We start from the raw sequence: 57,671 nt of genomic DNA, 5'->3' as shown, positions 1-57,671 counted from the left end.
TGCTTTTTTCCGAAGATAAGAGCACAAGGGGTATATCCCCGATGGGACCATATGATTCAACAATGGCTGCGTTTCGCTTCAGCTGTTTTAGCTCCTGAATACTATTGTCATTAAACCAATTGCTATAAAACTTTGCCTTAGCTTTATTTCTCATGTCTTTAGGAAAGTAGGCCATTGTGCTAATGCCTAAAATAGTCGCTGCATTTCCGAAAAGCCTGATCAACCCGAGTCTTGTGACAAGCCTTGTCCCATAAATAACCGCTTTAAAAGCAGCGGAAAACTTAACCGTACGGTAATATTCGGGGCTGCCGCCGTCAACTAACACCACACCGGCGACCAAGCCCGGATAGGTTTGGGCAAAATGAAGAATCTCCAATGATCCCATGGAATGCCCCACTAAAACATAGGGTGGCGTTTCACCGCTTTTTTCGAGGAGCAGATAAAGCTCCTTAGTCATTTGTTCGACAGTTCTGGACGTGTTTGTTTTTTCGCTCCACCCATAGCCTGGTCTTTCATAAACCACTGCTCTGGTATAGTGGGAAAGGCCTTCTAAAACTCTGTAATAATCGACTACAGCCGATGGCGAACCCAGGCCTACTGTCATCACAACGGTCGGGCTCCCCTGCCCTTTGGCATAGATATGCATTTTATGGCCTTCAACCTCGATCATTTGACCAACAGGCTGATATTTTTTAACCTCATACTTAACCGAAACCAGCTGGTAGACAAAGCCTGCCAATAGCAAACCAAGCACTGTTACAATAGTCATCGTAATCCTCCTTTTTACACTCAGCAATAACGCGATGTTCCGTTATCACTTTGAGGAAAGGAAGATCACTGGAATTTTGTCTGCCGATTAAAGCCTGAACTTCAAGTAAAAATACCAATACCAGCCAGGATATTTGGGAAGACACCTGATAATGATTAGAAACACGAAATAAGTTGTTGACCAAAGTCCTCTGCCGAACCCGGGGTTCGACAGGCAATAAGGTGAACAGCTCTAAATGGGAAAGAGAGCAAAGCAATAATCTTATTTCCGCAGCATAGGCATGGCCAGCCAAGAAGGAAAAAGAGTTTAATACTCCGTACCTCCATGATACAAATGCGAGTAAGATGAACAGGAACATAGAGATTCCAAGAGCGGCCACTTCGTTTTCCTCCCCAGAACAGATCGCTTAACATAGATCACTTAACCATAGTAATTCCGGATTTTCTCAGCTATTCCTCCAACTTGTCAAGATAATTTCAATATATTTAAAGCAAAGAAAAGGACTGCACTGAGCAGTCCCTTTACTGGGTTGGTTCCAATATGTTAGTTTTAGCTGAATTTAATAGACTCTTTTGGCTCCTACATAAGCATTTTTCCAATAGGGTGTAAAGCCATAAGTAATGACACCTTTACCAGATGTTGCACTGATAAATTGTCCGTCTCCCATATAGATCCCCACATGGCTTACCACACTGCCTGAATTGAAATTAAAGAATACCAAATCCCCTGGTATTAGGGAGTTAAAGCTTACAGAGGTTCCTGTTTGGTATTGCTGATTGCTGGTGCGTGGAAGAGTAATCCCATTTTTCTCAAACACATATTGAGTAAATCCGGAACAATCAAAACCTGAGGGTGTCGTTCCTCCCCAGAGGTAAGGAACACCTGTGTAACTCTTGGCCGTGGACAAAATGGCTTGAGTTTTTTGGGAAGGATTCGTTGTACTCTTAGACGCCAATGCTGTAGTCTTGGAGCCCAGCGCTTTGGTCAAGGCCTGTTGGGTCTGAGGACCGACGATTCCGTCCACTTGGATGCGGGAAGCCGTTTGAAATTTTTGCACCGCTGTTTTTGTCTTGGCACCAAAAATTCCGTCAATAGGACCGACCTCATAGCCGAGAGTTTGCAAGTTTGATTGCAATGTCACTACAGCTGAACCTTTTGAGCCAACTTTAAGCAATGGGGTAGCGGCATGAGTCGTTTGAGTGCTTACCAGAATCATCACAAGCATGACGCTGAGCAGAAACACAATTTTCTTCTTCAAAAAAAATACTCCTCTCCTCGTTGATTAAGGTAGCCTGTCCTTAAGTATAGGGAGGGACGACTTAAAGGTAAATGCAAAGTTGTTTCATATTTTGGATAGATTTTCTTCAATTAGTGGCGGTTTCCAATCCTTTCAAGCGCTTTTAACCAACAAAAAACACAATTGTATCCGTATAAAGAAAACCCGGCTTCGCCGAGCCTTATATTGTCACACCCCATAAAAGGCAAAGCCGTTGGTTGCACTTATACTGGAGGAAAGTAGGCAAGGTCGTTATACTTTCTGACAGTGCAAAAAAAGCGGGTTTTACGATGTGCAATACACCGCAAACCCGCATAACTCTGGATTTTCCTCCTGTTTCCTCCCTGATAAATTGGAAGTTGTAGCTTCACATTCCTGTAATAAGGTACTTAAAATATTAATTACCTGTTATCAGCACTTTTCTGATGCCGGCATCCACAATTCCATGTAACTACCTTCAGGTGAATTGTCGTAGTAGATTTCAGGAGAATAAGCATCCATAGTCAATCCGTGTTTTTCAAGCCAAAGCCCACTATATTTTACAGCTTTATTGAGAGCTACGGTTACAAGCTGGTCAAAATTTTCTGCTTCAAATCCGCAAACAATATATTCTCTGGCAGGAAGCTCCCATTTGACAAAACGGGTATCTTCTGTTCCCGGTGCTACCTCCGCACCGGCAAAGTAAGTGAAATAACCTTCAGGTACATCGCCAAGATAAGCAACTCCCAGCTCGCGTCCTCCCCTTATCCGGGGAATAAGCTGTTTTTCTTGGTGGAATTTTCTCCAGACTTCACCAGGCATATCTACGCCTGTAGCTTCGCCAAGGGGCATTTGTCCCTCAATAGGAATGATCCCTGTCACTCCCACAAAGAGAATTGGTTGCAGGATTGTTTTACGATTAAACTCCAACACAAGTCCATCACTGATAAACGGGATACCTTCGTCAATCATTGTGTAGTTCAACAATAAATCAGGCTTATCAAATTGATTGAGCATTACCGGTTGTCTGCGATATTCTTCCGGCGTCATTTTATAGGCTTCTTTGAATGCCCTTGTAAATGTTTCGTGGTTTCCAAAGCCGCAATCCAGGGCAATATCTAAAATACGGTGTTGTTTATCAGCAAGCAGCTTACAGGCGCAAGCTAATCGGCGCAGTTTAATGTATTCTCGGACTGGTTTTTTAACGAGACGAGAGAACAACCTTTGATAATAAAAAAGAGATAACGCTGATTCTTTGGCAAGTTGTTCAATATCAATTTCTTCACTGATATTTATTTCAATAAAATTCAATGTTCTTTGTACGGCTTCCCATGCGTGCATGATATGCACCTCCTTTAATAGATAGCATATCACTACTAGGATTTGGCCGCTTGACCAGCTCTGCTCTTATTTTAAAAATTACTACAGTATTCTCATTATCCCAATAATGAAGCTTGTACTACTAAGTGGCAATACAAATTCCAATTTGCCGGTCACAGTATAAGCATAATGGGCAGATGACGAACAAGGATCCACCCCATTTATTCGTATCTGAAATCCGTCTCAATGACCTCTTGGTAAGCTTTATTATCATAATTCCTGAGGATAAGCAACCCTCTGTAAGTATTAAACCTTCCTTTGGGGCCTGATTCAAGGGGGAAATGAACTCTGCCCGGATAAGTCTTTCCTCTGTTTATGTAACCCTTTTTTAAAGCGGTTTTCACCAAGTCCAAGGCTTCCTGCATTCTGTCGTCATAGGGATAGTCAACATGGGCGAAATACTCCAGCGCCCTGAAACAATCATACTTCCAGCGGCAGGGGTAATGAAAGCAAATCATATCCGGATGGATCGCTTCACTGGTTTGGCGCGATTTGAATAATTCCCGGTTTAATAAATACTCCTGCCCCCCAGTCACCTGTTGTTCTATTTCATTCAATCGGTAGTTATAGCCATAGTGTTTGTAATCAGCAAGTGCTTCCAAAACTGAAATAGTCGTATGCACAGACCCAACTGTCGAAGAATTATGAACGGAATCCCAAGCGCAATTCCAGCCGCCATCGTCCATTTGATGGGCCAAAATGTAATCAACAATTTCGTTTATCCTGACAGCACTGATTTTTCCATAGCAAACAAGACTTAACAGCATTGCGGACATACACATATCCTGATATCTGGTTTTGGAAATCCTGCCGTGGTTAGTCCAAAGACCGTTCAGCACTTTTTTCGTGGCATCCTGATAGGAGGCATTATCAGGATGAACCTCCATATACTTCAGCTCCAGCAATGTATAGGTACTTGATATCCATTTGTTGGAATAGATACTGCCGCCCCATTCTTGATGAACAGCATCATATAAATCCAAATACCTGGCAATATAACCTTCATTGTGATGGTTAAAGGGACGATCCAGCAAATACTTGTTGGTTAAATGCTGAATAACCACATCACCCTCTAATAACCATTCAATTATTCCCACATATACCCTTCCTCACTATTGGCAATTCCTATTACTACGCATTATATCAATGATTTTCCGTTACCTATAGCCCTACACCAAAGATACCCCTGCCGCATGCAGGACACTTCCCATTATGGAGAAGGTTTCGGATTTGATAGTTCTCCCGCAGAATCACCTTCTGTCCGCATTGGGGACAGAAGGTGGTCTCTCCCCCAGTGAGATTGCCCAGATAGACATACTCCACTTCTTCTTTGGCCAGTTCCCAAAGCTTCCTGAGTTTCTGAGGATCCGTGGGCGGGGTGTTGAGTTGATAGGCCGGGAAAAAGCGGCTCAAATGCCAGGCCAGAGGAGTATCGAGCTGGCGCAGCCAGCGCCCTAATTTCCGAATCTCCTGGGGATCATCATTGGCATCAGGGATAACTAAGGTTGTGATCTCCAGATGAACGCGGCCGGCCAGGCGCTCCACCGTGTCCAGAACCCAGGACAGCCTGCCGCTGCAGAACTTTTGGTAGAATCCTTCTGTAAAGGCCTTAATGTCGATATTGACAGCATCAAGGAAAGGAATCAGCTCTTCGATATACCGGGGAGAGATGGTGCCGTTGCTGACCAGAACCACCTTGCCGCCGTTCTGCCGGACCAGGGGGGCTGTGTCCCGGATCATTTCAAACCACGTGGCAGGTTCTGAATAGGTAAAGCATAACCCCAGAGAGCCCCGGGCTTGCTTGGCCAACTCCTCCGGTGTAACCCGCAGCCCCCTTTGCCGGGATTGCGAGATTTCATAGTTTTGACAGAAGGTACAATTAAGGTTGCAGCCGAAGCCGCCAACGGAGAAAATCCAGCTTCCCGGATAAAAATGAAACAAAGGTTTCTTCTCGATGGGATCAAGATGCCAGGATGCTGCTTCCCCGTAATTAAGGGGTTCTACACCATTCCCCTGATTCCCCCGCACATGGCAACGCCCGGTTTGCCCTGAACGAAGCCGGCAATGCTGAGGGCAAAGCAGGCAGCTTGCAGTTTTTTCTTCCATGGACCACCGATACCTCCGGATAATTATTCAAAATAGCGGACTACCTCAAACCGCCACATTTCCACAGGTTCATTGACCCCTAATCCCGCCTTATGTTTGGCTATGGTCACTTGCTCCTGAGCTGTGTTGACCCCTTCCAAATGGGGGAGCAGCAGTCCTGTTCTTCCCCGGCTGCGCACAACCACGCCATAACGCCAGGGATCAAGTTCCTCCATGCCGCTGATTTTTTCCATATCCCCCAAGACATCCACTGTAATCGTCAGAGCGGGCAATTCCTCCTCTTCCACCGGCCAAAAGCGGGGATCGTCTTTGCCGGCGGCAAGGGCGTTATGCTGGATTTCCTGAGCAAGATTTTCCCGGTAAGGGGCAGTGGTGCCAATACAGCCGCGCAGCTCCCCCTCTTTATGGAGAGTTACAAAACAGGGACGCCGCAGCTTCAGCAAGGGATCATCAGGAGGGGTGAGCCCTTGAGTCGTGCCTGTTTTCAGATAGGTTTCAAGGCAGTGTCTGGCCCATTGGGGTAAAGGAGAGGATTGATAGAGTTCAGCGACGAGATAGCCGACGCCAAAGGTTCCTTCATAGGAAAGGACCCTGGGCATTCCTTGCTGCACAGCCAAGGCCAGGCGCAGACTCCGCCAGCCGCACTCCCCCGCTTCCTCGGCCAGGTTCCTGGGAATCTCTTTAAGGGCAGAGGGAGCTCTGGATAATCCTTCAAAAATTTGCCGGTCAAATTCCGGCCCTGAGGGATGAAGGCCATAGGGACCATCTTCTTTTAAGCGATGAGAGAGATCGCCGCTGGCCACCAAGGCGATGGGCTCAGAATAGTCTTGGAGAACGCTGCGGATGATGTTGCCATAGTCTTCAGGGTCCGCCAGGGGCATACTCATAACCACCAGCTTGCCCTCCCAGCCTGCTTCCCGCAGAAAATACAGGGGGACCAGGGTGCCATGATCCAGCTTTCCTGAATAGAGCACCCCTCCGGGCAGTTCTTTGGCTAATCTTCCGGCCAGCGGCTGATGATTGGCAAATCCCAGCCGGACCTGGGGCACCCCAAACCGGGCAAAATCCCCCTTGAGGATCTCATCCTGAAGAAGGGCCACTCCCTCCCGCAAAAGCGGGGCATGAGGGGAAATAAGGAGAACGGTATCGATCCGGGCTGCCGCTAAATTCACGGCCAGATCCCGGTAGGCGGCCAGAGTAGCTGAGCATTTCCCTTCCTCCCCCCGTCCAATCTCGGGCACCAGGATGGGCGGATGAGGGACAAAGATTGAATACACCAAAGGCATAAGATCACCTATCCTTTTACAATAAGCTCACTTAGTTCAGCATCGAGCCGCTGGAGGCGTTTGCTCTCCTGAGTTTTTAGTTCATGGAGCTTGGCCATAATGCTTTGCACCTGGTTTTTGACGTTCTCGACACTGGCTTGAGATTCATTGATCCTAGTTTGCATAAACCAGTCGGCAATGATGCCATCAAAGAAAAAGTCGGCAAATTTAATGAACCCTTCTGTTTTCAGACTTAGCTCTGTGCCAATGCGGATATCTGTCAGCTCTGTTTTAAACTGACGCAAAAGGCTTTGGGTCTTTTCAATGTCTGCTTGGGCTGAATTGATATGGGAGTGCTTGGCCAGGCCGGAGATCACTCCGCCGCCCAGCAGGTCCCAGGTTCCCCACCCTTCGGCGCTGGAAAGATTGCGGAGAGCCTGGTTAAGACTATCCAGAACTTGATCTCCCACTTCGATGGCTTCATCGATTTCCTTAAGATTGATCCGCCGGCGATTCTTCTCGTCGCTAAGGGCCAGAATTTCCTGAGCCATTGTTCCCTGCTCTTCCAGGAGTATTTTGCGCTTTTGAGCATAGAGTTCCTGATACTCCAAGGGGCAGTCGACATAGTTCAACCGCTCGGAAGTGAGCTTGGCTATGCCTAAACCAATCTCCTCCCTATCTTTTAAAGTTTGCTCATATTTGAGCCTGGCGGCAAGGGCTTCACTCCGCTCCTTCTCGATCCGTTCCTCTAAATTCCCCATCACGGCATGGAAAAAAGCGGCCAGGCCTTTGTTTTCCAGCTTTTCGACATCCATTGTCTCCTGCTCCAGAATTCTTTTCAGTTCTTGTTTATGGTTTTCGAGCTCTTGGAGTTCCCCTTCCAGTTCCTTAAGCATAGCATCAATTTTATGCAGACGGGCTGAACCTTGCTGGGCTTGAGCCAGCCTTGCGTTGAGATCCTGATTCATTATTCCACTCTCCAGTCTTTTTAAAGGTCATATTGAAAGCTTCTGCTTTCTTCATTCAACATATCCCCGGAACCTCCTCCCTTCTCAAACTATTTTTTATTAGATAGACGGAAAACGCCTTATAAGCCTATGCAAACGGTTCACCCCAGATTTTCTAATTTCATTTACAAAGTAGATTATGGTTATTTAGATAACACCGCCTCAATGGATGGTGGAGGTATTGATGTGTGGGTAGGTACAGACAAAAGAAAGCAAATTGATGCAATTATGTGCATTGTTGACCTAATGAAACGTGATTCGGAGATAAAAATTTTAATTGGCTGTACAGAGGATGAAAAAGAAATCGTTTATCAGACACATAATGAAAGCGAATATATGAAAGGGATTCTCATACGTAGGTTGTGAACAGAATGGGGGCTGTCTCGCGACAGCCCCCGTTTATTTATAGGATAACTCACTCTCTCAAACTTCTGCCGAATAGTTCAGCTATATTTAGCAATAATCCGGCTCATCATATCCATCATGAGAGCTTCTGACAGATGACCTCCTGTGTCATGAGCAATCATTTCGGCATTTTTGAGATAGTCCATTGTTTTTTCAGCTGTCGCAAACGGAACCTCCTGGTCGTCGCGGCAATGGAACAGCAAGACCGGCTGACTGACATCCTCGATGTTAAAGCCCCAATCCATAAATTCCAGCTTTCCGCAAGCAGCCATGCCCAGGCAGCCGCCGACCAGAGAATCTCTTATGTAGGGTATCTTCTTGTGTTCTTCAGTCAACTGCGAGAGGTAGGTTTCTTGAAGCTGGGCGGCTATTTCCTCTAATGAACCTTTTTGGTAGATAGCAATCACTTTTTCTATTCCGTCAGGATACAGCGCTAATATCTCCGGCTTATAGATTGCTCCCAGCCCTTTGTTGATAAATATATTCTTCACTCTATCAGGGAAGGCCGCCGCAAGGGCATAAGCATAGGGCGCTCCGGCGGAAATGCCGATGACATCGAATGTATCAATTTTCAAATGTTCTAAAAGCGGATCGATTATTTCTGGCCACCGAGCAATATTTTCCATAAGGAAAAAGTCTGATTTGCCATAGCCTGGGCGGGCAATAAGGATATACCGGACAGGCAGCTCCTTTAGTAATTCGTCTAAGCCATCAGCAAACACGCTGCCGGCTAATCCATGACAGCCAATAATGGGATAGCCGTCTTCTTGCCCGTATACCTTATATTCTATTTTTCTGCCGTCTGAAAGTACAAACACTTCGCTCATTAAACCACTCCTATCGTAAGCTTATTTTAGACACTTAAAGTACACCATCGCCGCATCATTGCAGACATTTATGGACGAATAATAATGCGACAGCTCCGAACGAAATTCTTCCAAAGTATAAAAAGGCGGTGTAAACCAGCCTTTTCGGGCTAACACCTGTTTTACGATTAAGTCGGTGCGCCTGCTTTCACCCTTTATATAAAAACATCCGCAGAACATACCGCCGTTTTTTAGAACACGCGATGTTTCTTTGAACGCTTTATCCTTGTTTGGGAAGGCGTGGAAGCCGTTCATGGATAAAACGGCATCGAAAGAGGCGTTTTCAAAAGGAAGACATTCCACATTTCCTTGCAGGCAGGTCACATTGTCAATACCCATCCTCAAAAAACGCTCCTGCGCCTGCTGCAGCATATCCTGCGAATAATCCAGACAGGTAATGTGGGCGTTCTTCATCCGTCCGTACTTTTCGGTGGTAAACACAGCCGTTCCAACCGGAACGTCAAGGAGGCTGCCTTCAAAATTATCAGGCAGCGTATCCAACACCTGACGGGCGATTTCAACATCATTGACACCGCTCCAAAAGAAACGGATATACAGTCTTGACCACCACTTTGACTGCGTTAATGTATCATCATAGATGTTCTTTGACGCTTTATATGCCTTGTTTGATTTTTCCAAACGATTCAAATGACCACCCCGCTTTTTCCGCTCCGGTTTCAATACCCTGTGAATTTCAGATAATGTCAAAACCTTGTAGGTGTAAAAATAAAATAAGTTAGCGGTTGCTAACTTATTTTATCACGGAATCAAGAACGGCACAATAACCGATTGCCGCACTATTGGTTTTTCAATCCTCCTTTGCACCGAAATCTTGTTTTGTTTCGTTTTCAGGCAATAAAAAACAGGCATAAATCGGCGTGAAACCCTTGTAGGTAAAGGATTCCTGCTGATTTATGCCTATTCTAGCTCAATCATACGACATGAACGATATAATCATTGAGGAGCACATTGACCAATCCTGCCCCACTCTTGACTCGGGACTCCCTCTTCAGGGATTGGGCTTCGACGCCGGTCACTGTACCGCCGGCTTGGATGATGTGCAGGAGCTTATCCTCCTTAGGCCCAGCCTGGATCAGGGAGACCAGATACCCTGTCTTTTCTGCATCGATCCTGGCAATGGCGATACCCCGCCCAGAGCGGCCCTGGGGCTTGTATTCCTCAAGGGAAGTCCGTTTAACATACCCTTGTTCGGTAACTGTGATCAGATCTCCGGTCTCCCCATCTGCCCCAGGTTGAATCAGGAGAGCATCCACCACATAATCTCCTTCGTTTAAGGTCATTCCTTTAACCCCCCGGGATTTCCGGCCCATAGGGTTAACTTCAGCCTCGGCAAAGCGGATGGCCTGTCCCTGAAGGCTGGCTAAGAACAGATCGCCTTCTCCTTCGCTAAGGAATACTTTAACGATTTCATCCTGGTCCTTTAAGCCCATGGCATCAGCAGTTCTGGCATTAAGGAAATCTTTGACAGGACTTCTCATGACCTGCCCGTCCTTGGTGACAAAGACAAAATACTGCCCTTCTTTCTCTTCTCTCAAGGAAACCATGGCCACGATGCGCTCCTCTTCAGGCAAGGGGAACAGGTTGTTGACGGCTCTTCCCTTCTCCTTGGCTCCCGCTTCAGCAACTAATTTGGCCTTGGCATCATAATATTTGCCATTGTGGGTGAAGAAATAGAGAGTATCCTTGGAGGTACAGGACACATGCTCCAAGAGTACATCCCCATCCTTAAAGGCAAATGCAATGGCATTGATCTGGCTTCTCCGGGTTGGGGTGGGAATCTGCTTGATGAAGCCCTTCTTGGTCAATAAGACCTCCATGGGCTTTTCCGGTTCTTCAAAAGCGCTGTAATCCACTTCATCTCCCACATCCTCGGGAAGAATCAGGGTGCGGCGCTCATCACCGTATTGATCAGCGATCTGTTTAAGCTCATTTTTGATGATGGTATAGACCTTGTTAATATCAGCCAAAATGCTCTCCAGCTCAGCGATCAGCTTCAGAATCTCTGCATATTCCTTGCGGATACCATCCAGCTCAAGATTGGTCAAATGCTGAAGCTTCATATCCAGGATGGCCTGAGCCTGAACCTCAGAGAACTCAAAGCGGGTGATCAAACCGGCCTTGGCTAAGGCTGGGGTTTTACTGGAACGGATGATCTGCAGGACTTCATCCAGATTATTGATGGCGATGACCAAGCCTTCCAGGATATGAGCCCGGGCTTTGGCTTTGGCCAGTTCATATTCCGTTCTGCGCAGGACCACTTCTTTACGATGTTGAAGATAGGAGCGGTTTATCTCCTTTAATCCCAATACCCGGGGTGTTCCTTCTTCGCTGATCACCAGGTTGATGATGCCAAAGGTTTCCTGGAGCTGGGTATATTTATAGAGGAGCTTCAAGATCCGTTTGGGATCGGCATCCTTTTTGCACTCCACCACCAGGCGGATCCCTTCCCGGTCCGATTCATCCCGGACTTCACTGATCCCTTCGATCTTGCCGTTTTCCGATTGAGCCTCGATCTTGGCGGCCAGGGTGGATTTGGAGACTTGAAAAGGAATCTCGGTAATCACAATGAGGCTCTTGCCGTTTTTCCCGGACTCGATGATGGCTTTGCCCCGCATCGTCACTTTGCCCCGGCCGCTCCGGTAAGCCTCAGTAAAGCCCTGGGAACCGATAATCAGTCCCCCGGTGGGAAAATCCGGTCCTTTTACCTTTTCCATCAACTGTTCTAAAGTGACATCCGGATCATCGATCTGGAGGATCAGGGCTGCTACCACCTCCCGCAGGTTATGGGGAGGGATATTGCTGGCCATGCCCACGGCGATTCCCGAGCCGCCGTTCACTAAGAGATTCGGGAAGGGACTGGGCAGGACAATAGGCTCTTTTTCACGCTGATCATAATTAGGCTTGAAGGGAATGACATCTTTCTCGATATCCTGGGTCATCAGTTGGGAGAGATGAGTCATGCGCATCTCCGTATAACGCATGGCCGCTGCCCCATCCCCGTCGATGGAGCCAAAATTCCCCTGCCCGTCAATTAAAGGATAGCGGGTAGCCCAAGGCTGGGCCATGCGCACCGCAGAATCGTAAATAGAGGAATCCCCATGGGGGTGATATTTTCCCATGCAATCCCCCACCAGGCGGGCGGATTTGCTGTAGGGTTTATCAGGAGTCATGCCCAATTCATCCATAGCATAGATAATCCGCCGGTGCACCGGTTTGAGCCCGTCCCGGACATCGGGAACAGCCCGCTGCAAGATGACATGTTTGGAATAGCCTAAATAGCTCTCCGGCAGCACCTCTTCCAAGGAGCGCTGGGTTATATTTTCTTCAGGAATACTCATTCTTTCACCTCAAGTTGAATTTACATATCGTCTTCAGTAAAGACAATGTTTTCCATTAAGAACTCCCGGCGGGGGTCCACTTGTTCACCCATCAGGATCTTCAATTTCCGCTCCGCCTCCAGAGCATCATCAATGGTTACCTGGATCATGCGGCGGTTGACCGGATTTAAAGTGGTCTCCCAGAGCTGTTCCGGATTCATTTCCCCCAGCCCTTTGTACCGTTGGAGCTTGGCGCTTTTACCCAATTCCTTTAAGGCATCCTTCAGCTCCGCCTCGTCATAGGCATAGCGGACTATCTTGCCTTTTTCCTTTTCCACCTTATACAAAGGTGCCTGGGCGATATAGACTTTCCCGCCTAAAATAAGGGGTTTCATATAGCGGTAAAAGAAGGTGAGCAGCAGACAGCGGATATGGGCTCCGTCGATATCGGCATCGGTCATGATACAGACACGGGCATAGTTGGACTTATCCACTTCAAATTCTTTACCGATGCCTGCCCCGATAGCTGTGATCATACTGCGGATTTCTTCATTTTCCAGAACTTTATCCATCTTGGCCCGATAGGTATTAATAACCTTGCCTCTTAAGGGGAGAATGGCCTGGAAACGCCGATCCCTGCCGCTTTTGGCTGAGCCCCCCGCACTGTCCCCCTCCACGAGAAAGAGCTCATTGCGGTTGCGATCTTTTTCACTGCAGGCAGCCAGCTTGCCGCTGAGAGCCTTGACTTCAGCGTCCCGGGCTTTCTTTTTCAACTCTTTGGCACGTTTGGCCGCCAGACGCTCCAGGCAAGTGGTCAAAGCCCGGTTGATAGCATCCTTGGCCACGGTGGGGTTCTGTTCAAAGAAGGTGCTGATCCCTTCGTTGGTCAGGGACTGGACGATGCCCTCCACTTCGGTATTGGAAAGCTTGGTTTTGGTTTGTCCTTCGAACTGGGGTTCCCGGACTTTTACGGAAAGAACGCAGGTTAAACCGTCTTTAAGATCATCCCCAATCAGGCTTTCATCCTTTTTGAAGAGGTTGTTTTTCTTGCCATAGGCATTGAACACTTTGGTCAGAGCCGTGCGGAATCCTGACTCATGGGTTCCTCCTTCATCGGTGGGGATGTTATTGACATAGGAACGCAGGTGCTCGTCTTCTCCATCATTGTATTGGATAGCGCATTCCACGACGATGTCATCTTTTTCTCCCCTGAAGAAGATCGGTTTTTTATGTACGGCGTTGTAATCGGATTCCTTATTAAGGTGTTCCACAAAGCCGATGACACCGTTCTTGGACTGAAAGGTTTCACTTCTGGTCTCTTTGCGCTGGTCGGTTAAGACAATCGTCAGGCCGGGATTGAGAAAGGCAAGCTCCATAAGCCGGCTGCGCAGGGTATCAAACTTAAAGGAGGTGGTTTCTTTAAAAATCAAGGGGTCCGGCTTAAAGGTGACTTTCGTTCCGCTCCCTTTAATCCCCTTTTTAATCACTTTAAGATCAGATTTCAACTTTCCTCCGTCTTCATATTCAAGTTGAAAAATCTTGCCCTCCCGGCTGACTTCCACGACTAAAAAGGTGGACAGAGCATTGACAACGCTGGCCCCTACGCCATGGAGGCCCCCGGAGGTTTTATAGGATTGCCCGTCAAACTTTCCTCCGGCATGGAGCTGTTCAAAGGCCAGCCGTACCGCCGGAATCTGCTTCACAGGATGAATGTCGATGGGAACCCCCCGGCCATCATCCAGAACAGTCAGAGAGCCGTCAGAATTAAGGGTGACTTCAATGCGGGTGCAAAAGCCGGCCCCCGCTTCATCAATAGCGTTATCGATGATTTCCCAGGCACAATGGTGCAGCCCCTTGCTCCCTGTAGAACCAATATACATACCCGGACGTTTGCGCACGGCTTCCAAACCTTCCAGGACCTGAATCGACTCAGCATTATATTTTAAATCCATGGACAAAATACTTCCTCCCTTTCGTCACACCAGCAAAATAAACAACTTTATTATACTATCACAAACAGCTGAGTAAATGAATATGGCAAGCTTTACTATTGATTTTACACGAGTATTTTTCTCTCTTTCGCTAAGCACTAAACATTTTCCTCTTCCCAAGATAAAAAATAGCCTGCGGTACTAGACCAGCGGGCTATTTTTCCCATTCAGAAAGCCATTGACGTCAAACCTTTTTGGGTCGTTTCATAATCTCGATCAATTTGGCGATTCCCCAGGCGATCACCGCGTAAACAATCATCGCCACTAGGGTCGCCGGTTCCAAAACGGCCTGAGTCTCAACCCCCCGGGCGGAAGCGGTGCGGAAAATTCCCAGAAAAGGACTCATCAGCAGATTGGTCAAAGAATAGATTGCTGAGACAAAGCCGCTGACCGGATTTGCTCCCAGTAGTTTAAAGATCAGGCGGAAAGCCAAGAGTACTTCAATCACGCCCAGAATGTAATAAACGACTCGCTGCCAGGATCGTATCTCTTCACTATGGTCCATATATCTTCACTCTCCAAAGTTTTAATCTCAATTAGTATGTGAGATCAGCGAACCCTTTTATGTATGAGCGTGGGCCTTTTTTCCTATTTTACATATTTAACTCTAAACCAGGCAAATATTATGGTATAATCGACGTAAAAGCACATAAGAAAGGATGAAACGGTGAAAAAAGTAATTTTTACTCTAATTACTTCGCTTACCCTGGTGGTAAGTGCTTCTATAAGTGTGTGGGCCAGCCCCTTGGCTTATCCCATCGAGCGATTGTCCGGCCAGGATCGGGTGGCCACCGCCTTAAGTATCTCGGAAAAGGGCTGGACCTCTGCCGATACGGTGATTCTCTGTGAGTATGCCGACTTCCCGGACTCCATCGCCTCCACTCCCTTTGCCGTAAGCCTCAATGCTCCGATCCTGCTTACTCAAGGTACGACTTTGGATACAAGAGTCGTGGCTGAGCTTAAACGTCTTCAGCCCGGCAGGGTAGTTCTCCTGGGGGGAACGGGGGTGCTTAAGCCCGCGATTGAAGAGGAGCTGGGGAAATTTGATTTCCCTATCGTTGTCGAACGGATCGGTGGTCAAAACCGTTACGAAACCTCTGTCCTTCTCGCCCAAAAGGTTCCCAATGATGTCGTCATTCTGGCCAATGGGGATACTTTTCCTGACGCCTTATCAGCGGCAAGCTTTGCCGGGATAAAACAAATTCCCATCATCCTCACCTCGAAAAAGATGCCGGAATCCGTTCTCAATTATCTTAATGAAGCTCAGCCCAGCCAGATTATTGTCATCGGCGGCGAGGGTGCCATCCCTTCGGAAGGCCTTACGGAGCACGGTTTTTCCATAGAAACCCGTCTCGGTGGTCAAGACCGTTATGAGACCAACGCCGCTGTCGTGTCTTTTGTGCAGGATTCCTATGAAACCGATGATCTTTTCTTAGCATCAGGCATTACCTTCCCCGATGCGGTAGCGGGAACCGTTCTGGCTGCCAAATATAAAGCGCCTCTTTTGTTGACCGAAAAGGAAGATATTCCGACCACCGTCTATACATACATGCGCGAACATATGAAAGTGGAGCCTCCCCGTCAAAGCCCGGGAACTTCAGAAACTCCGGGAACTCCGACGACCCGGCCTAAGCAGGCCAAAATCACTCCCGCCGGCGGATTGAACCTGCGTGAAAGTCCTTCCTCCTCCGGAGCAAAGCTTGTGACAATCCCTCAAGGAACATTAATCACCCTGCTTGAGGAGCAGGCCGGCTGGTATAAGACCACCTTTGCTGACCAGACCGGTTGGGTTGCCGCTGAGTATTTAACCCTTGTCGATCCATCCGGTTCAGATAACCAGCCTGTCAAGCCGGCTGAACCGCAAACGCGCCAGGGGATGATTACGGCAGCCAATGGCTTGAACCTGAGGGATAATCCTTCCTCCAGCGGAGAAAAATTAGTGACGATTCCTAAAGACACGACTATTCAGATTCTCGCTGAACAAAGCGGCTGGTACCAAACCACTTACGAGACCAAGACGGGATGGATTTCCGCTGAATATGTCTCTTTAATCTCATCTGAGGCATCAGATCCTCCTCCCGCCTCTCCACCTGCCCCCAAAAAGGGCAAAAGCACAGCTGCCAATGGTCTGAATCTTAGGGCCACTCCCGCCGCCACCGGAGAAAAAATAACGACAGTTTCTGGGGGCACCCTTTTTGAAATAATTGAAGAGGAAAACGGCTGGTATAAAATAAGCTTTGACTCCCAGACCGGCTGGGTATCCGGCGAATATGTGGAGATTGTGGAAAATACCGATGGAGATAAAGCAGATGATCCCAAGACTGAAGAACCTGCTGTCAATCCTAATCCCCCCAGTGAAGAGACTCTTCCCGCGATAACCATCGATTTAAGCGTCAATGGTACAGTCTATATCCTCGGGGGCTCCGGAGTGATTAGTTCAACGGCTCAGTCCATTATTGAAGGGAAGGCATCCTCTAAATACAAGGAAAATCTGCGGGAATTCCCGGCCCTGCCTGCAGAGATTAAGAAAGAAGAGCCACCGGAAGAGGAGCCTGATGACCCGGAAGAGCCCGCTCCCCCTGTCAGCACCGAATATGATCCTGCTCTGGAAATTCCGGTGGATCCCTTTATCGATCTTCCCGAGTACGCCTTAGCCGGAAAAGTGATTATGCTGGACCCTGGCCATGGTGGACCGGATCCCGGAGCTTCGGGGCCGTCCAAAACCCACGAGAAAGACAACACCTTACCCATCGCCCTTGCTTTAAAAGATATCCTGACTCAAGCGGGTGCGGAAGTTCTGATGACCCGTGAGGATGACAGTTCACCCTGCACGGCCTCCAAATATACAGAACTTGAGGATCTCAAGGCTCGTGTGGCTCTGGCCAATTCCTGCAATGCCGATCTTTTTATCAGTATCCATAATGATGCGTTCACTAATCCTGCAGTCAATGGCACGACGGTTTTCTACTCAGCGGCTAACCCAAAGAATGTGGAAAGCTTGCATCTGGCCGGCAGTATCCGCACCTCGGTGATTGACATTATTAAAACCACAGACCGGGGGGTTAAACCAGGCAATCTTTACGTTTTAAACAATACTAAGATTCCGGCGATTCTCCTGGAAATTGCCTTTATATCCAATCCCTATGAAGAGGCCCGTCTGCAGAATCAAACCTTCCGCGAAAATGCGGCGGCGGGCATCTTCAGAGGAATCTATGCATATTTCACGACCCCAATACCAAAGGATTAAACGCGCCACTTATCGACTTATCGACTGAAAAGAAGCAAGCATGCTCAAGCCGGCATGCTTGCTTCTTTTCAGTCCCCTCAGCATAGTTTCAAACCGTGCTTGTTTGCTATAAACCCTTTTCGATATAAACCTATAAGCTCTTTCCATATAAACCCTATCAATCTTCAATTTTTAACTTTTAATTCTATAATACTGCTTTATTTACCAAAAAACAGCACAATCCTACCTTAAAGACACCTGAATTTCCAACCTGAGTGCAAGAAATAACCAGGAAATATCTGTCGAAATATTAGTGATTTCACAGAATTTACAGAATGATTGTCGGTACAATTGTATTGACTCTCAGCGAAGAACCTATACAATTAAAAGTGAAAGCGGTAACTTTCTCCTTCGTGGTATGACCGCTTAGCCATATGATAAGGGGGGCTAAGTATGGGACCATAAGCAGTTTCTTTGCGATAAAAACTGAATAAAAGAAGATGGAGGCGGATTCCTTATGGCATGGACTCAAAATTATACTGCTCTTGGGGACAATTTATTTCTGACAGCCCTTGTCGTTGCTATCCCAATATTCTTCCTCTTCTGGGCATTGGCCATCAAGAAGATGAAAGGCCATATAGCCGGTGTATTGACTCTGCTCATTGCTTTTGTGGATGTAGTGCTCCTTTATGGCATGCCCGTCAGTGTGGCTTTCTCCGCTGCAATTCTTGGTATTATGAATGGTTTATTCCCGATCGGCTGGATTATTATTACGGCTGTCTTCTTTTATAACCTTACTGTTGAGGCGGGCGCCTTTGATGTGATCAAAGGGTCAATCGCTTCCTTATCCAGTGACAGGCGTCTGCAGGCTCTGCTGATCGCCTTTTCCTTCTCTGCTTTCATGGAAGGGGCAGCAGGTCAAGGCGCTCCTGTCGCTGTGGCTGCCGCCATACTTATCGGCTTGGGCTTCCCTGCTGTACCGGCCGCTGTCATCTGCTTAGTCGCCAATGTTCCTCCCGTGCCCTTTGGTCCGGTGGGAACGCCTACGATCACAATGGGTAAGGTTACCGCTATGAACGATGCGGTACTGGCTCATGGCTTAGCAATCAATATGTCCTTATTCTGCATTATTATCCCCATCGCCATGCTCCTTGTCCTATGCGGTTGGAAAGCGACTAAGGAAGTCATCCCGGCCGCCCTGGTCAGTGGCTTGAGCTTCGCTATCCCCTTTTACTTCCTGGCCAAACTTAATGGTCCTATGCTGCCCAGCGTCGTGGGTTCGGTGGTTTCCATTGTCGCCACAGGACTGTTTATCAGAGTTTGGAAACCCAAAACCTTATGGCGTTTTGCAAATGATCCGGAAGTTCCCAAAGTGGTTAAAAATCAATATTCCGGCGGGCAAATCTTCAAAGCCTGGTCGCCTTACCTGGTTCTGATGGTTTTAATGGGCATCTGGGGAACGCCCCAATTTAAAAGCTTCGTCGCTAATGATCTGCAATGGTTCATCAATATTAAAGAATGGCCCGGCCTGCATGGTTTTGTTATGCAAGCCGCTCCCATCGTCACAGAACCGACCATTTATGCCGCCAGCTATAAATGGGATATTTTTGGCTATGCCGGAACAGCTATGCTTATCTCGGCGGTCATTACCCTCTTTATTCTGAGAATATCTCCTGCCACCGCGGTAAAAGTTTTCGGGAAAACCATGAAACAATTAGCTTTTTCCTTAATCACGATTATGTCCGTTCTCGGTCTGGCCTGGTTAGCCAATTATTCCGGAATGTCCTTTACCCTTGGCTTAGCCTTTGCCTCTACGGGTATGCTTTTCCCCTTCTTCTCTCCGGTTCTCGGCTGGCTTGGCGTATTCCTCACCGGCTCCGTTACTTCCTCAGGTGCCTTGTTTGGTATGCTGCAGAAAGTTACCGCCACTCAGCTGGGCATGAACCCTGTTCTGACGGTAACAGCAAACTTGTTAGGGGGTTCCATGGGTAAACTCATCTCACCACAATCCATTGCCATTGCTTGCGCCGCCACAGGATTGATTGGTAAAGAAAATGAGATTTTCCGTAAAACGGCCAAGTATTCCGTTTATCTCCTGCTTATCGTGATGGTGCTCATCTTCCTGGAGGCCTATCTTACACCTGGGCTGATGCCCACAATCTCCAGCAGCGGCGGCTGATTGCTTTTCCCCCATGGATAAGCGTGAAAAAATGCCCTTCCGGCTTAAGTGCCCGGAAGGGCATTTTCGCTCACTGGCCAAGATCCTCCCAATGTTCATAGGCCTCATAAAGCAGCTGAAGGCCGCTGGATTTATCCTGGGCTTCGATAGCTCCCCTTAAGCGGGCAATGCTTACAGTGAAGTCATTGATCTCGTTGCGCTCTGCACTGAACTGGACCCGTTTAACGACTTTATCCCAATCCCGGGCCAGACCATCCCAATGATTCAGGGCAGAATCCCAATTCTCTTTTTGAACTTCTTGAATCATCTGTTCGAGCTTGGCCGGTACCCCCTCTTCATTGCCGAAAGGATGTTTTAAAAAATTTCCGCTTTGCATGAGGAGCACAAAGAACACAATCGTAACAATAGGAATGCTGATCACTAAGAATTTTCTCATGAGTTTTCTCTCCTTAGTAAGGTCCTTTATAATCCCCTATATCCACAGGATTTTGCAGGCGATCCTTATAGAGATCAATGTAAAGGCTCCCGGCGGGGTTAAGAGAGGCAAAAAACACCTCGGACACATCCTTTATCCCCTGCTTTTTCAACTCTTTTTGCAGCCACTTTTTGTCTTTTTTAAACTGTCTTAAATTCTGTTCCACAATCATGCCATCATAGATAAGTTCGGAGCTAATCCCCGAGGAGGACGCTTTAATATTCATATCCTTAGGTGTTAAAGGCAGGTTCTCCGGCTTTTGCAGCACGGAGAGCTGACCATTGGGCTCGAGGATGGCAAAATCCACTTGACTGACATCGAAGATGCCTTTGTTGCGGAGCAACCCCATGAGCTCGGAGATACGATAGTTAGTTTTTCGCAACGCGTCATCCATAATCTTACCGCTCATCACGACAATAACCGGTTCCCCTTCCAAGAATTTAGCGGCATAACGCCATTTGATAGTGATCTTTTCCATGACATAGCCCAGAGCGGCCCAGGTGATCAAGGCCACCCAATGGGGCCATGCCCTGCTGGATAAATCTGTGGCCAACGAGGCGGCCATGGAACCAATGGTAATTCCCAGCACATAATCAAAAAAGGTTAATTGACTGATTTGGGATTTGCCGATAATTCTTGCAAAAATAAGCAGCGAAAAAAAACCGATCAGGGAACGGACAACAACGACTAAACCTTCACTCATTTCTTCACCCTCGTCTAAGATCATTAGTTACCCTTATTATCCATCATTAGGACTGTTTTATCCCCTGATTGCTGATCCCCTTAAAGAAAAATCGTCCTTCCCCCCACGTTTAGGTGAGTGAAAGAACGATTTTTGTTGGACGGCATTGCCTGTATTTATTTAGGTAAAAGCCTATGCCCATAATCAGAAAATATGACTTAGGGGCATGATGATAATGCCGGCAAAGGTTGCGAATAAGGCCAAACGGGGATGGCCGTATTGCCGGGAAGATGGGATCAGCTCTTCAATGGCAATATAAATCATAATCCCGGCCACGATAGCAAAAATTGCCCCCAGGTTAAAGCTGTTGATAAAGGGCCGCAGCACCAAAAAGGCCAGCAAAGCACCGAAAGGCTCCGCCATTCCCGACAGAAAGGTGTATTTAAAGGCATCTTTCTTTTTCCCTGTGGCATAGTATAGGGGCATAGCCACCGTGATTCCTTCAGGTATATTATGCATACTGATGGCTACGGCTATGGAGATGCCCATGGTTAAGTCTTCATAACCGGCGCTGAAGGTAGCTATTCCCTCCGGGAAATTATGAAACATAATCGCCAGCATGGAAACAAACCCCACCCGGTATAAATTCTGGTGAGGCTTATCCTTTTCGTTAGGGCTGGGCTCCTCGTGGGGGACAAAGTGGTCGATGCCCAAAGCGAAGAGAATTCCGCCTAATAAGAATACTACGGAAAGCAGCAAGCCCATTTTATGCCCCATGTATGAAATCAAGGACGCCTGGCTCTGAGTCCATAAATCCAAAAAAGAGACGGAAAGCATCACCCCGGCGGCAAAGCCCAGAGAAGCCGATAGGATCTTTTCGTTTTTTGATTTAGTGACAAAGATAATTAAAGCCCCTAATAAGGTAGCCATCCCGGCGATGAAGGATAGTAAAAGTGCAATCAAGGCGCGTTCGTCAAACATTGTTATTCTCCTATACTATTGACAATAAGATTTTTAGGACTGCTGATCGATGATCGCCATAGTACAACGGGAGATACAAATCAATTTATCGTCCTCATCATTGATCCGAATATCCCAAATCATAGTTCTTGTTCCCTTATGCAAGGGTGTCCCTATAGCTGTAACGATACCCTCTCTTTTGCCCCGTAGATGGTTGGCATTGATCTCCAACCCCACGGCCGCCTGGGTTTTTTGATCGATCAGATTCCAGGTGCCGATACTTGCCACCGTTTCAGCCAAGGCTACGGAAGCGCCGCCATGGAGCAAGCCGACAGGCTGACGAGTCGCCTCATTAACAGGCATTGTGGCAACCACTCGCTCGGCAGACACTTCTTTAATTTCGATATTTAATGCCTCAAGCAGGTATCCTTAAGAATGTCCATCCTCAATTCCTCCTCAAACTCCTCTTCTTTATAAAGATTATTATATCATCAGCATTGAGAACTTTCTACGACGAAACCTGGTAAGCGGGATGACAGAAAAAAGCTGCCCTTCCATGTCAATAGTCCATAAAGGGCAGCCAATCTCAATGCTTATTCAGATATGCTTACTCAGACAATAACCGCTTCTCTCCGGTAATCTCCTGAATCTCTTTGATATCCTGGGAGATTTCCATGATCCCCAGGTATTCGCCCTCGGCATTGCGCACGGCATAGTAGCGAATCAGGACATATTTGTCTCCCATTTTGATCCAGAAGTCTTCATGATCCTTTTTGCCGGACTGAAGCTCTTCCACCACTTTTTCCACCACATGGACGCTGGCAGGGGGATGGCAGTTTTCTACCCTGCGTCCCAGAACGGTTTTAGCACGGGCGAAAATTCTCTCTTTGCCTTGGGTGAAGTATTTTACCGTGCCGTCACGGCCAACAAAGGTTATATCCAGAGGCAGAGTGTTCATTATCGCGTTGATCTCCTCCGGAAGCAATCTTCCGGCGTCAAACTCCACATAGCCATTCTGAGTGTTCTGATCATTTTGTTTATCATCATTCCCCTGACCTTGAGCGCTTTGGGGTTTCCATATTTTCTGCGGCTCGTCAATCAGGCAATAGCCAATCTCACTGCTGGCGTCGGCGATGGAAACCCATTCATCCTCGGAGAAGGTATCCAATACCATGGGGAAAAGAATATTTTCCTCTTTAAAGATCATCTCAGGAACCCGGGTTACGGCTTCTTTAGCTTTGGCGAGAATCTCCTCTTGACGGGGCGGTTCACTGCTTAAAAGTTTACGGGTCTCTTTGATGACGGCGCGGATCTCATCATCCACTCCCCACATGACTTTAGGGGGCGCGGTGATGCCGTGTTGCTCCATGATGGGAAAAAGCAGATTCTCCTTGCGGCTGTAGTGCTTGTCGATTTCCCATAAGCTTTGGAAAGCTGTGATCAATGTTGTCAAAGCCTCGCTGTCGCCACTGGCTTCATAGCGTTCTAATTCGGGGGTAATGACATTTTTCAGCAAAGCCTCCAAAGCCTGATTTTCCAGTTGGAAGGTATGGACCGGGTGTCCGTTTTGCTCCTCTCCCTGATCCGCGGTATGGATCTGCTGGACAGAAGTGCCCAGCACAGCTGCATGGACATCGCAGAGACGCTGGATTTCCTCCACAGGCATTCCTCCCTCAATGAGAGCTTGCTCCATCTGGGAGACTTCGGTGGCGGCAAGGCCTTCAATCAGCTTGCCAAAGCGTTCTTTTACTTCTTCCACCGGCTGACCGTTGTGCAATTCCATAATAAGTTCTTTTAAGACCTTTTGGCGGTGTTCCCGATTATTGATTAATTCACTCATACGCTCACTCCTATTCAATAATTTCATAGCCTTTTTGGGCAAAAGCTTCTTTTATATGTGTCAAGCTGATCTTTTTCATGGCCGCTCCCTTAGGTATGGTCATAAAACGTCCGGCCGTATTAAGCATGCCTGGATTGGTGATTTCCTTAAAGCCTAATTCTTTCATAATCGTCACCGCTTCCGGGTCTGCGGAGCATATCTCGTAAACAGTTTTCGATAAATCAATGGTTTTCATAACATCACCCTCCTCCAAGACCATCATAAGGTTTTGTCCGGATTCGATCTGTGATTTCACTCATACATTTTAGGTATTTTTTTCATACTCCCTAAAACATCCTAAAAAGAACACCCTTCAGATCCTGGTTTTATCCCTATGGATAAACCGCCATAGGAAATAATAAACGGCTGCCGTGAGCAAAGCTGTCAATGAGCCGCTGAACAGATCGGACATGGTATCCTCCAGGCCCCCTTTGACCATTTTTACCGGCAAGACGATATCTCCCATATATTCGAACAGCTCCCAGGCGGCACTGCAAGCCATGGCAAAGCATAGTGAAAGCAGGGCTAAGAATAAAGTAAACCTTGCATTCGACAGCTGACCCTGTTTTTTTAGGTTGGATTGCAGCATATACAAAGCGAAGAGTACGGCGAGAACACCAAACAGGCCATGAAGAAGGATATCCCACCACCAGAAGGTTTGATAAAACTTCTTGATCTCCCCCAGATACTGAGCGAGAAAAATAAAAACAACTCCAGCCATAACAAATCCTGGGGGGAGCTTTAAATGTACCCGGTTGGCGAGATAGTGAAGCAACCAGGGTATCAGCAGTGTGGCTATGGACAAAGCAGAAAGCCCCAGATCCGGCCATTGTTTTTGCCATAAGGCCATTAGGCCATGGACGAGGAGAAGTGTTTCAAAAATTACAGCAATCGCCACAGTAAATTTACCAGCCTTATTCACCCTTCTCCTCCTTTTCGGTAACCCCATTCTCTGCCAATGTGTAAATTCACTGCTAGCTTTCCCCTATCCAAGCTTATAATTCCCACACTTTTCTTTTACAATCTGCTTGATAACGGATACAATAGGAGTTGTACAATGAGAGTCAATAACCGAATGTCAATGCAAAAGGAAGGTAATTTATGACGATAGAGAACGAAAACATTACTCGATTGACTTTGGCTGGCAAGGAAGTCATCTTAATCGGTACTGCCCATGTGTCCAAGCAAAGCGCCGATTTGGTCAAAGAAGTCATTGAAGCGGAAAGACCTGATTCCGTCTGTATTGAGCTGGACGAGCAACGCTATAAATCCATTGCTGAAGGGGAAAAATGGAAGGAAACCGATATCTTTAAAATCATTAAGGAAAAGAAAGCCACCCTGCTTTTGATGAATCTGGCTTTATCCTCCTTTCAGAAGCGTTTAGCCAAGGAATTTGGCACCAATGCCGGACAGGAAATGCTGCAGGGAATTGAATCCGCCCAGGAAGTAGGAGCCGAATTGGTTCTTGCCGATCGCAATATTCAAATCACCTTCTCCCGCATATGGCATAATGTAGGCTTCTGGGGCAAATGCAAATTGTTGATGGAAATTATCCTCAGTATCTTTGATGATGAAGCCATCTCCGAAGAGGAACTGGAAAAATTAAAATCCCAGGATATGCTCAATGGCATCCTCAAGGATTTCACCGAGAGCTTTCCCAAGCTTAAAACCCCTTTGATCGATGAGCGGGATCAATATTTGTCCCAAAAGATCAAGGAAGCTCCCGGGGGAAAAATCGTCGCTGTATTAGGTGCGGCCCATGTGCCGGGCATCACTGAAGAGATCCATAAAGAGCATGATTTGCAGGCTTTAACTGAGCTTCCGCCCAAATCGATTGTCCCTAAAATCCTTGGTTGGTCCATACCGGCCCTGATTATTGCCCTCATTGCTTATACTTTTTACGCCAACCCTGACGCCGGAGTTCAGCAGACCTTGAGCTGGATTCTCTGGACGGGCACTCTCTCGGCCCTGGGCACCGCACTGGCCTTTGGTCATCCTCTGGCTATCTTAACGGCCTTTCTGGCGGCCCCCATCGCCGCCCTGCATCCTTTAATCGCGGCCGGCTGGTTTGCCGGCTTGGTGCAAGCCTATTTCAAACGCCCTAATGTCAGGGATTTTGAGAATCTTTCCGAGGATATTCTCAGCCTTAAAGGCTTTTGGAATAATCAAGTGACCAGGATCCTGCTCACCATCGTCTTTGCCAATATCGGCAGCGCCACGGGAGCCTTTATCGGCGGTGCGGATATTGCCCGTTTGTTCTTCCAGAATTTATAAGAGATATCTGGCCGGCCCGTTTCCTTGCTATAAAAGAAGCGCCCTTTTCGCACCATAACAGTGGAGAAAGGCGCTTTTCTTTATGCCGCTAATCTATCATGGAATACGTATATTAACACCCTTCATGCCGGGAATAAGAGCGTATGGTAAGGGAAAAGAAGAGCACACTTTCTATTCCTGAGGCTACGGGTATAATATAGGGGGTCCATATACCGAAGGAGCCAAGCGACAAAAAATTAAAGTCAGTCAACTCAAAGAAAAAGCTGTTTCTAAGTCCCACTCCCCCTGAAGGCAGGCATAACCTGAGCCAATTTTCAAAAGCGGCGCCGCTTCCGGCAAAAGACAGAATTGTGGGCAACAAGCAGCCGCCGATGGCCAGACCTAAGACTGTAATAGGGTTTTTGAATAGGCTGGAAAGAAAGAGCGTAAAGCAGACCGTCGCCAGGAAAGAAAGCAGGCCGGAAAAAACAACCAGCATATTGGCTTCTCCTACGGTAAGCGGAACAAAGGAAATTGCAGAAAAGGCCAGTTGCAGCGTTGTTTTTAAACTTTCCCAACCGAATGCAGCGTATGAAATCAAGATAAACGCAGTTACGCAAACCGCAAAAATCGTGGTGGTAAGCAAAATGGCGGACGATAGCTTTACAACCGCCAAACGCCTCCTGCCATGCTTTGTGCAACGCAAAATGTCATCCGCGCCGCTTTGATAATCAGCAGAAAAGATAGGCGCGGCAATAACGGTGCATAGCATAACCAGCAGGAAAATGCACATAGTAAGATACTCCGACGTATCGCTGTCCCCAACGCCATATATATAATAGAATGGCGCTTTTACCTTCTCGTTGATGGCAAGAGCCTGACGGGCAGCATCGGGAGAATCTTTATATTCCTGTGATAAGTAGTCGGAAAGACGTTCCGTCCGTTGCTCATAAAAATTAGCCGCTTCTTCCGGCGAAATCTCATACAGCGGTACAGGGATGCCGGTGGATTTATCCACATACACCTCACGGACTCCGTTCAATATTGCATTGATTGGCGCTATTTTTTGATAGTATACATCCTCCGGTATATCCTCTATCTTTGCTCCATAGGTTTCGTATACTTGATGATAGGTTGCAAAGGCGGTTCGTATTTTTTCCGGCGTAAGCTCTCCCTCAATCGGTTTCAGCATTTCCTGATTGGCCTGTATCGCATCCCTGCCGGTCAGCCTTACTTCCCTGCCGTTTTCATCAAGGTTCCAATGGCGGGCAAATGAGATAACCAAAAGGGCCATTACAACCGACAGCAGCAGCGCCCCCGCCGCCAGTATCCATGTAGAGCGGGTTTTTGCTACGCGTTTGAGTTCCAGAGCCATCATGCGGTTCATACCGCATCCTCCTTTACGGCTTCCTCACCACGGAACAGCCAGAGATATAAATCCTCAAGGCGCGGGGCGGCGGTCTGTGAGTCCGGCAAACCCGGACTTTCCGAAACATACCGTACCGATACATACCCGCTTTCTTCATTGCGGACGGTCACAACCCGGACGGTACGCTCGTAATGATGAAGCTGTTCCGCTGGTAGCGTGCTTTGCCATACCTTGCCGTCCATCGTTTTCACAAGCTCGTCTGTGGTGCCGGCCGCAATAATGTGTCCATCCTTCATAATGGCGTTGCGGTTGGCGATATACTCAACATCAGACACGATATGAGTAGAAATCAAGACAATACGCTGTTGGGCAAACTCCGATAAAATATTGCGGAAGCGTATACGCTCGCCGGGGTCAAGGCCGCTTGTCGGTTCGTCCAGAATCAAAATATCCGGGTCGTTCAAAAGCGCCTGGGCAATCCCCACTCTGCGTTGCATTCCGCCCGACAGTTTGCGTATGTGTTTGTTCCGAACATCCGCAAGGGTTAGTCTGTGCAGCAGCTCGTCTATTTTTTGATTGGTTTCCTTTTGGGGCAGCCCTTTCAGCGCAGCCATATAGTGCAGATAGTCCGCTACCGTAAATTCCGGGTAAAAGCCAAAGGTCTGTGGCAGATAGCCAAAGACATCCCGGTAGGCTTCGCCCAACGTTTTTATTTCGATGCCGTCGTACTGGACTTTGCCGGAGGTAGGCGTTAAAATTCCGGCCACCATCCGCATCAAGGTTGTTTTACCCGCGCCGTTGGCACCGAGAAGCCCCCATACTCCGGGGGTAAGGGTCAGGTTTATATTGTTTACGGCGGTTTTATCCTTATACCGTTTGGTAAGCCCTTGTGTCGTAAGCTCCATGTATATACTCCTTTTCTTGTTTTTATAGCCCTTTCAGGGACAGGTCGAAGGATGCCGCCTTATCCAGCAGACGGTGAATCCCTATTATGAGCATCACAGCGCATACCGAGCATAACGCTCCCCAAACGGGGGCGGATGCCTGTTCATAAACCACCGGGGTAGTTTTATATAACAAAAACAGCAGCGCGGTTAAGGAGAAGCAAAAGGCTGTGCAGACAGAGCCTTGCTGTCCGCTATGCGCGTAAGATTGAATAAACAAGCAACCGCAACAGGCTATCAAATAGGGAAGCAATAGGTACAGGGCGATGCTTCCTGTGCCAAGTTCCGCTCTTGCATTGGCAAGAAGAAAGGAAACTGTAAGCAATATCACATTGCCAATACCGATAATGAAAATTCGGGTCAGCAATAGTTTGGGAATAGAAATTCGGGTTGCCATCTCTGTTTCAAGCATTCTATACCGCGCTGAACGTCCCATAAAAGGGATGCCGGTCATAGCGATAAAGATCGCAAAACAGCCGAGCAATACTGGCATATGGCGCGGAGCAAAATTAGAAACAGCTCCTATATCCGCAAGGTCAAACAACCAGAAAGCACACAGCAGCAGAAAGCTCTGCAACAGCCAAACGGTCGCGCCGACAAACCGCACCTGCCTTAACAGAAAAGCCGGATACCGGATGCCTTCCCGCTGTCTGCGGCTTTGGCAGGCCATACGGGCCTGCTCCATAGTTTGGTTCAAATGTTCCTCCGATATTTGCAAGGAAGGCTGGTCTTTCAGCGCGGCCTGCAATTTTGAACGAACTTTTCTATTCAACTTTCTTCCCTCCCAATGAAATCTTTTTCTAGCCGCTTGAGTGCGCTGCGCAAGCGGGATTGTACCGTGCGCATGGGTACACCGATTACTTCTGCGATTTCCCGGACTTTCAGCTCATGTGCAAAGCGTAAGAGGACAACTTCCCGCTGTTCGTCAGGTAAGCTGCGTAGTAACCATACCAAATTTGCATCTGATTCTATCCGCTCCAACTGATGTTCGTATTCCGGCAAATTATCCGGCAACTGTTCAGGAATTTTTTTGCGGCTGTAATCAATACACACATTGGCGGCAATCTTGTAAAGGTACGCTCTGAATTTGCCCCGATGAACATAAGCGTCCAGGTGCCTGATAGCTTTCAAAAAAGTATCCTGGGTGGCGTCCTCCGCTGTCGGCCGGTTCGGTGTATGCCATAAGCAATAGCGCAGAATATCCGGATAATAAAAGACCACAAGTTTATCCAGACTGGCTTCGTCACCATCTCTAATTTTTTGCAGTAAGGCATCTTCATCTATCAAGGTTAATCCTCCGGAAGTTTCCCTCGTAATATAGAACGTTCTATGCTATCTAAATGATTTAGAAATGAAGTTTCTTTAGAAAATACCATTTAAACATAGGGATGATACCCTTATAGTTTATAACGTTTAACCAAACCCAAAATGATTAAAATAAATTCAATCATTTTGGATACGATAAAACGTTATAGTTATTATGCGGCGAGAATTCTACAGAGATTTACTACGGCCATTCATTTGAAATAAGGGGAAGTTGAAATGCTGCGATACAAAAAAATCGAATCCGTCTTTTTATATTTAGTTTTAGCTTTTTATATAGTTCTGTTTTTTTCTGTTATAGTTTTTAAGAATGTTTCACCTTTAAATTTGTTTGACGAAAACAGGGTAATTTATAAAAGTTATAATATATTGCCCTTTCATACGATTAAAAGTTATTTGGTGGGTCCTACTGATGTATCCAATTCTGTGATCTTAACCAACCTATTCGGAAATATTGCTTTGTTCATTCCTTTAGGCATTTATTTACAATTATTCAAGAAAAATATAAATGCTGTGGTTAGTTTTATTTCTGTATTTGCTATAAGCTTACTCGTGGAGATTATTCAATTTTCTTTTGGCATTGGGGCGGCTGACATAGATGATGTATTGCTGAATTGTTTAGGTGGCGTTATGGGAATTTTGGCTTATAAACTTTTGGCGGCTTTTATAAAAGATAAGAGCGGAATCCGAAGGATAATTGCTGTAGGTAGCTCTATGATTGGGATTCCCCTGCTTATAATATCTGTACTTCTATTAATAAATAACTAGACTCTGTAACATTTAAAACTCGTATTGCCCAGCGAGGCAAATTTTCGTGTTATAGTTTACAGCAAAAGGCGGCTTCTGGCATCAGCCAGTCGCCGCCTTTTGGTTATTTTCCGGGCTGTCTTACTGCGACAGCGCCATTATCGATGCCTATACTCATCCAATTCTTCATCCAAACGTCTTTCAATTTCCTCATCACTGAGATCAAATTCCCGGGCATAGTCTCTGGCCCGCTGACGTTGTTCATAGTAATACTGGCGGCGTCTTTCCCTTTCCTCATAGGGATCCAGGTTGGTGTGCCGGCGCCGGCGCAGATTCTTGAAAATCACATAGCTCAGCAATGAGGTCAGGAGCAGCATAAGCAGGCTTTGCAGCGGGCTTCCGAAGCCAAACCCAATGACCATCCAGATCACAACCTTTCGCACCAATCACGGACAGGAACTAGGTTCTGTTCCCATTAGCCAAGCGGAACTCCCCCGCCCGGTAATCGTAAATAAAAACTTCCCCGGTTTCGATCATATAGTGCCAGCCGCTGAGCATAAGCTCCCTGGCCATAACCTTCTCGTAAATATAAGGATAAGTCATTAAATGGCGCAATTGCTCCACCACATTAATCTGCTCCATCATCCATTCGCGGGCCGTTGGTTCATCCTCCGCAAATTCGCTAAGGACTCTCTGTCTTACCGATTCCATAAGCTCCAGCCATTTTTTCGTATGGGGCAGCTGGTTCAGCTTCTCAGGCGCATTCAGGCTGGCTGAACAACCTCCGCAGTTGGAATGTCCGCAGACGATGATGTTTTCCACTCCCAGCATCTGTACAGCGTATTCTATGGCCGAGGTGGTGCTCACATATTCCGATGTTTCGCGGCAAGGCGGCACAATATTGGCTACATTGCGGACGATGAACAGTTCTCCGGGCAAGGTTCCTGTGATCATATTGGGATCAATACGCGAATCGGAACAAGTAATAAACAAGGTATGGGGTTTTTGATTATCTTTTAATTCCTCAAAAAGTTGTCGATGAGTCTCGAAATCCCCATTACGAAAATTGACGATTCCTTTTAATAGTTTCTCCGTAACCATCACTCTCCCTGAACACATTATACTATGATGCTACTATCTTTCCCAATTCATTGGGGACCTTTGCATCAGGTCGTTAACTGCTATAGACAGTCAAAAACAAAGCGTCTGCACGCTTTGTTTTTGGTAAGAGGATCAATCCTAATATAATCCTGACTGAACAAAACTTTCATAATCCACAGGGTTTTTGAGCAGTCCTTTTTCCTGAAGCCACTCCAGCACCTTATTGACATCCTTTTCCTCAGGAAGCTGAGGCTCGGAGTAATGCTGGACCTGATAAGAAGCGGCGATGCTTTCGGGTATATTCACATTCTTAACCAAAAGCTCTTTATACTGATCCGGGGAGGCATTGATGGCCTGAACCCCTTTCGTGTAGGCTTGATAAAAACGCTGCAGAGCATCCTGCTTCTCATTGAGGGTCTTCTTGCCGACAATGGTCACCGATTGCGAAAGATTTTCTCCTTGGGAGTCTTCAGCAATGATTTTGGCACCCTGTGAAACCACGTAGGATATCTGGGGGTCCGGTACTACAATAGCATCGATCTGATTGCTCAGGAGCATTTCCACCCGCAGCGGGAGTTTGGCAACTGTGGTCTTATTGACTTCCCCTGGATTGACTCCTCCCGCCAGAAGAAGTTTGTCGGTGACATATTCGATTATGGAATTGTTGGAGATGCCGATGCGCTTCCCTTTTAAGTCGGCAACGGTCTTCACCGTGCTGGCCGGTGAGGCGATAATGGCAAAGCGCCCTTCCTCCGGTGTGGCCCCAAGAGCGATGGAAGCAACCCGCAGATCTTCACCCGAACTTTTCAGCAAAGCGGCAATCATGATATCTGTAATCATACCGTCCAGTTGTCCCGTTTGAAAAGCGCTTTGCAGCTCGACGGGACTCTGGAAGGTCAATAATTTAACCTCCAGATTTTGTTCAGCAAAATAGCCGTTTTGCTGAGCAACCAAGACAGGCAGATTCTCTTCAATAGTCATGGACCCGATGGTTAAGGTATCCCCTGCTTGGGAGTCGCCCGGGTTGGCGGTATTCTTTTGTCCGCAGCCTGTGCTCAAAGCTAAGACAAGAACAAGGCTCAACACAAGGCTGAAAAAGGATTTGCGCCTCATTTAGATATTCCTCCTGCTCATTTCAAAAATATGAATTCGAGTTCATTTCTTGAATTCTATTAAACTCTCTTTTTTAAGAGGTGTCAATAGTTTTTTTGCGCAGCATTAGGTTATCCTTATTTTTATGGATTAACCCAGGAGCAGAAGAATTTTTCACAGGTATCAAGGAGCAGATAGATCAGGAACCCCATTAATCCCATGGCGATGATTCCGGCAAACATCTTGTCATAGGCTAAACTGCTCCAGGAATTCATGATAAAATAACCAATTCCCTCCTGAGTCGCATAGGTCTCCACCAGGAAAAGGATGGCCATAGCCGTCCCTAAGCCTAGTTTCAGGGAGGTCAGAATCGAGGGCAGACAGGCCGGAAAATAGACATGCCGGTAGAGTTCCAGGGTTGAGGCCCGCAAAGACTCCACGGAGAGGACATATTCATGCTGCACATTGCGGGCTGCATCCCGTGTGGTCACCACAATCTGATAGAAGACGATCAAGGTGATCATAACAATTTTCGAAACATCACCAATTCCCAGTAAAATAAGAAAAATCGGCAGAAAAACCACCTTAGGGACCGGAAAAGTCAGGTAGAGAAAAGGAGCGGACCAAGCATCGGCCCGTTTGTTCTTGCCTAAAAATAAACCCAGAGGAATCCCCAAAAGAGCAGCCACTATCAAGCTGACGCCCACGCGGTAAAGGCTCACCTGCAAATGAGGCATAAGCTCATTGAAAAACAATTCCCCAAAGGATTGGAGGGCTTCCCAGGGAGGAGGAAAGGCAGTGGTTTGAAGAAGCATGGACAGAATCTGCCAGGCCAAACCGATGAGAAGCACGGTGATCAGGGTGGTGAACACTTTGGAAGTCAGGGATTTTAAGGGCATATCTCGCACCTCCCCCGCAGGCTCAGGCGCAGAGCGTTGCACACTTCAAGAAATTCCATTTTTCCCCGGGCTTCATAGTCCCCGGCTAAAGGGTTGTGAATCTCCTGGGTAATGATTCCCGGACAAGGGGACATGACGAAAATCTTCTGCCCCAAAAACACGGCTTCCTCAATATTGTGAGTAATGATCAGGATGGTAAGTCCTGTCTCCTGCCAGACTTTGAGGACCAGGTCCTGCATCTCTTCCCTGGTTAAGGCATCGAGAGAAGAAAAAGGCTCATCCATAAGGAGCAGTTCCGGATGAAGCACCATAGAACGGGCAATGGCCACTCTCTGTCTTTGTCCCCCGCTTAATTGAATGGGAAAACGCTTGCGCAGGTGCAATAAGCCCAACTGCTTAAGAATCTCTTCGGTGCGTTGGGCCGCTTGGGTACCGGCTATTCCTTTAATCTGCAAGCCCAGCCGGACATTATCCCATACGCTTTTCCAGGGCAAAAGTCCGTATTCCTGCAGAATCAGGGCCACTTCGTTACTAGCTTGGGGGGGAGCGCCTTTTAAAAGCACCTTTCCCTGATAGTTCTTATTCAGGCCTGCCACCACATTTAAAAGGGTGCTTTTACCGCAGCCGGAGGGACCGATGATCGCCCCAATCTGCCCCTGAGGAAGATTTAGGCTGACATCTTTTAAAGCGGGGGTTAATTGACCGTTCTGGGAATAGACCACATTGAGGGATTCAATGGTCAAATAATTGCTATCCTTCTTCATCAATTTTATATCTCCCAATCCCGCGCATGTTGTAATCGATGAGGGTTTTATAGGCCAGATCAATATCCTTGGGTTCACCCTTGCCAATCCAGGCCAGAATAACTTCACGGAAGGTTCCCACAAAGGCTGTAGCGGTAACATTGGTATCCTGCCTGGGGATCAGGCCCGCCGCCATGAGCTCATCCAGATCAATCTTGGTCAGGCGGATCAAATCCTCCTCAATATCGGCATATTTAGTATTCAAAGCCGTATGGATCTGAGGAAATTGTTCCAGGAGGATTTTGGCCAGGTACTTCTCTTTCAGAAATAAGCGGATGCACACCTCCATAGAGGCCTGCAGCTTAGCAAAGGTATCGGTGTACTGTGCCCGCTCCTGCTTGATTTTGGCCAGCAATTCAGCGTAGATCTCTTTGACAATCATATCCACCAGAGATTCTTTGTCCGTAAAATAGAGATAAAAAGTCCCCGTGGCGATGCCGGCCCGTCTGGCGATGGACTTAATGGAAACCTTGCCGATCTCTTCTTCTTCAGATAGGATTTCCTTGGCGGCTTTGATTATCCTTTTCCGGCGCAATTCTTGTTTCTCAAGGACTCGGTCCGTTTTATTGTAAACCATAACTAACTCCGTTTTTACAAAAAATATCCATAAACTGAACTTGGATTCAAATTATGGACAAATTGTACTCTTTATTATTTTTTCAGTCAAGTAGCAAACTCAAGTTGGCAATTTAAAATAATTAGAAAAGGATTTAGCCTAAAGACAACTGAATTAATAAACAATGACGCTTTGGCAAGAAGTTAAAGAAATTACCGGAGGTGCTTTATGATCTATGAAGGCGCTGTTTTCCGTCCTCCCAGTGAGGCATCCAGCCTGATTCTGCAGGTCACCCTTGGCTGCCGCCATAATCAATGTACATTTTGCAGTATGTACAAAGGAAAGAGCTTTCGCATCCGCAGTATCGAGGAGATTATGGACATAATCGATGCCGGATATAAGGCCTATCCTCATACGGAACGGATTTTCCTCGCCGATGGCGACGCCCTGGCCATTGACACGGATGTCTTAGGTAAAGTCCTGGAAACACTTTATCAGCGTTTTCCCCGCTTGAAGCGGGTAGGTATTTACGGAGGACCTAAGGATATCCTGGAAAAAAGCCCCGCAGAGCTGCTGCTGCTCAAGGAGCGAGGGCTGAGCATCGTCTATCTGGGTGTAGAAAGCGGCAGCGGATTGATCCTCAACCTGATCCGGAAAGGAGTAACCCCCGCAGAAATGATCCAAGCCGGTCAAAAGGTTGTGGCCAGCGGGCTCAAATTATCCTGCACCATTATTTTAGGACTGGGGGGCCAGGAACATTCCCCAGAACATGCTATAGAAACCGGAAAAGTCATCAGCGCTATCAATCCCCACTACCTGGGAGCCCTCACCCTCATGCTGGCTCCGGATGCTCCCCTCACCCAAAAGATCAAATCCGGGGAGTTTACTCCTCTCAACAAATGGGAAAGCCTGATCGAGCTGGAACTCATGGTTCAAGGCTTAAACTTAAAGGATTGCCTATTCCGCAGCAACCACGCCTCCAACTACCTCCCTCTCAAAGCTCACCTTCCCTATGATAAAGCAACCCTTCTCTCCACTTTAAAAGAGGTCATTGAGGAAAACCGGGAGGAAGTCTTAAGACCCGAATACTGGCGAGGGCTTTAAATCAGTGCAGGGAACAATCCCCATACCATCCCCTAAGGGCGGTATCGTCCCTTCCGGAAGGCACAGGGGCAGTTCCCCGCATTTTTCGGTTTGATTATTTTAGCAAACCCAACTTCTGGATCAGATAAGGAAGTGCCCGTTCGAAGCAGACTCCATAGCGGCGCTCTTGATTCCCGGCCACGGTAAGTTGAATGCATTTCAGGGTATAATCCACAGCAATCTGAGTGGCTTCGGCCAGAGAAAAGTTATTGAGCAGACCGGACAACAAGGTGCTGCCAAAGACATCCCCTGTGCCGTGGAAATAGCCATCCACCCGCTCATTAAAGGCATAGCTTACCTGGTCCGTTTCCCGATCATAGCAGGCTGCACCAAGCTTGGCCGGGTCAAAGGAGATACCTGTCAAGACGACTTTTTTCGCTCCCATGTCGGAAAGCTTTCTGAGGATCTTCTCGACATAGTCTTGGGAATAGTCATCTCCCACATAGTCTTCCTCAAGCATAAAGGCTGCTTCCGTTAAATTCGGGACGATGATATCGGCCATGGCGCAAAGCTTGGCCATGCCTTTAGCCATCTCCGGAGAGTACACCGAATAGAGAACCCCGTTATCCGCCATCACCGGATCCACCATAACCAAGGTCCCTTCGCCCCTAAAGGTTTTAAAGAGATCGGCTACTAAATCAATCTGGGCAAAGGAGCCTAAAAAGCCGCTGTATAAGGCGTCGAACTTCAGATCAAGAGATTGCCAATGCTTGGAGATAGGTTCGATATCTTCGGTCAAATCCCGATAAGTAAACCCTTCAAATCCCCCCGTATGGGTGGACAGGACTGCTGTAGGCAATACCCCTGTATCCAATCCGGCCGCCGAGAGAATGGGCAAGGCCACGGTTAATGAGCATCTGCCTACACAGGATATATCGTGGATGGCTGCTACCCGCTTTTGTCTTTCCATAGTCACTTCTCCTTATACGAAAATTGAATCATTGCCTAAATAAACAACAGTTAATTATAGCTTAAATCATTCCCCTTGCAAAGCTTATTTAACCTTGGGTTTATTCTTTATAAAGTAATGAATAATATTGGGATTGCTGGTTTTGCGGGGTTGGATTTCGAATTGCTTTAATGAGGAAATAAGCGGAGTCAGCTTAGTATGCCCGTAGTTTCTGGTATCAAAATCAGGATAGCGTTTGTTCAGCCGCTTGCCCACTTCACCTAAAAACGCCCAACCGTCTTCATCAGAGCTTTCTGTAACAATAATGCGAATGGTGCGAATCAGATCATCCAGGGAAGCCATCCCATCTTTCGCGGGATCATGCTTCTCACTTTTTAAGGGAATACCATTATCAGAAGTATTCGTAGCGACGCCGGCGAGCACTTCCAAATATTTGAACTTCTCACAAGCAGCAATAAAGGGTGTGGGGGTTTTTTTCTCACCCATACCGATGACATACATTCCCGCCTCTCTTAAGCGGGCGGCCAGCCGGGTGAAATCACTATCGCTGGATACGATGCAGAATCCGTCCACATTCTTGGAATAAAGGATATCCATGGCATCAATAATCAAGGCTGCATCCGTGGCATTCTTACCTGTAGTGTAACCATATTGTTGAATGGGTGTGATGGAGTAATTAAGGAGAACATTTTTCCAGGAGGATAATTGAGGTTTTGTCCAGTCACCGTAAATTCTCTTATACGTCGGAATGCCATGATTGGATACTTCATCCAAAATTGATTTGATATATTTTTCTGAAACATTATCAGCATCGATTAATACAGCAATATTCTTATCATTGTCCATAAGATTATCCCCTTCAAAACATATTAATTTTTTACCTATGTAGATAGCAAACTGTCCTCATGAGTACTAGTATAATGGAACTTCATTTTACTTACAATACAGATTATACTGCCTTCCCCTTGCAAAAACCGCTTCTTCAAGCGAAGAAGCGGTTAATTGTTCCCAGTTATGAATAAGGTGCTCAGTCACCCATGGCCAGGAGCGGCTTTTTGTATTTTCTAAGTTCGTAAAACAGGAAGGTTCCGGTCACCAGGACAGCCAGGCCGTCCGCGATGGGAGCCGTGACCCATACCCCTTCAATACCGAAATGCCGAGGGAGCAAGAGTAAAAGGGGAATAAACAGCAGCACTTGTCGGGAAAGACTCAGAATAGTGGATTGAATGGGCTTTCCCACCGCCTGGAAGTAGGTGGAGCCCACGATCTGGAAACCGACGATCGGCATCAGAGTCAAGAAGATCAGGGCAGCATGAACGGTTAATTCGGTAAGGGCCAGATCGTTTTTACTGAACAGCCCCACCACCGGAACGGCAAAAAGGTGCAGCAGGATAAATCCGCCCACGGCCATGGCTGTGCTCACCAGGACGGCCTTTTTCAGGGTCTCCTTGACCCGTTCATAATTCTTGGCTCCATAATTATAACCGATAATGGGTTGCGCCCCTTGGCTGACTCCGACAATCGGCATCAGCAGCAGCATGGATATACTCATGACAATTCCCACTGCGGAAATAGCGATATCTCCCCCATATTCCCATAACGTTTTGTTCAAGAGAGTTTGTTGAATACTGTTTGCTATCTGCATGGCAAAAGGTGCAAAACCGATGGTTAGGGTCTTTAAGACAATGGAGGGGTCCAGACGCAAATATTTTGCTCTCAGTTTAATTCTGCTGTGTCCAAGGAGGAAATGGCTGAGAACCCATAGGGCCGAAACGGTTTGGCCGGTCACGGCCGCCCAGGCGGAGCCTTGAATCCCCCAATCAAAAATAAAGATGTAAATATAGTTGCAGACAATGTTGATGATCGCACCGATAATCTGGGTCAGCATAGCAACCCGGGGATTGCCTTCGGCACGAATAAAGTTGTTAATGCCAAAAGCAAAAGCCCCCGGCACTGCTCCCAGCATAATGATATTGCTGTATGCTTTGGCATAGGGCAAAACCTCCGGGCTGGCGCCAAACAATACTAAAAGCGGCTCGGCATTGAGAAAGTAAACGAAGGATAAAAGCAAAGGCAAAAGAATGATCAGAGCCGTGGCGTTTCCCGCGATTTTCTCTACTTCATCCATCTTTCTTTCGCCCATGCGAATGGAGATCAAGGCGGTGGCTCCCACACCCACCAGCATAGCGACGGCCATCAGCAAAATCATCACAGGCATGGCCACAGTAACGGCGGCGATGGCCAGATAACCAACCCCCTGGCCAACGAAGATACGGCTGATAATATTATAAAGGGCATTAACCAACATCCCGATAATTGCCGGTAAGGAAAATTCCCACAATAATTTTCCGATGCTGTCATTTTTAAGGCTAATCATTTAAACACTTCTTTCTCACTCTATAATCTGCTCTCGATCATTATTGCTCGGACTGTCTGTCATTCAGGTCAAACCGGCACTTTTTTAAGAAATTCCACAACTTGCTGCAAATTATCTTCAAAAGCTTGGATATCCTCGGCGTCAAAAGTAGCCAAAGATGCCTCCATTTTTGCTGCAAAAGCTGCAATGCGCTGCTCCATTTTCTCTTTTCCCTTGGGGCTTAAGTAAATGAGGCTCTTCCTGCGATCCTTCGGGTCCATAGCCCTTATAATAAGCTCCTTTTCCTCCAAAAAATCAACCAAAGCGGTTAAGCTTCCTTTCTCAATATCCAGGTTTTTACCGATTTCGGTCAAGGTTTTCGGATTCTCATGATAAAGGATATTGAGTATTTTGATATGATTTTTCTTCAAATCGGAACGACAATCCACTTCGTTGCGAAATTGAAGCAAAAACTTCTCATGGAACAACCCCATAAAAGTGAACATCAGTTTATGAATTTGCTTGGTTTTATTATAGTTCAACACGACCACCTACCTTTAATTTAACAAAATAAAAATAAGAATTCAGACAGTTAGAAAACTAACAGTTAGAATACTTAAATATTATAGTGATAACCAGGTTGGAATGCAAGCACTTTCTTTCGAAAGGATCGGTCATCTACTTCCATAGTTCGCAACGGTTCCCGGGCAATGATTTCCAACCTGTATGAACTAAAAGGGGATATCCTATAGGGATATCCCGGACATAAGCAATGCTGTTGGTCAATTAGATGATTCTTTGCCGATTTTCTTAGCGGTCTTGAAAGACGGGTTTGCGCTTTTCAAAAAACGCTGCTACAGCTTCATTTTGATCTTGGGTTCCGCAGCAGAATGCTGATTGAATCTGTTCCAGAAGCAGACCTCCCGCAATGCTGCTATCTGCCGCCGCATTGATTGCTTTTTTGCCGAAACGCACTGCCCAGGGCGGATTATTGGCAATCTGCTGGGCTAATTTCAGCGCTCTGGCCTGTAACCCTTCGTAGTTTTTTTCAATAAGCTCAATAAATCCCATCTGCAAGGCTTCCTGGGCATCGATCTCCTCACAAGCCAGAATCAGCCGTTTCGCCTGTCCCGGACCGACGAGGCGGGGTAAGCGCTGGGTCCCTCCCATGTCCGGCGCCAGGCCGAAACAGGTTTCCGGTATGGCAAAGCGGGCATCGGCTGAAGCCAGCCGAATGTCACAAGCTGTGATCATTTCAAATCCCGAGCCATAACAAGCCCCATTGACGGCGGCGACCACAACGGCATTCATCTCCTGAAAACGGGTGTAAGCACGCTGGACTTTGAGGAGATTGCTGATCATGGATTTCGATATTCATCTTCTCCGACCGGCTTAAGGTCATGGTGGCAATGGGGCCATTACTTGTGACCCGGAAATAATTATATTCCTTCATAATATTACCTCCAAACTATTTAACGATAAGCATGGGTTAAATTTTATAGCACCAGTGAATAAGCATCAGTTAATAAGCACCAATTAATAAATATCAGCTAAATTAATAAGCACCGATTAAAGCTTTAAATGCTTAAGAATCGTGTAATCAAAGGGTGGAAAGGATGCCAACAACTCTTGGATGGTCACTTTTGCCAAGGACTCTTCAAGGGCATTTCTCGCTTCCTCTAAAGGTGGCCGGAGCACGTCATTGATCCGGCAGCCAATCGGACAATAGGCATTCGGATGAACATGAAGGCCAAACAGTGCATGCTGGTCCGTTAATTTTACTGCCCGATAGACCGCCAATAAAGTGATTTCCTCCGTACTTCTGGTTAGCCTTGCTCCTCCGGTACCTGAAGAAATAGCGATCAGGCCGGCTTTTTTTAAGTACCCCATAATGCGCCGGATCAAAACTGGATTGGTGTTGACACTCACAGCAAGGGCTTCGCTGGTCACTTTGACATCTTCAGGACACCAGGCAATGATAATAAGGATTTGTACCGCTACAGGAAACCTGCTGCTTAATTGCATTGTCTCTTACCCCCCACCGCTTCCACCCGGCAAGGAATCCGGCGATGCATGGGCGTGCCCATCTCATCTCTGTCCGTGCTCTGGACTAACTCATTGACATTGACTCCGTATTTGCTGCCTTCATAGACCAGTCCTCCGCCATGGCGGATGTAGACACAACCTCGAGCTGCGTGGGGACTAATTTCAACTTCGATCAGCGCTGTGGAGGCTTTTGTCGTAATTTCAGCTTTGCCTCCGTCGGTAAGTCCCAGGTTTCCGGCATCCGCCTCATGCATAAGCATGGTTGCCCAGCGCCGGGAGCCGTTCCACCGGGGATTGCGCAGCATGGTGTTGGCCACAGTCTCATGATGAAGCCCTGCGTGGAGGATCAAAGGATAATGTTCAGGCAGCTCCAGCTCCACCCTTTCCTTATCGATAGTGGCTGCTTGCAGAGGTTCGAAGAGCTCCTCAATGTTCAAGGACAGTTTTTTGTCTGGGGTGTGCAGCATTTGAAAGTTGTCACCCTGGAATCTGGCCAGGATTAAACCCTGGGGATGCTCAAGAATATCCTGATACATCTTCTCTACTATGGTGATGTCCGAAGGATAGCCCATGGCCGCAGCGCCGGCTTTAAAGGCTTTACTGCTGTTGATCAGCAGGCCTGCGATCAAGGCCTGGTTGACGGAGCCGAGGGCCTTCCCCAGAGTTTCCGCCAGGATGAGGGGAGCCAGTTTGGCGTGCTGGGGATTTTCCAGGAAATAAGCGTTGATGGCCCCTAAATATGAGGTAATGCCTTGCTGTCCTGCCACATAGAGCCGATCCGGCAGTTCCGGTAAAAAATCCATGGCTTTAATCAGTTCTAAAATAATCGCTGAACCCTCTCGGGCTTCCGGGCTGACGGGCTCCAGGACAGGCTGACGCATCTGAAAATAAAACTCTGGATAGGAATAATTAAAACACGTGGTATCATAGGATTCCAGATAACTGAGACTGGGCAGGACATAATCGGACAAGCGGGCGGTTTCGGTGTAAGCAATATCAATACACACCGAAAGTTCCAGGGCCTGGAAGGCTTTTTCATAAGCCAGGGTATCCGGCCAGGAGCGCAGGGGGTTACAGGCACTGACGATTAAAGCGCGGATGCGCTCCGGATGATCATGGAGGATCTCATCAGGCAAGATGGCCGGCGGAAATACCCCCAACACGGGAAACATCTTATGTTTCACCGTACGCCAGGTTTTCGGATGGCGCTCATCGCTGTCGCTTCCCATGGGATAAAGGAAAGCAGGAAAAATCTGTCCCCCTTCCACAGCCAAACGTCCTGTTATAGCCCGTAAAATATGCAGCAAGTAATTGTTGAGGGTGGAGTTGCGATTCATATAAATCCCCAAATCCTGATGAATGCAGGACTTGGTTTGGGCAATCAGGCGGGCCGTCTCCACCACATCCTCATAATTGAGTCCGCAGACCTCCTCCACCGCTCGCTTAGGATCAAAGTCATTGAAGAGCTGAACAACCTCTTCCCACCCGCTCACATGGTCTTTAAGATACTTTTTGTCTTCCCATTCCTGCTCGAGAATAATACGGATGATGGCTTTTAAGAGCAATGTATCAGACCCTGGGCGCAGGGCCAGATGAAGGTCCGCAAATTTAGCCGTCTCCGATAGGCGCGGATCAATAACAAGCAGTTTTTTATGGGGATTCTCAGCAAACTCCTTGATCAAGAGACGGGTACGCGGTTCCTGATGGCTCATCCAGCCATTCCAACCCCACGCCACCAATGTATCTGCCCCATGGGCATCGGACATGGAGGTTAGCCCCTGCTTTCCCGCAATCCGGCCATCCACCCAAAAGACATTGGAAAATTCTTGTGCCAATGAAGAATAATAATAGCGTGAACCCAGGAGGCCCAGCAGTCTTAACCCAATGCCGACCTCCATCTGCCCTCCTACATTGCCGCCGCCCACATAAGCAAAGGATTTAGGTCCATGGTCTTCTTTAATGGACAATAGTTTTTCCGAAATCTCACCAATGGCTTGTTCCCAGCTGATTCGCACATGACGGTCTCCTGCTTTTTTCAAAGGATAATGAAGGCGATCCCCATTATGGGCATAATGGGCGATCTTTAGACCTTTTTGGCAGCAATAGCCGAGACTGCGGGGATTGTCTTTATCCCCACGGATTTTGAGGATATGATTGTCCTCTATCTCCAGTTCCAGGCCACAGTTCTGGGCACAGAGTATACAACCGCTTTTTTTCCATTCTCCCATCTTTGTTCTTCTCCCCTCTCTGGTGGTCCCTTGGTTGTAACCACTTTGGTTTCATCTTATCACTAGTCTATATTCTGTCAATTATAATCGGTTAGAATTGGTTATAATCAACAGGTTAAGCTGCAACTGCTCCCCTTCAATATACCGATGCTCCTGCCTGCAGTAATCTATCTGCTCGTGCCGTTGTGCCTGCAACCAGGAAGGTTAAATAAGCAAAAATGACAGTATGCAGAAAACTCCGCCACTGTCATTTTGAATATCATTGCTTTGCTAATGCTTTTCTATTTTGATGGTTTTCCCAATAATACAAAGGGTTTTAGTAGGCAGACCAGCCTCCGTCAGCTACAATAACAGCTCCATTGACGAAACTGGACTCCTCCGCAGCCAGGAACAATGCCACCTGAGCAATCTCCTCAGGCTTGCCCATGCGGGGATTGGTGGCCATACCGACATAGGCCCGTGCGGAACCGAATTTATGAGGATCGGTAATTGTGGACCCGATATTCGTTTCTACCGCTCCCGGGGCGATGGCGTTGCAGCGAATACCCTGCTGAGCATACATAAAACCGGTATTCCGGGTGAAACCAATTACGGCATGTTTGGAGGCTGTGTATGTTGCACCTGCTCTGGCACCGTTTAATCCCCCTGCCGAGGCGATATTGACTATGACGCCGCTTGATTTTTCCAGGAATATGGGAAGAACCTTCCTGGTTGCACGCATAACGCTTGTGGTGTTTACGGCAAATATTCTTTCCCAATTCTTATCTTCTATGTCAGCGGCAGGTTCAAAATTATCCATGATCCCTGCATTATTGACAAGAATATCTACGGTACCATAAGTACTCACAGCTGTGTCAACCAAGGTTTGTATATCTTCTTCCACAGCAACATTGGTCTTGATGGCCAAAGCGGTGCCACCTGCCGAAGTAATCTCTTCGGCAACCTTATGGGCCCCCTCAAGATTGAGATCCGATACAACGACTTTGGCCCCTTCCTTGGCGTAGAGAAAGGCAATTGCCTTGCCCATACCGGAAGCTGCTCCCGTTACGATGGCTACCTTATTCATTAATCTCATGGTTTTTTCCTCCTCGCTCTAATCACTCAAAATCTACTTTCTCTGCCGGCAACCTTAGGGTTACCAATTCTGCTTGTTTTAAGAACTGTTTTCCGGAAGTTTTTACCCTCCTCTCTCATCTAATAGCCTTTCTAATCTTTTAAATATTCGGAATTTAGTTAATTCTAACGTATTCTCCGCTTTTTGGCCAGTCCGAACAGCATAAAATATAATTCTGATCGGATTGATATTTTTAATTATCAATGAAAAGAGTTATTATTGAAGTAAGGATAACTTTAGGCTTTCAAGCCCATCCTATGCTCAAAGGAGGGAAGATTTTATGACAGTTGATAAAACCAATCCGGAAGTTGCCACTTTTGCCGGGGGTTGCTTTTGGTGTATGGAATCAGTATACAGCCCCTTGCCTGGGGTTTTGGAGGTTCTATCCGGCTACACCGGCGGCCATGTGGAAAACCCCACCTATAACGAGGTATGTTCCCACACCACCGGACATCGGGAAGCGATCCAAATTAAATTCAATCCGAATCGTGTAAGCTATAAGGAACTATTGGATCTTTTCTGGCGGCAAATCGATCCCACCGATCCTGGTGGACAATTCCACGATCGCGGTGAATCCTATCAGACAGCCATCTTCTATCACAGCGAAGAACAACGCCGGCTGGCCGAAGAATCTAAAAATGCTTTAATCAGTAGTTCGCATTTTGATAAGCCCATCGTTACTGAGATTCTCCCGGCTGTTCCCTTCTATCCGGCAGAAGATTACCACCAAGGTTATCATCAAAAGAATGCGTTTCGTTATGCTCTTTACCGTCAGGGCTCAGGCCGGGATGCCTTCATTAACAAACATTGGGCAAAAGAAAAGGAGCAATTAAAAAAGCGTTTAACACCGCTGCAATTTCATGTGACTCAGGAAAAAGGCACAGAACCTCCCTTTCAAAATGAGTTTTGGAATAACAAGCAAGAGGGGATTTACGTCGATGTCGTTTCCGGTGAGCCTCTTTTCAGTTCTAAGGATAAATTCGACAGTGGCTGCGGCTGGCCTAGTTTTACCAGACCGGTGTTAAAAAGCAATATCGTCGAAAAAATTGACCTCAGCCATAATATGACTCGCACAGAGGTCGTCAGCCGCAATTCCGAATCTCATTTGGGACATGTCTTCGATGACGGGCCTGGTCCGGATGGCTTGCGTTACTGCATCAATTCGGCGGCCCTGCGCTTCATACCAAAAGAAGATCTGGAACGTGAAGGGTATGGAGATCTACTCCGTTTGTTCCGGGATTAGATTGGAGAGTCTTTGCCGATTAAGCGACTTTCAACATTATAGAGCACTTCACAGTCACACACGCCGCCGTTCTTTTGGAAAATCTCCAGGATATCGTTGATTTTGCCGCGGTTAAGCTGCATCTGGGTTAGTATTTGCCGGCTGAAACGATAAGTATGGTCACAGTGGAAGGCTCCTAGCTTTTCATTTAACCGATAAAAGAACAGACGCTGAAAAAGCATGCTTAAGATCTCAGCATCTTTGTTCAAACTGGATTTCTCATGATTATAGAGAGCATCGTATTCCAGATGTCCCTGCTTAATCCCATGAACCAAACGTCGGTTAACCTCTTCTTTAATCAATTTCTTATCCTTAAGAAGGGGTAATTCTGCTTGTCCTTCTTCCTGAAAAGTCTTCTCCGGCATGACTATCATCTCCTTAAAAGAATAAGCTTCCAATTCTTTAGATTTTGATTTTTTTATAGTTCTTCAATACTTCTATTATAAGCATAGAACATGCTTTAATTCATCGTTCTTTCTTCACATACCGAGTAGCGGCATGACAAAAAAGGACAGGGGGCAACATTTTTCTGATATTGCCCCTGTCTGTATGTTTTTATATTTACTCTGAAAACACGGTAAAAACGTATCTTTTGTGCTGACTATCTCATAGTCAGTCGTTTATCGCCTCAATGCCGAGACGTTTGAGTTCGTCAAGATGATCCCGCATTTTCTGGAGCGCCTCTGGGGAGTGTCCTTCCCATTCCAAGACTTCGCCTACTACGTGCAAGGGATGTTGGGTGCGATAGGATCTGGTCGGGTTCCCCGGGAACTTCTTATCCGTCAGATTGGGATCATTCTCGAAGGTGCCGGTGGGCTCCACACAATAGATACGACCGGGTCCGTCGCCCACTGCAAGTTCTGCTCCCCACACGGCCGCATCCAAGGCCGCAGTCAGATAGACATAGTTGGCCTTCTTTCGCTTGCCATAGTTAGAGCTATAGCCAGGCTCCAGCAAGTCTCCTATCTTCAAGTCGGCTTTTGTACCGTGATAGAAAGGTCCGGTTTCAATCAGTTCTCTTTTTTTATGCACACTAAGTCCTCCATATAAATTCCTGTTTATCGTTTTCAAAAAGTTATAGCAGATTTCGGCATCCCGTTACCGCCGGTACAGGGGCATACTCTCCTCCATCGTTACACCATCAATAGCCACAATCTCCCCTAAAATCTTGAAGTAGTCAATATCTTTAGGCACCCTGATTCTGAACTCAACTGGAATATTCCTGGAAAACTTGATCGGCAGAATGGAAACATGTTTAATCGTGATGCCATTTTTTTCAAAAACCTCACCAATTTCTGTCAGCTTAAATTCATTGGCAATACACACTTTTAGTAACTGCTGGTTGCGAAAGAGAAGCTTTTCAAAAAAGCCGTCCAAGGTCAGGAAGACCAGGAAGGTGGTTATTAATGAAGAATAATACATCCCTGTAGCCACTGCCATGCCAATCGCCGCTACCACCCAAATGCTGGCGGCCGTTGTTAGCCCTTTGACTGAGGTGCCCTCGCGCATGATGGTGCCGGCGCCCAAAAATCCAATACCGGTTACGATATTAGCCGCTATTCTTCCCGGATCTTTATTGGCATAATCAAATGAAGTAAAAGCAAACATAGACACGATAGTGACCAAAGCAGCCCCCAAAGCTACGAGTATATGTGTTCTTAATCCTGCGGGTTTGTGGATCTTCTCCCGTTCCCAACCGACAATCCCACCTAAGATACAGGCTAACAAAAGTCTTAAGGCCATTTCATAATCGCTAATCAACAATAGAGCCACCTCCCGAATCCATTCAGTAACTATAGGGCCTCACTTTGATTTTACAATAAGTATTGATCTATTTTAACTCTACTCAATAAAAAAAACAAAGAGACCATTTATAGATAATGGCTCCCTGTACTATTTCTCCAAACTATATGTTACCTAGCGGAATAGGGTTTTAACCTTCCTGTTTACCCCATTTCCCCAGAAAGTAATAGCCTCCCAGCGCAAGAGCAGCCGTCAGCCAGGTAAGAGGATAAACAACCGCCACACTGGTGGCCGAAGGCCATAAGTGCATAAATACATTCACCAAAATAAGCCGCAAGCCGCATAGAGTCACTAAAATGATGATCATCGGCGGTATGGCCTTGCCGGCTCCCCGTACTACCGAGGCAAAGATCTCTAAAAACACGTAGATAAAATAAAAAGGAAAGGTAACTTTAGCCAACTCCAGCCCGATCGCCACCACTGCTTTGGAATTAGTGAAAAGAGCAAAAAGATGCTCTCCCATCAGAAGCACACTCCCGCTAAGGCTCACCGCAGTTATAACTCCGATGGCCAGGCAGACCCGGGTTCCTTTCCTGACGCGGTTCAGCTTTCCCGCCCCGATATTGTGGCCGGCAAAAATCCCTGCCGTCTGGCTTATGGCTAAAATCGGCAGATAGATAAACAGCTCCACCCTGAAATAGGCGGTAAAGGCGGCAATACTATTGATACTGAGAGTATTGATATGGGACTGGACCAAAAGGTTGGATAAGGTAACGACTACCCCTTGAATGCCCGCCGGAATGCCCACGGCTAAAATCCTGCCTCCGTACTCCCTTGCTATACTCAAGCCCTTTAAGCGCAGACGGTAATACCTATTCCCCCGGACTAGATGAAGAAACACCAATAAGGCCGCCACTGTCTGGGAGCATAAGGTGGCCACCGCAGATCCCCCCACTCCCCAGCCCAGAATGGGAATAAACAGGAAGTTCGCCCCTACATTCCCTAAGCCCCCGATAAGCTGATAGATCATAGGCGATTTGGAGTCTCCCAAAGCGCGCAGAATCCCGGCGCCCATATTATAGCTGCTCATGGCCATAAATCCGCAAAAATAGATGCGGATATATAACGTTGCCTGGGCCATGATTTCCTGGGGGGTATTCAGCAGCTTTAAAAGAAGTGGTGCCAGACCTATTCCCAAAAGAGTAAAGACCGCACCGCCGTAAATGCTCATCGCCATGGCGGTGTGAATCGTCTTATTGACCCGTTCATAGTCTCCCGCCCCGAGATAGCGGGCCGTAACCACGCCCGTACCTACACTCAGGCCGATAAAGATACCTAAGGCACAAAAAACCAATAAGCTGCCGGCACCCACGGCGGCGGCAGCACTGGGATTCAGAAAGCGGCCGACAAAGATCAAATCCACCGTATTATACAGCTGCTGAATTAAACTGCTGCCCAGCAGGGGCAAGGAGAAAATGATGATCTGCCTGCCTATGGGGCCTTGGGTCATGGTCTGAGGCTTTAGGGCCATGCTTTGATTTTCTTCCATTATGTTCCCGCACAGACCCCATAGGCAACCAGAGGATCTCCCTCATTGACCGCTAAGCCGGATGTATAGTAAAAGACCCGCCCCCTGCTTTCCGCCCGGTATTCATGCAAGGCGTTGCCCCAAATATCCTCGGTATGACCCAGAAGCTGGCCTTTCTCCACCACCTGATCCTCTTTTATAGCCGGATACCATAAGCCCTGTTCTTGACAGGTGAGATAGATCGTCTGTTCAAACACAGTTTTGGCGCAAACTTCTTCAGCTGCCTCATAGTCCAGCATCTCTAAGTGCTTCAGGATCAGCCGCACATCCTTCGCATACTCTTCAACCCATTCCTCATGGCAATAGCCGCAATACCCCCGTTCCAAGAGCAGGCCGGGAATATTCATGGCCATGGCGGCATAGCTATACTCCCCTCGGGAAGCATAAGAAGAGATGAGATAAGGTATATTCGTTGCCCTGGCCGCCGCCAAAGAGGTTTGACTGACTTGCGGCGAGGCTCCCGCCGGGAAAAACAAGCAGGGGGTCAACGGCTCTGTCCGTCCCCCGCTATGGAGATCAACCAAAAAATCCGTGTCCGGGAAGATTTCCCGGACGAAATAATCAGCAATCCTTTGGCCTGTCGAACCGCTGGAGCTGCCGGGATAGCAGGCATTCAAGTTGGTTCCGTCTTCCGGTACCAAGTCAATGCTTTGGCCCCAAAATCCACTCATGTTTACACTGGGCAGCAAGAGCAGTTTCCCCGCCAGGAGGAAGGGTTCAATGTCTTTGGCTAAACGAATAAGAGCTGCAACTCCAGGGTATTCCCCGCTATGAATTCCTGCCGTCGCCGTAAGGGTTGGCCCCGGTTTTTGACCATAAATGGCTGTAGCCGGTATCTGGTAACCCTTCACATTGGGGCAGATCAGGATTTGCTTTTTCTCACCAGGCTGCAGTTTCACGCCGCCGATTTTCCAAGGTGTCAAACTAAACTCTCCCTTCAGACTCATCCCTTCTTCTGATGCGCAAACAGGTGGCAGGCTACCCGATGATGGGGAGCGATCTGATAAAACGGAGGGGCCACCTGCCGACACTGCTCCATGCGCTGGGGACACCGAACATGAAAGGCGCAGCCTTGGGGCATATCCAGGGGGCTGGGAATATCTCCTTCCAGTAAGGTTATCGGCTTAGTAAAGTCCATATCGACGGTAAACACCGAATTGATCAGGGCCCTGGAGTAAGGGTGACAGGCCCGCTCCCACACCTGCTCCCCCGGCAGGCACTCCACTACCCCGCCTAAATACATCACCATAACCCGATGGGCTATGGATTGCACCAGGGCCAGATCATGGGAGACAAAGATGATGCCTAACCGGCGCCGGCGTTGAAGTTCCATCAGCAGATCAATAATGCGCTTTTGCACAGAAACATCCAGGGCTGCTGTGGCTTCGTCACAGATCAAAATCTCCGGATCCAGGGCTAAAGCCCGGGCAATACCCAAACGCTGCCGCTGCCCCCCGCTCATCGAGTGGGGGTAGCGGCCGGCATAATCTTTAGGTAATTGGACCAGTTCCAAAAGTTCCTCCTGGCGCTTTAACCTTTGCTGACGGGATAGTCTGTTAAAATTAAGCAGAGGTTCGATGATCGCCTCTCCGGCTTTCATGCGCGGGAAAAAAGCCGCCGCCGGATCCTGAAAAACCATCTGAATATGGCGACGGTCCCGGCGCAAAGCCTCTCCCTTTAAGCCGGTAACATCCTTGCCGCGAAACAGCAGCTTTCCTTCATCTGGTTTTTCCAGCCGGGTGAGCAGTCTCAGCAAGGTACTTTTGCCACAACCGCTCTCGCCCACAATTCCCAAAGTCTCCCCTACGCTTAAGGTAATATCTACATTACGGCAAGCTGTGAGAACGCGGCCTGTATCCGTCGTATATCTGCGAGTCAATCCCTGACCTTCCAATATGACTTCACTCATCGCCTTTCACTCCCATGGCCGGTACTGCCGCCAGCAACTCGCGGGTATAGGGGGATTTAGAGTGGCGCAAAATCGTCTCTCGATCTCCCCGATCCACGGTCAGCCCATTGCACATCACTAAAATATAGTCGGCCATATAGGCCGCAACCCCCAGATTATGGGTAACCAATAAAATGGATGTACCGTAATCCTTGCGCAAATCCATCATCTGCTGGACTATCTGGGACTGAGTTGTCACATCCAGGGCACTGGTGGGTTCATCCGCTAACAAAAGGCGGGGCTGAAACACCATAGCCATAGCGATGCCCACACGTTGACGCATCCCTCCCGAAAGTTGAAAAGGATAGGATTTCATAATCGTCTGACTGTGGGGCAGCCCCATCCGTTCCAGCATCACCCGGCCCATCTCCCAGGCCTCTTGTTTAGGCACGGCTTCATGGGCCCGAATATACTCTACAAACTGACTGCCAATGGTGCGGATGGGATTGAGCATGGCACCCGAATCCTGAAAGATCATGGACATTTGTCTACCTCTTAAGGCTTGCCATTGACCAGCAGACAACTGCAAAAGGGAGCTGCCGTCAAAGAGAATATCCCCTTTGCTAATTTCCCCCCCGCCCGGCAATAGTCCCATTGCCGCACGAATAGCGGTGGTCTTGCCACTGCCGCTTTCTCCCACCAAGGCTACAATTTCTCCGCTTTTAATCTCCAGGCTGAAATCCACAAGGGATGGTGTGGCATCATGATAGGCAATGGTCACATCGCGATAACTGAGCATCATGTTTACTCCACAGGTTTAATATCTGTGGTCAGCCAATAATAATCGATGGTAGCAATATCCGCTCCTGTGACCTTGGCTGCATTGCTGATCATGCGGCTATTGTAATAACCGTAAGCGATCGTTGCCGCGTCATCAATCAAAATCTGCTGCAGTTGGGTGATCAGGTTGACCCGGTTTTCCCTGTCCAGTTCCGTCGTCAGCTGTTCATAAAGCTGATCATACTGGGGATTGCTGTAATAGCCATAGTTGCCTGAGTTCTTGGAATACCAATTGCCCAGATAATCCTGAGGGTCCCCTACGCCCACAGTCAGGGTATTGCAAGTGAATAGATCAAATTCTCCGGCATTGCTCAGGGCCAGGGCGGTATCATAATCCCGGATATTCACGGTCACCTTTATTCCGATCTCATTAAGCTGTAAAGCTACCGCTTGAGCAAGTTGATCCAGGTTACGGCTGGTGAAAGCCACATGATCAAGATCAATAGTCTTGCCGTTCAATTCTCTCCAGCCATCCCCGTCACGATCGACAATCCCTGCCTCATCCAGAACGTCAATAGCCGCCTGCTTGTTAAAAGGATAGGGATTGGTTAATTGATCATAATTGTAATCCAAGGAGGAGGGCAATACGGAAATACCGGCTGTATACATTCCCGAGGTGGTAATACTGCACATGGTTTCTTTATCCAAAGCCATCATGATCGCCTGACGGAGAGCCTTATTGCTTAAGGCACCTTTGTGGTTCATATAAGCATTGGCGGTGCGCACACCGGCAGCTGTGGAGACATAATAGGCGCTGTCATTTTGAAGAGCATTTAAATCACTGGCGGTGGTAACATTCTCCACCAAATCAACATCTCCGCTTTTTAAGGCCATCGCTTTGGTAGAGCTGTCATCAATAAATATAATCGTAATGCTATCGTAAGGTACAGGGCCGTTCCAATAGTATTCGTTGCGTTCAACTTCCATGCTCACGCCGGTGTTGGTGCTTTTAACCTTATAGGGCCCGGTGCCGATGATCTCCTGATCGGCTTGGGTGACGTCGACTATGGCAAAATAAGGATATGCCAGGATGCCGGGAATATTCTCGGTAGGCTCAGAGCACGTTAAGGTCACAACACCTGTTGCATCATCGGCCGTGATGGATTCATAAACCAGATAACCGTCGGGGTTGGAATTGCCTTTCCCCCCTTGTGCAGCATCTGTTTCCGCATAAAGGCGCTCAAGGGAGGCTTTTACCGCAGTCGCTGTGACAGCATTGCCATTGGAAAATTTCACTCCTTCACGAATATGAAGCTGCCACTGGGTAAAATCATCGGAAACCGTGTAGTTATCGCAAAGATTAGGCTCGGCTACCACCTGATCGGAAAATTTAAACAAGTTTTCCCCGATCCCATAGCGCACAAAGCACCAGCTGGAATTGGTATTGGTGGCGGGATCAATAGAGTCCGAATAATTATAGCAGCCAAAATTCAGATGGGCTGTCTTGGTGGTGTCTCCGGCTGAGGCGGCAGTGCCGCCACAACCACTTAATGTCCCCAGCATCAGGGAAACCATCGCTACGATGGCCGTGACTTTTAAGAACTTTTTCACGTTTATCCTTCTCCTTTTCCTTTTATAAAATGTTGTATTTTCATCCCGGGGATCGAGAAGATCCCGCAGGTTGTCCCCCAGAAGATTAAAAGCCACTACGGCAACGAAAATAGAGATACCTGGAAAAATAATCAGCCATGGAGTCGATTCCATATAAGCCCTGCCCTCATTGAGCATATAGCCCCATTCAATGGAGGTCGACTGAGCTCCCAGGCCCAAAAAGGAGAAGCCGGCCAGTTCCAGCATCATGCCCCCCATATCGGTAGCTGCCGTTATAACTAAAGTGGGCAGCACCGAAGGCAGCATATAGCGCCAAAGTATATGGCGGGCCCTGCCTCCTGCCATTTGCGCCGCCAGAATATACTCCTGATGCTTGATCTTCAGAACCAGGCTGCGGGCAATCCGTGCATACTTCGTCCAGCTGACAATGGTAATGGCTATAACCGCGTTGGTAATACTCGGTCCCATAATCCCTGCCATAGCAATAGCTAAAGCCATCCCCGGAAAGGACACCATCATATCCGATATACGCATGATGACAGCATCCACTATACCGCCAAAATAGCCGGCCACAATCCCCATGACTCCGCCCAGTGTAAAAATACTCAGTACCAAAATCAAGGTGGAGGAGAGAGAGGTGCGGGCTCCGTAAACAATCCGGGAAAACAAATCCCTGCCCATAGGATCTGTGCCAAACCAATGCTCACTGCTGGGCGGTTTTACAGCTGCACTTAAAATAGCGTGGCGGGGATCATGGGTAGCTATGTAAGGGGCAAATATGGCGATTCCAGCCAGGACCATGACAAACAGCAAGGAAAAGGCCAGCCTCTTTTTTGTTTTGTTCACAGATCACACCCCTTTTCTCAGGCGCGGATCCAAAAAGCTATAGGATATATCCACCGCCAGGTTCACAAGCATATAAATCAACGCAATCCAGAGCACATAACCCTGAATCAGAGGATAATCCATAGAGGTAATGGCGGAAATCGCCAACTTCCCCAGAGCCGGATAGGAGAAAATAACCTCGACCACAGCTGTTCCCCCTAAAAGGGAGCCTAAAGAAAGTCCCAGCATGGTGAGCAGAGGCAGCATGGCATTGGGTATAATATGGCGCCATAAGACGGTGGACTCGGAAAGCCCCCTGGCTAAGGCTCCGTAGACATAGTCCTGATTCATTTCCTCCAGGATTGCCGCCCGAACCTGCCGCGCGTATTTCCCCGCCATGGCAAAGGCCAGGGTAAAAGCAGGCAAAAGCATCTTTTTTAGCCCCATGCCTGTGGAGACTACCGGCAGCAAACCCAGCTTTAAAGCCACAAAATAGAGCAATAACAGTCCCACCCAGAAGTTGGGCATCGAGATTCCGAAAAAGGTGCCACCCCTTATGATATAGTCAAGAGGACGGTTTTGATAAAGGGCCGAAAGAGCGCCAAGGGGAACAGCCATAATCAACATCAGCACCAGCGAGAGAGAAGCCAGCTGCAAAGTCGGCATCACTTTGATTGCCAAAAGCTGGGATACCGGCTTGCCCTGGCTATAGGAGATGCCAAAATCCCCCTGGAGACATTTCAGCAGCCATGTTCCATATTGAATCCAAAAGGGCTGATTCAATCCCATCTCCTCGCGCATCTGCTCTAAAACCTCTTCGGAGGGGATGCTGCCGCTGACCGCAAACATCGCCCGCACGGGATCACCCGGAGCTAAGTAGATAAGCAGAAAGCTCATTAAGCTTATTCCCAGCAAAACCATGATAATCTGTAAAAGACGTTTAGCTATCTGGCCTTTCAGCATGCACATTACCACTTTCCTGTCATAATTTGTTTAATCACTGAACTAATCCGCATTTGACCCCCGCCTCTATAGGCGGCGGGTGCCCAAGGGCGGCTAAGTCCAGTATGGACTCGACTAACTTTCAGTAGGGGGTGAATCCCCCACTGAAAAAAGTCTCGTTCAATACTCACAAATGTAGACAAAAAACGGGTATATCAGCTTTTCTCAAAGCCGACATACCCGTTTTTGCATGTCCGACACGCACCTTTGCACGTAACAACAAGGAAAGCGTAAGTCTCCTGACTCCCGTTATGAAAGCAAGGCTTTCTGCGACCACATCCTACCTTCCCAAGGCAATCTTTTACCCCAGTGGCGAACTTACGTTCAGACAGAGCATCCGCTCTGCTTTGGCATGGTCTCACGGTTCACAGTGCCGGTAAGCGCGGGGATTCCCACCCCATTCCATCTATGCCTCAGCCTCAATCTCTCAGAAAGTTCGATCAGGGTCCAAAGCAACGACATTCCTTTATATTTTAACAGAATTTTCTACATGATCTTTTACATGGTTGCAGAATAGCATACTTCTTTTTCACTGTCAATGACTATCTTAAGATGCGCTCTCATCTATTTTGTGCACCGACAAGCCTCCGCTGTGAAAAAAGTTAAAACCATAAATCCGCTAGGGAGCCACCAAAGCTTCTTGCACAAATGCTAGCAAAGACTCTATTACCTCTGGAATCGCTTTCACCTTGAATCTAATATTGAACCTCTCTTAGAAATAGGCCTTTTGCTTGAGCTAAAGGCCCAGCTTCCCAACGTTTCTTTTCCTGCAATATCTTTTCAACCTCTGATGAATTAAGTTTACCTCTACCTACTTCTAAGAGAGTTCCGACAATAATCCTTACCATGTTCCATAAAAAACCGTCACCATTCACTTCTATATCTAAATAATCGCCATTTTCGACGATATTAATAGCATGAATTGTGCGAACCGTCGACTTATTGCTTGGTTTCATGTTTGTAAAACCCTGGAAATCATGTGTCCCAATTAAACTCTGTGCGCCCTTGCGCATTTCGATCAAATCAAGTGGCTCTGGAATATGATATGAATATTTTCGCTCAAACACATTTCTGTATTTATTAGTGTTTATTTTATAGACATAGGTTTTTGATTTGACGTTATATCTTGCATGAAATCTTTCATTTACGAGCTCGATAGATTTTACGACGATATCTTCAGGCAAAAATTCATATAGATAGTAAAGTATCGCATCATTACTCCAGGTGCATTTTGTATGGAAATTTGCAATGTAGTTTTCAGCATGAACTCCTGAGTCCGTTCTTCCACAGCCAACGACCAGAATATCTTCCCCAGTCATCTTAGATAAGACAGCCTCAAGTTTGCCTTGAATCGTTAAATCTGTCTCTTTTTGCTTCTGCCACCCTTTGTATCTAGAACCATCATAAGATATCGTCATTTTAAAATTTCTCATTGTGCGCCACCTTTTCTAAAACATTCGAATATGTAATTTTACTAATTATCTTGCCCTCTATCAGTTATTTTTAAAAAATTCGTTGTAGAGGTATCAGTCTACAGAACACCGTACATGGCGCCGGCGAATGGATGCCCCCCCCCCCGGCCGTTTTTTTCGCAAGGAAAAAGCTAAAACTCCTCCCCCCAGACCTCACATACTTGCCTTCAAATCACGCACTGGTGCGTGATTTGAAGGCAAGCAAAAAGACCATCTCAATCGATGGTCTCCTGCACTTACCTGGCAACGACTTACTTTCCCAGGACCCTGCGGTCCAAGTATCATCAGCCCTGGAGGTCTTAACTTCCGTGTTCGAGATGGGAACGGGTGGAACCCCTCCGGTATAATCACCAGATCCTTTGAAGTTGTCAGGACTCCTCTCGGAACCCCTATTCCCTCAAAACTGCACAGACATTCTTCCACTGTAATTTATTCTGCCATCCTTCACTCACGCTCAGTCTTGAGCCCTTCAGTGAGTTCCTTTTCGTTGCGGGACCTTAGGTCAAGCCCTCGACCGATTAGTACCCGTCAGCTCCATACCTCGCGGTACTTCCACTTCGGGCCTATCTACCTGATCATCTTTCAGGGGTCTTACCAGCTTATGCTGTGGGAAATCTCATCTTGAGGCCGGTTTCGCGCTTAGATGCTTTCAGCGCTTATCCGCTCCGGATATAGCTACCCAGCACTGCCTCTGGCGAGACAACTGGTACACCAGTGATCCGTCCAACCCGGTCCTCTCGTACTAGGGTCAGTTCCTCTCAAATTTCCTGCGCCTGCGACGGATAGGGACCGAACTGTCTCACGACGTTCTGA

The 57,671-nt window shown here is 47.4% G+C and carries 55 protein-coding genes, 2 rRNA genes and 1 riboswitch (1 of these 58 running past the window's edge); of the genes, 7 read left to right on the top strand and 50 right to left on the bottom strand.

The annotated features are described in order from the left end of the window. The 8 genes from BUA14_RS20675 to BUA14_RS20645 all read right to left on the bottom strand — a co-directional run. Positions 1-769 carry the 5' portion of an alpha/beta hydrolase gene (locus BUA14_RS20675; RefSeq protein ID WP_072774332.1) on the bottom strand. It extends 164 nt beyond the left edge of the window, so only the first 769 of its 933 coding nucleotides appear in the window; the start codon lies at positions 767-769; the stop codon falls past the left edge of the window. After that, positions 705-1,148, bottom strand: coding sequence for a hypothetical protein (locus tag BUA14_RS27610; RefSeq protein WP_143153488.1), 444 nt, complete (start codon positions 1,146-1,148; stop codon positions 705-707). Before BUA14_RS27610 ends, BUA14_RS20675 begins: the two co-directional genes overlap by 65 nt. Positions 1,149-1,328: 180 nt before the next feature. Next, positions 1,329-2,027, bottom strand: a complete 699-nt coding sequence (locus BUA14_RS20670) for a C40 family peptidase (RefSeq protein WP_072774331.1) — start codon at positions 2,025-2,027, stop codon at positions 1,329-1,331. A gap of 429 nt (positions 2,028-2,456) precedes the next feature. Beyond that, positions 2,457-3,365, bottom strand: a complete 909-nt coding sequence (locus BUA14_RS20665) for an AraC family transcriptional regulator (protein WP_072774330.1) — start codon at positions 3,363-3,365, stop codon at positions 2,457-2,459. 200 nt (positions 3,366-3,565) lie between these two features. Continuing rightward, the gene (locus BUA14_RS20660) at positions 3,566-4,501 is read right to left on the bottom strand and encodes a prenyltransferase/squalene oxidase repeat-containing protein (protein WP_072774329.1); all 936 of its coding nucleotides are present in this window, start codon (positions 4,499-4,501) and stop codon (positions 3,566-3,568) included. 64 nt (positions 4,502-4,565) lie between these two features. Further along, positions 4,566-5,534, bottom strand: a complete 969-nt coding sequence (gene amrS, locus BUA14_RS20655; RefSeq protein ID WP_282433385.1) for an AmmeMemoRadiSam system radical SAM enzyme — start codon at positions 5,532-5,534, stop codon at positions 4,566-4,568. Further along, positions 5,534-6,796, bottom strand: a complete 1,263-nt coding sequence (amrA, locus tag BUA14_RS20650) for an AmmeMemoRadiSam system protein A (RefSeq protein WP_072774327.1) — start codon at positions 6,794-6,796, stop codon at positions 5,534-5,536. Before amrA ends, amrS begins: the two co-directional genes overlap by 1 nt. Positions 6,797-6,804: 8 nt before the next feature. Continuing rightward, entirely contained in the window at positions 6,805-7,743 is a 939-nt protein-coding gene (locus BUA14_RS20645; protein ID WP_072774326.1) for a hypothetical protein, read from the bottom strand. Between the two features lie 225 nt (positions 7,744-7,968). Here BUA14_RS20645 and BUA14_RS20640 point away from each other — a divergent pair, with 225 nt between their 5' ends. After that, positions 7,969-8,148, top strand: a complete 180-nt coding sequence (locus BUA14_RS20640; protein WP_345788645.1) for a hypothetical protein — start codon at positions 7,969-7,971, stop codon at positions 8,146-8,148. Between the two features lie 77 nt (positions 8,149-8,225). Here BUA14_RS20640 and BUA14_RS27305 read toward each other — a convergent pair whose 3' ends face one another. From BUA14_RS27305 to BUA14_RS20610, 5 genes are all read right to left on the bottom strand, one after another. Further along, entirely contained in the window at positions 8,226-9,014 is a 789-nt protein-coding gene (locus tag BUA14_RS27305; RefSeq protein ID WP_084078758.1) for an alpha/beta fold hydrolase, read from the bottom strand. Between the two features lie 21 nt (positions 9,015-9,035). Then, a complete protein-coding gene (locus BUA14_RS20625; protein ID WP_242954708.1) occupies positions 9,036-9,701 on the bottom strand; it encodes a class I SAM-dependent methyltransferase in 666 nt (221 codons plus the stop codon). Positions 9,702-9,985: 284 nt separating this feature from the next. Next, complete coding sequence (gene gyrA, locus BUA14_RS20620; protein ID WP_072774323.1) at positions 9,986-12,412, bottom strand: DNA gyrase subunit A; 2,427 nt, start codon at positions 12,410-12,412, stop codon at positions 9,986-9,988. A gap of 20 nt (positions 12,413-12,432) precedes the next feature. Then, entirely contained in the window at positions 12,433-14,349 is a 1,917-nt protein-coding gene (locus tag BUA14_RS20615) for a DNA gyrase/topoisomerase IV subunit B (RefSeq protein ID WP_072774322.1), read from the bottom strand. Between the two features lie 217 nt (positions 14,350-14,566). Further along, positions 14,567-14,887: a YggT family protein gene (locus BUA14_RS20610; RefSeq protein WP_005811508.1), complete on the bottom strand. Its 321-nt coding sequence runs from the start codon at positions 14,885-14,887 to the stop codon at positions 14,567-14,569. A 162-nt stretch (positions 14,888-15,049) separates the two neighbouring features. Between BUA14_RS20610 and BUA14_RS20605 the strand changes: the two genes are divergently transcribed. Continuing rightward, positions 15,050-17,629: a cell wall-binding repeat-containing protein gene (locus tag BUA14_RS20605; protein WP_072774321.1), complete on the top strand. Its 2,580-nt coding sequence runs from the start codon at positions 15,050-15,052 to the stop codon at positions 17,627-17,629. Between the two features lie 496 nt (positions 17,630-18,125). Continuing rightward, positions 18,126-19,787, top strand: a complete 1,662-nt coding sequence (locus tag BUA14_RS20600) for an L-lactate permease (RefSeq protein WP_072774320.1) — start codon at positions 18,126-18,128, stop codon at positions 19,785-19,787. Positions 19,788-19,857: 70 nt separating this feature from the next. Here the strand turns inward: BUA14_RS20600 and BUA14_RS20590 are convergent, their stop codons facing one another. The 7 genes from BUA14_RS20590 to BUA14_RS20560 all read right to left on the bottom strand — a co-directional run bounded on the left by BUA14_RS20590 (position 19,858) and on the right by BUA14_RS20560 (position 24,705). Then, a complete protein-coding gene (locus tag BUA14_RS20590; RefSeq protein ID WP_072774319.1) occupies positions 19,858-20,223 on the bottom strand; it encodes a DUF4363 family protein in 366 nt (121 codons plus the stop codon). Positions 20,224-20,236: 13 nt separating this feature from the next. Next, complete coding sequence (locus tag BUA14_RS20585) at positions 20,237-20,965, bottom strand: DUF421 domain-containing protein (protein WP_072774454.1); 729 nt, start codon at positions 20,963-20,965, stop codon at positions 20,237-20,239. A 183-nt stretch (positions 20,966-21,148) separates the two neighbouring features. After that, on the bottom strand, positions 21,149-21,925 hold the full coding sequence (gene zupT / locus BUA14_RS20580) for a zinc transporter ZupT (RefSeq protein ID WP_005811500.1): 777 nt from the start codon (positions 21,923-21,925) through the stop codon (positions 21,149-21,151). Positions 21,926-21,958: 33 nt separating this feature from the next. Next, complete coding sequence (locus BUA14_RS20575; RefSeq protein WP_072774318.1) at positions 21,959-22,327, bottom strand: hotdog fold thioesterase; 369 nt, start codon at positions 22,325-22,327, stop codon at positions 21,959-21,961. 184 nt (positions 22,328-22,511) lie between these two features. Further along, positions 22,512-23,744, bottom strand: coding sequence for a DUF438 domain-containing protein (locus BUA14_RS20570; protein ID WP_072774317.1), 1,233 nt, complete (start codon positions 23,742-23,744; stop codon positions 22,512-22,514). 10 nt (positions 23,745-23,754) lie between these two features. Continuing rightward, a complete protein-coding gene (locus BUA14_RS20565) occupies positions 23,755-23,979 on the bottom strand; it encodes a DUF1858 domain-containing protein (protein ID WP_072774316.1) in 225 nt (74 codons plus the stop codon). Positions 23,980-24,096: 117 nt separating this feature from the next. Then, a complete protein-coding gene (locus BUA14_RS20560; protein WP_242954706.1) occupies positions 24,097-24,705 on the bottom strand; it encodes a DUF2238 domain-containing protein in 609 nt (202 codons plus the stop codon). Positions 24,706-24,884: 179 nt separating this feature from the next. Between BUA14_RS20560 and BUA14_RS20555 the strand changes: the two genes are divergently transcribed. Further along, positions 24,885-26,057, top strand: a complete 1,173-nt coding sequence (locus BUA14_RS20555) for a TraB/GumN family protein (protein ID WP_072774314.1) — start codon at positions 24,885-24,887, stop codon at positions 26,055-26,057. A 112-nt stretch (positions 26,058-26,169) separates the two neighbouring features. On the opposite strand, the gene BUA14_RS20550 is transcribed toward BUA14_RS20555, so the two are convergent. Genes BUA14_RS20550 through BUA14_RS20535 form a run of 4 tightly spaced genes read right to left on the bottom strand, consistent with a single transcriptional unit; the run spans position 26,170 to position 29,636 of the window. Further along, positions 26,170-27,423 (bottom strand): ABC transporter permease, encoded by a 1,254-nt coding sequence (locus tag BUA14_RS20550; RefSeq protein ID WP_072774313.1) that lies wholly within the window; start codon positions 27,421-27,423, stop codon positions 26,170-26,172. Beyond that, the gene (locus BUA14_RS20545; RefSeq protein WP_072774312.1) at positions 27,420-28,310 is read right to left on the bottom strand and encodes an ABC transporter ATP-binding protein; all 891 of its coding nucleotides are present in this window, start codon (positions 28,308-28,310) and stop codon (positions 27,420-27,422) included. The genes BUA14_RS20550 and BUA14_RS20545 overlap by 4 nt, the downstream gene beginning before the upstream one ends. A 22-nt stretch (positions 28,311-28,332) precedes the next feature. Continuing rightward, the gene (locus BUA14_RS20540) at positions 28,333-29,121 is read right to left on the bottom strand and encodes a hypothetical protein (protein WP_072774311.1); all 789 of its coding nucleotides are present in this window, start codon (positions 29,119-29,121) and stop codon (positions 28,333-28,335) included. Beyond that, positions 29,118-29,636 (bottom strand): RNA polymerase sigma factor, encoded by a 519-nt coding sequence (locus BUA14_RS20535; RefSeq protein ID WP_072774310.1) that lies wholly within the window; start codon positions 29,634-29,636, stop codon positions 29,118-29,120. Before BUA14_RS20535 ends, BUA14_RS20540 begins: the two co-directional genes overlap by 4 nt. Before the next feature lie 255 nt (positions 29,637-29,891). Here BUA14_RS20535 and BUA14_RS20530 point away from each other — a divergent pair, with 255 nt between their 5' ends. Next, the gene (locus BUA14_RS20530; RefSeq protein WP_072774309.1) at positions 29,892-30,440 is read left to right on the top strand and encodes a VanZ family protein; all 549 of its coding nucleotides are present in this window, start codon (positions 29,892-29,894) and stop codon (positions 30,438-30,440) included. Between the two features lie 137 nt (positions 30,441-30,577). Here the strand turns inward: BUA14_RS20530 and BUA14_RS20525 are convergent, their stop codons facing one another. The 6 genes from BUA14_RS20525 to BUA14_RS20500 all read right to left on the bottom strand — a co-directional run bounded on the left by BUA14_RS20525 (position 30,578) and on the right by BUA14_RS20500 (position 34,891). Further along, entirely contained in the window at positions 30,578-30,841 is a 264-nt protein-coding gene (locus BUA14_RS20525; RefSeq protein ID WP_178371762.1) for a hypothetical protein, read from the bottom strand. A 37-nt stretch (positions 30,842-30,878) separates the two neighbouring features. Further along, a complete protein-coding gene (locus BUA14_RS20520; RefSeq protein ID WP_072774307.1) occupies positions 30,879-31,520 on the bottom strand; it encodes a carbonic anhydrase in 642 nt (213 codons plus the stop codon). Between the two features lie 138 nt (positions 31,521-31,658). Continuing rightward, a complete protein-coding gene (locus BUA14_RS20515) occupies positions 31,659-32,633 on the bottom strand; it encodes an ABC transporter substrate-binding protein (RefSeq protein WP_072774306.1) in 975 nt (324 codons plus the stop codon). Positions 32,634-32,755: 122 nt separating this feature from the next. Continuing rightward, positions 32,756-33,511 (bottom strand): ABC transporter permease, encoded by a 756-nt coding sequence (locus BUA14_RS20510; RefSeq protein WP_072774305.1) that lies wholly within the window; start codon positions 33,509-33,511, stop codon positions 32,756-32,758. Continuing rightward, positions 33,502-34,275: an ABC transporter ATP-binding protein gene (locus BUA14_RS20505; protein WP_072774304.1), complete on the bottom strand. Its 774-nt coding sequence runs from the start codon at positions 34,273-34,275 to the stop codon at positions 33,502-33,504. Before BUA14_RS20505 ends, BUA14_RS20510 begins: the two co-directional genes overlap by 10 nt. After that, complete coding sequence (locus tag BUA14_RS20500; protein WP_072774303.1) at positions 34,262-34,891, bottom strand: TetR/AcrR family transcriptional regulator; 630 nt, start codon at positions 34,889-34,891, stop codon at positions 34,262-34,264. Before BUA14_RS20500 ends, BUA14_RS20505 begins: the two co-directional genes overlap by 14 nt. Before the next feature lie 207 nt (positions 34,892-35,098). Here BUA14_RS20500 and BUA14_RS20495 point away from each other — a divergent pair, with 207 nt between their 5' ends. Continuing rightward, positions 35,099-35,974, top strand: coding sequence for a radical SAM protein (locus BUA14_RS20495; RefSeq protein WP_072774302.1), 876 nt, complete (start codon positions 35,099-35,101; stop codon positions 35,972-35,974). Between the two features lie 94 nt (positions 35,975-36,068). On the opposite strand, the gene BUA14_RS20490 is transcribed toward BUA14_RS20495, so the two are convergent. The 8 genes from BUA14_RS20490 to BUA14_RS20455 all read right to left on the bottom strand — a co-directional run bounded on the left by BUA14_RS20490 (position 36,069) and on the right by BUA14_RS20455 (position 44,628). Then, positions 36,069-36,923, bottom strand: a complete 855-nt coding sequence (locus tag BUA14_RS20490; protein ID WP_072774301.1) for a pyridoxamine kinase — start codon at positions 36,921-36,923, stop codon at positions 36,069-36,071. An 84-nt stretch (positions 36,924-37,007) separates the two neighbouring features. Then, positions 37,008-37,769, bottom strand: coding sequence for an NYN domain-containing protein (locus tag BUA14_RS20485; protein ID WP_072774300.1), 762 nt, complete (start codon positions 37,767-37,769; stop codon positions 37,008-37,010). A gap of 181 nt (positions 37,770-37,950) precedes the next feature. After that, on the bottom strand, positions 37,951-39,300 hold the full coding sequence (locus BUA14_RS20480; RefSeq protein ID WP_072774299.1) for an MATE family efflux transporter: 1,350 nt from the start codon (positions 39,298-39,300) through the stop codon (positions 37,951-37,953). A gap of 68 nt (positions 39,301-39,368) precedes the next feature. Beyond that, on the bottom strand, positions 39,369-39,830 hold the full coding sequence (locus BUA14_RS20475) for a MarR family transcriptional regulator (RefSeq protein WP_084078754.1): 462 nt from the start codon (positions 39,828-39,830) through the stop codon (positions 39,369-39,371). 259 nt (positions 39,831-40,089) lie between these two features. Then, complete coding sequence (locus BUA14_RS20470; RefSeq protein ID WP_242954704.1) at positions 40,090-40,641, bottom strand: enoyl-CoA hydratase/isomerase family protein; 552 nt, start codon at positions 40,639-40,641, stop codon at positions 40,090-40,092. A 207-nt stretch (positions 40,642-40,848) separates the two neighbouring features. Continuing rightward, positions 40,849-41,304, bottom strand: a complete 456-nt coding sequence (locus tag BUA14_RS20465) for an Rrf2 family transcriptional regulator (RefSeq protein WP_072774298.1) — start codon at positions 41,302-41,304, stop codon at positions 40,849-40,851. Then, a complete protein-coding gene (locus BUA14_RS20460) occupies positions 41,295-43,553 on the bottom strand; it encodes a molybdopterin-containing oxidoreductase family protein (RefSeq protein WP_072774297.1) in 2,259 nt (752 codons plus the stop codon). Before BUA14_RS20460 ends, BUA14_RS20465 begins: the two co-directional genes overlap by 10 nt. A 316-nt stretch (positions 43,554-43,869) precedes the next feature. Continuing rightward, the gene (locus BUA14_RS20455) at positions 43,870-44,628 is read right to left on the bottom strand and encodes an SDR family oxidoreductase (protein WP_072774296.1); all 759 of its coding nucleotides are present in this window, start codon (positions 44,626-44,628) and stop codon (positions 43,870-43,872) included. Positions 44,629-44,947: 319 nt separating this feature from the next. Here BUA14_RS20455 and msrB point away from each other — a divergent pair, with 319 nt between their 5' ends. After that, a complete protein-coding gene (gene msrB, locus BUA14_RS20450) occupies positions 44,948-45,910 on the top strand; it encodes a peptide-methionine (R)-S-oxide reductase MsrB (protein ID WP_072774295.1) in 963 nt (320 codons plus the stop codon). On the opposite strand, the gene BUA14_RS20445 is transcribed toward msrB, so the two are convergent. From BUA14_RS20445 to BUA14_RS20390, 12 genes are all read right to left on the bottom strand, one after another. Next, on the bottom strand, positions 45,907-46,323 hold the full coding sequence (locus BUA14_RS20445) for a DUF2695 domain-containing protein (protein WP_072774452.1): 417 nt from the start codon (positions 46,321-46,323) through the stop codon (positions 45,907-45,909). The two genes, msrB and BUA14_RS20445, sit on opposite strands and share 4 nt — an antisense overlap. Before the next feature lie 238 nt (positions 46,324-46,561). Beyond that, complete coding sequence (gene arr / locus BUA14_RS20440) at positions 46,562-46,981, bottom strand: NAD(+)--rifampin ADP-ribosyltransferase (RefSeq protein ID WP_072774294.1); 420 nt, start codon at positions 46,979-46,981, stop codon at positions 46,562-46,564. Positions 46,982-47,047: 66 nt separating this feature from the next. Continuing rightward, entirely contained in the window at positions 47,048-47,722 is a 675-nt protein-coding gene (locus BUA14_RS20435) for an MgtC/SapB family protein (protein ID WP_084078752.1), read from the bottom strand. Between the two features lie 160 nt (positions 47,723-47,882). Further along, complete coding sequence (locus BUA14_RS20430; protein ID WP_072774292.1) at positions 47,883-49,241, bottom strand: MATE family efflux transporter; 1,359 nt, start codon at positions 49,239-49,241, stop codon at positions 47,883-47,885. Further along, complete coding sequence (locus BUA14_RS20425; protein WP_143153487.1) at positions 49,241-50,203, bottom strand: M14 family metallopeptidase; 963 nt, start codon at positions 50,201-50,203, stop codon at positions 49,241-49,243. Before BUA14_RS20425 ends, BUA14_RS20430 begins: the two co-directional genes overlap by 1 nt. 20 nt (positions 50,204-50,223) lie before the next feature. Next, on the bottom strand, positions 50,224-51,189 hold the full coding sequence (locus tag BUA14_RS20420) for an ABC transporter ATP-binding protein (protein ID WP_072774290.1): 966 nt from the start codon (positions 51,187-51,189) through the stop codon (positions 50,224-50,226). After that, positions 51,182-51,970, bottom strand: a complete 789-nt coding sequence (locus BUA14_RS20415; protein ID WP_345788644.1) for an ABC transporter ATP-binding protein — start codon at positions 51,968-51,970, stop codon at positions 51,182-51,184. Before BUA14_RS20415 ends, BUA14_RS20420 begins: the two co-directional genes overlap by 8 nt. 2 nt (positions 51,971-51,972) lie before the next feature. After that, positions 51,973-54,405 (bottom strand): nickel transporter permease, encoded by a 2,433-nt coding sequence (nikC, locus tag BUA14_RS28580; protein WP_072774288.1) that lies wholly within the window; start codon positions 54,403-54,405, stop codon positions 51,973-51,975. A 3-nt stretch (positions 54,406-54,408) separates the two neighbouring features. Next, complete coding sequence (nikB, locus tag BUA14_RS20405; RefSeq protein ID WP_084078750.1) at positions 54,409-55,347, bottom strand: nickel ABC transporter permease; 939 nt, start codon at positions 55,345-55,347, stop codon at positions 54,409-54,411. 251 nt (positions 55,348-55,598) lie between these two features. Then, positions 55,599-55,862: riboswitch (cobalamin riboswitch) on the bottom strand. Positions 55,863-56,081: 219 nt separating this feature from the next. Next, entirely contained in the window at positions 56,082-56,819 is a 738-nt protein-coding gene (gene truA / locus BUA14_RS20400; RefSeq protein ID WP_178371757.1) for a tRNA pseudouridine(38-40) synthase TruA, read from the bottom strand. A gap of 277 nt (positions 56,820-57,096) precedes the next feature. Then, positions 57,097-57,213, bottom strand: a 5S ribosomal RNA gene (gene rrf, locus BUA14_RS20395). A 143-nt stretch (positions 57,214-57,356) separates the two neighbouring features. Continuing rightward, positions 57,357-57,671 (bottom strand): 23S ribosomal RNA (locus BUA14_RS20390); the annotation flags it as partial.

Origin of the sequence: Desulfitobacterium chlororespirans DSM 11544 (assembly GCF_900143285.1) — a bacterium.
Taxonomy (GTDB): Bacteria; Bacillota; Desulfitobacteriia; order Desulfitobacteriales; family Desulfitobacteriaceae; genus Desulfitobacterium; species Desulfitobacterium chlororespirans.
This window is presented reverse-complemented; position numbering and strand designations above follow the sequence as displayed.

Coding starts and splice junctions, on each gene's coding strand:
- BUA14_RS20430 (WP_072774292.1), bottom strand. CDS start 49,241: ATGGAAGAAAATCAAAGCATGGCCCTAAAGCCTCAGACCATGACCCAA.
- BUA14_RS20480 (WP_072774299.1), bottom strand. CDS start 39,300: ATGATTAGCCTTAAAAATGACAGCATCGGAAAATTATTGTGGGAATTT.
- BUA14_RS20495 (WP_072774302.1), top strand. CDS start 35,099: ATGATCTATGAAGGCGCTGTTTTCCGTCCTCCCAGTGAGGCATCCAGC.
- BUA14_RS20570 (WP_072774317.1), bottom strand. CDS start 23,744: ATGAGTGAATTAATCAATAATCGGGAACACCGCCAAAAGGTCTTAAAA.
- BUA14_RS20550 (WP_072774313.1), bottom strand. CDS start 27,423: ATGAACCGCATGATGGCTCTGGAACTCAAACGCGTAGCAAAAACCCGC.
- BUA14_RS20505 (WP_072774304.1), bottom strand. CDS start 34,275: ATGAAGAAGGATAGCAATTATTTGACCATTGAATCCCTCAATGTGGTC.
- amrA (WP_072774327.1), bottom strand. CDS start 6,796: ATGCCTTTGGTGTATTCAATCTTTGTCCCTCATCCGCCCATCCTGGTG.
- BUA14_RS20445 (WP_072774452.1), bottom strand. CDS start 46,323: ATGATAGTCATGCCGGAGAAGACTTTTCAGGAAGAAGGACAAGCAGAA.
- BUA14_RS20500 (WP_072774303.1), bottom strand. CDS start 34,891: ATGGTTTACAATAAAACGGACCGAGTCCTTGAGAAACAAGAATTGCGC.
- BUA14_RS20515 (WP_072774306.1), bottom strand. CDS start 32,633: ATGAGGCGCAAATCCTTTTTCAGCCTTGTGTTGAGCCTTGTTCTTGTC.
- truA (WP_178371757.1), bottom strand. CDS start 56,819: ATGAGAAATTTTAAAATGACGATATCTTATGATGGTTCTAGATACAAA.
- BUA14_RS20610 (WP_005811508.1), bottom strand. CDS start 14,887: ATGGACCATAGTGAAGAGATACGATCCTGGCAGCGAGTCGTTTATTAC.
- BUA14_RS27305 (WP_084078758.1), bottom strand. CDS start 9,014: ATGAGCGAAGTGTTTGTACTTTCAGACGGCAGAAAAATAGAATATAAG.
- BUA14_RS20470 (WP_242954704.1), bottom strand. CDS start 40,641: ATGATCAGCAATCTCCTCAAAGTCCAGCGTGCTTACACCCGTTTTCAG.
- BUA14_RS20465 (WP_072774298.1), bottom strand. CDS start 41,304: ATGCAATTAAGCAGCAGGTTTCCTGTAGCGGTACAAATCCTTATTATC.
- BUA14_RS20415 (WP_345788644.1), bottom strand. CDS start 51,970: ATGATGCTCAGTTATCGCGATGTGACCATTGCCTATCATGATGCCACA.
- BUA14_RS20665 (WP_072774330.1), bottom strand. CDS start 3,365: ATGCACGCATGGGAAGCCGTACAAAGAACATTGAATTTTATTGAAATA.
- BUA14_RS20525 (WP_178371762.1), bottom strand. CDS start 30,841: ATGGTCATTGGGTTTGGCTTCGGAAGCCCGCTGCAAAGCCTGCTTATG.
- BUA14_RS20545 (WP_072774312.1), bottom strand. CDS start 28,310: ATGGAGCTTACGACACAAGGGCTTACCAAACGGTATAAGGATAAAACC.
- BUA14_RS20590 (WP_072774319.1), bottom strand. CDS start 20,223: ATGAGAAAATTCTTAGTGATCAGCATTCCTATTGTTACGATTGTGTTC.
- BUA14_RS20520 (WP_072774307.1), bottom strand. CDS start 31,520: ATGGTTACGGAGAAACTATTAAAAGGAATCGTCAATTTTCGTAATGGG.
- gyrA (WP_072774323.1), bottom strand. CDS start 12,412: ATGAGTATTCCTGAAGAAAATATAACCCAGCGCTCCTTGGAAGAGGTG.
- BUA14_RS20420 (WP_072774290.1), bottom strand. CDS start 51,189: ATGAGTGAAGTCATATTGGAAGGTCAGGGATTGACTCGCAGATATACG.
- BUA14_RS20585 (WP_072774454.1), bottom strand. CDS start 20,965: ATGAGTGAAGGTTTAGTCGTTGTTGTCCGTTCCCTGATCGGTTTTTTT.
- BUA14_RS20485 (WP_072774300.1), bottom strand. CDS start 37,769: ATGGACAATGATAAGAATATTGCTGTATTAATCGATGCTGATAATGTT.
- BUA14_RS20510 (WP_072774305.1), bottom strand. CDS start 33,511: ATGCCCTTAAAATCCCTGACTTCCAAAGTGTTCACCACCCTGATCACC.
- BUA14_RS20565 (WP_072774316.1), bottom strand. CDS start 23,979: ATGAAAACCATTGATTTATCGAAAACTGTTTACGAGATATGCTCCGCA.
- BUA14_RS20645 (WP_072774326.1), bottom strand. CDS start 7,743: ATGAATCAGGATCTCAACGCAAGGCTGGCTCAAGCCCAGCAAGGTTCA.
- msrB (WP_072774295.1), top strand. CDS start 44,948: ATGACAGTTGATAAAACCAATCCGGAAGTTGCCACTTTTGCCGGGGGT.
- BUA14_RS20530 (WP_072774309.1), top strand. CDS start 29,892: ATGCTGCGATACAAAAAAATCGAATCCGTCTTTTTATATTTAGTTTTA.
- BUA14_RS20555 (WP_072774314.1), top strand. CDS start 24,885: ATGACGATAGAGAACGAAAACATTACTCGATTGACTTTGGCTGGCAAG.
- BUA14_RS20460 (WP_072774297.1), bottom strand. CDS start 43,553: ATGGGAGAATGGAAAAAAAGCGGTTGTATACTCTGTGCCCAGAACTGT.
- BUA14_RS20490 (WP_072774301.1), bottom strand. CDS start 36,923: ATGGAAAGACAAAAGCGGGTAGCAGCCATCCACGATATATCCTGTGTA.
- zupT (WP_005811500.1), bottom strand. CDS start 21,925: ATGTTTGACGAACGCGCCTTGATTGCACTTTTACTATCCTTCATCGCC.
- BUA14_RS20600 (WP_072774320.1), top strand. CDS start 18,126: ATGGCATGGACTCAAAATTATACTGCTCTTGGGGACAATTTATTTCTG.
- BUA14_RS20455 (WP_072774296.1), bottom strand. CDS start 44,628: ATGAGATTAATGAATAAGGTAGCCATCGTAACGGGAGCAGCTTCCGGT.
- nikB (WP_084078750.1), bottom strand. CDS start 55,347: ATGCTGAAAGGCCAGATAGCTAAACGTCTTTTACAGATTATCATGGTT.